The sequence below is a fragment of the Gemmobacter caeni genome (assembly GCF_003054195.1).
GTDB classification, from domain to species: Bacteria; Pseudomonadota; Alphaproteobacteria; order Rhodobacterales; family Rhodobacteraceae; genus Gemmobacter; species Gemmobacter caeni.
This window is the reverse complement of the sequence record NZ_QBKP01000004.1, coordinates 1-45,254: the sequence shown is the minus strand read 5'-3', so window position 1 is coordinate 45,254 and position 45,254 is coordinate 1. Positions and strand designations below refer to the sequence as shown.

The 45,254-nt window shown below is 64.1% G+C and carries 45 protein-coding genes; 14 read left to right on the top strand and 31 right to left on the bottom strand.

Going from position 1 to position 45,254, the window contains the following annotated elements; translation table 11 throughout:
* Both C8N34_RS27295 and C8N34_RS07530 read right to left on the bottom strand, forming a co-directional pair.
* Positions 1 to 90 (bottom strand): GTP-binding protein (locus C8N34_RS27295; protein WP_139226313.1); only part of this gene is annotated, 90 nt, incomplete at its 3' end.
* Between the two features lie 90 nt (positions 91 to 180).
* On the bottom strand, positions 181 to 786 hold the full coding sequence (locus tag C8N34_RS07530) for a hypothetical protein (RefSeq protein ID WP_108128394.1): 606 nt from the start codon (positions 784 to 786) through the stop codon (positions 181 to 183).
* A 112-nt stretch (positions 787 to 898) separates the two neighbouring features.
* Here C8N34_RS07530 and C8N34_RS07525 point away from each other — a divergent pair, with 112 nt between their 5' ends.
* On the top strand, positions 899 to 2,251 hold the full coding sequence (locus tag C8N34_RS07525; protein WP_054303073.1) for a cytochrome P450: 1,353 nt from the start codon (positions 899 to 901) through the stop codon (positions 2,249 to 2,251).
* Positions 2,252 to 2,371: 120 nt separating this feature from the next.
* Here the strand turns inward: C8N34_RS07525 and C8N34_RS07520 are convergent, their stop codons facing one another.
* Positions 2,372 to 3,361, bottom strand: coding sequence for a hypothetical protein (locus tag C8N34_RS07520; protein WP_054303074.1), 990 nt, complete (start codon positions 3,359 to 3,361; stop codon positions 2,372 to 2,374).
* A 15-nt stretch (positions 3,362 to 3,376) separates the two neighbouring features.
* Entirely contained in the window at positions 3,377 to 3,847 is a 471-nt protein-coding gene (gene greA / locus C8N34_RS07515; RefSeq protein ID WP_054303075.1) for a transcription elongation factor GreA, read from the bottom strand.
* 286 nt (positions 3,848 to 4,133) lie between these two features.
* Here greA and C8N34_RS07510 point away from each other — a divergent pair, with 286 nt between their 5' ends.
* Complete coding sequence (locus C8N34_RS07510; RefSeq protein WP_108128393.1) at positions 4,134 to 5,777, top strand: electron transfer flavoprotein-ubiquinone oxidoreductase; 1,644 nt, start codon at positions 4,134 to 4,136, stop codon at positions 5,775 to 5,777.
* A gap of 76 nt (positions 5,778 to 5,853) precedes the next feature.
* Here C8N34_RS07510 and C8N34_RS07505 read toward each other — a convergent pair whose 3' ends face one another.
* Together C8N34_RS07505 and lepA are read right to left on the bottom strand one after the other, a co-directional pair.
* Positions 5,854 to 6,525, bottom strand: coding sequence for a hypothetical protein (locus C8N34_RS07505; protein ID WP_108128392.1), 672 nt, complete (start codon positions 6,523 to 6,525; stop codon positions 5,854 to 5,856).
* A gap of 189 nt (positions 6,526 to 6,714) precedes the next feature.
* Positions 6,715 to 8,514 carry a translation elongation factor 4 gene (gene lepA, locus C8N34_RS07500; RefSeq protein WP_108128391.1) on the bottom strand — a complete coding sequence of 600 codons (1,800 nt, stop codon included), beginning with the start codon at positions 8,512 to 8,514 and terminating at the stop codon, positions 6,715 to 6,717.
* A 321-nt stretch (positions 8,515 to 8,835) separates the two neighbouring features.
* On the opposite strand from lepA, the gene C8N34_RS07495 reads away from it, so the two are divergent.
* From C8N34_RS07495 to C8N34_RS07480, 4 genes are all read left to right on the top strand, one after another.
* Positions 8,836 to 9,984 (top strand): Hint domain-containing protein, encoded by a 1,149-nt coding sequence (locus C8N34_RS07495; RefSeq protein ID WP_108128390.1) that lies wholly within the window; start codon positions 8,836 to 8,838, stop codon positions 9,982 to 9,984.
* 185 nt (positions 9,985 to 10,169) lie between these two features.
* Entirely contained in the window at positions 10,170 to 10,484 is a 315-nt protein-coding gene (locus tag C8N34_RS07490) for a hypothetical protein (RefSeq protein ID WP_054303080.1), read from the top strand.
* 6 nt (positions 10,485 to 10,490) lie between these two features.
* A complete protein-coding gene (locus C8N34_RS07485; protein WP_108128389.1) occupies positions 10,491 to 11,516 on the top strand; it encodes a DUF2332 domain-containing protein in 1,026 nt (341 codons plus the stop codon).
* Positions 11,517 to 11,554: 38 nt separating this feature from the next.
* The gene (locus tag C8N34_RS07480; RefSeq protein WP_108128565.1) at positions 11,555 to 12,256 is read left to right on the top strand and encodes an NAD-dependent deacylase; all 702 of its coding nucleotides are present in this window, start codon (positions 11,555 to 11,557) and stop codon (positions 12,254 to 12,256) included.
* 4 nt (positions 12,257 to 12,260) lie between these two features.
* On the opposite strand, the gene C8N34_RS07475 is transcribed toward C8N34_RS07480, so the two are convergent.
* The 5 genes from C8N34_RS07475 to C8N34_RS07455 all read right to left on the bottom strand — a co-directional run bounded on the left by C8N34_RS07475 (position 12,261) and on the right by C8N34_RS07455 (position 15,133).
* Positions 12,261 to 12,773 (bottom strand): copper chaperone PCu(A)C, encoded by a 513-nt coding sequence (locus tag C8N34_RS07475; protein ID WP_082400953.1) that lies wholly within the window; start codon positions 12,771 to 12,773, stop codon positions 12,261 to 12,263.
* A 39-nt stretch (positions 12,774 to 12,812) separates the two neighbouring features.
* Positions 12,813 to 13,163, bottom strand: a complete 351-nt coding sequence (locus tag C8N34_RS07470) for a hypothetical protein (RefSeq protein ID WP_145693817.1) — start codon at positions 13,161 to 13,163, stop codon at positions 12,813 to 12,815.
* Between the two features lie 121 nt (positions 13,164 to 13,284).
* On the bottom strand, positions 13,285 to 13,572 hold the full coding sequence (gene rpmB, locus C8N34_RS07465) for a 50S ribosomal protein L28 (protein WP_054303083.1): 288 nt from the start codon (positions 13,570 to 13,572) through the stop codon (positions 13,285 to 13,287).
* Positions 13,573 to 13,676: 104 nt separating this feature from the next.
* Positions 13,677 to 14,456 carry a methylated-DNA--[protein]-cysteine S-methyltransferase gene (locus C8N34_RS26810; protein ID WP_242013892.1) on the bottom strand — a complete coding sequence of 260 codons (780 nt, stop codon included), beginning with the start codon at positions 14,454 to 14,456 and terminating at the stop codon, positions 13,677 to 13,679.
* Positions 14,453 to 15,133, bottom strand: a complete 681-nt coding sequence (locus tag C8N34_RS07455; protein WP_108128387.1) for a thiamine diphosphokinase — start codon at positions 15,131 to 15,133, stop codon at positions 14,453 to 14,455. Before C8N34_RS07455 ends, C8N34_RS26810 begins: the two co-directional genes overlap by 4 nt.
* Before the next feature lie 137 nt (positions 15,134 to 15,270).
* Between C8N34_RS07455 and C8N34_RS07450 the strand changes: the two genes are divergently transcribed.
* Positions 15,271 to 17,406 carry a hypothetical protein gene (locus C8N34_RS07450; protein ID WP_108128386.1) on the top strand — a complete coding sequence of 712 codons (2,136 nt, stop codon included), beginning with the start codon at positions 15,271 to 15,273 and terminating at the stop codon, positions 17,404 to 17,406.
* 92 nt (positions 17,407 to 17,498) lie between these two features.
* Here the strand turns inward: C8N34_RS07450 and C8N34_RS07445 are convergent, their stop codons facing one another.
* From C8N34_RS07445 to pdxR, 3 genes are all read right to left on the bottom strand, one after another.
* Positions 17,499 to 17,726: a DUF2842 domain-containing protein gene (locus tag C8N34_RS07445; protein ID WP_338419730.1), complete on the bottom strand. Its 228-nt coding sequence runs from the start codon at positions 17,724 to 17,726 to the stop codon at positions 17,499 to 17,501.
* A 10-nt stretch (positions 17,727 to 17,736) separates the two neighbouring features.
* On the bottom strand, positions 17,737 to 19,029 hold the full coding sequence (locus tag C8N34_RS07440) for an adenylosuccinate synthase (RefSeq protein ID WP_054303088.1): 1,293 nt from the start codon (positions 19,027 to 19,029) through the stop codon (positions 17,737 to 17,739).
* 84 nt (positions 19,030 to 19,113) lie between these two features.
* Positions 19,114 to 20,505 (bottom strand): MocR-like pyridoxine biosynthesis transcription factor PdxR, encoded by a 1,392-nt coding sequence (pdxR, locus tag C8N34_RS07435; RefSeq protein ID WP_108128384.1) that lies wholly within the window; start codon positions 20,503 to 20,505, stop codon positions 19,114 to 19,116.
* An 81-nt stretch (positions 20,506 to 20,586) separates the two neighbouring features.
* On the opposite strand from pdxR, the gene C8N34_RS07430 reads away from it, so the two are divergent.
* The 3 genes from C8N34_RS07430 (at position 20,587) to C8N34_RS07420 (ending at position 23,707) form a co-directional block, all read left to right on the top strand.
* Positions 20,587 to 21,297 (top strand): pyridoxamine 5'-phosphate oxidase family protein, encoded by a 711-nt coding sequence (locus C8N34_RS07430; protein WP_054303090.1) that lies wholly within the window; start codon positions 20,587 to 20,589, stop codon positions 21,295 to 21,297.
* Between the two features lie 208 nt (positions 21,298 to 21,505).
* A complete protein-coding gene (gene secG / locus C8N34_RS07425; protein WP_054303091.1) occupies positions 21,506 to 21,904 on the top strand; it encodes a preprotein translocase subunit SecG in 399 nt (132 codons plus the stop codon).
* 159 nt (positions 21,905 to 22,063) lie between these two features.
* Positions 22,064 to 23,707, top strand: a complete 1,644-nt coding sequence (locus C8N34_RS07420) for a CTP synthase (RefSeq protein ID WP_108128383.1) — start codon at positions 22,064 to 22,066, stop codon at positions 23,705 to 23,707.
* Positions 23,708 to 23,725: 18 nt separating this feature from the next.
* Here C8N34_RS07420 and C8N34_RS07415 read toward each other — a convergent pair whose 3' ends face one another.
* The 3 genes from C8N34_RS07415 to C8N34_RS07405 all read right to left on the bottom strand — a co-directional run bounded on the left by C8N34_RS07415 (position 23,726) and on the right by C8N34_RS07405 (position 26,227).
* Entirely contained in the window at positions 23,726 to 24,190 is a 465-nt protein-coding gene (locus tag C8N34_RS07415; RefSeq protein WP_108128382.1) for a DUF1203 domain-containing protein, read from the bottom strand.
* 67 nt (positions 24,191 to 24,257) lie between these two features.
* On the bottom strand, positions 24,258 to 24,644 hold the full coding sequence (locus C8N34_RS07410; RefSeq protein WP_054303094.1) for an HIT domain-containing protein: 387 nt from the start codon (positions 24,642 to 24,644) through the stop codon (positions 24,258 to 24,260).
* A gap of 5 nt (positions 24,645 to 24,649) precedes the next feature.
* Positions 24,650 to 26,227 carry a DUF5928 domain-containing protein gene (locus C8N34_RS07405; RefSeq protein WP_054303095.1) on the bottom strand — a complete coding sequence of 526 codons (1,578 nt, stop codon included), beginning with the start codon at positions 26,225 to 26,227 and terminating at the stop codon, positions 24,650 to 24,652.
* Positions 26,228 to 26,374: 147 nt separating this feature from the next.
* On the opposite strand from C8N34_RS07405, the gene C8N34_RS07400 reads away from it, so the two are divergent.
* On the top strand, positions 26,375 to 27,193 hold the full coding sequence (locus C8N34_RS07400; protein ID WP_054303096.1) for a sulfotransferase family protein: 819 nt from the start codon (positions 26,375 to 26,377) through the stop codon (positions 27,191 to 27,193).
* A gap of 36 nt (positions 27,194 to 27,229) precedes the next feature.
* Here the strand turns inward: C8N34_RS07400 and C8N34_RS07395 are convergent, their stop codons facing one another.
* The 7 genes from C8N34_RS07395 to C8N34_RS07365 all read right to left on the bottom strand — a co-directional run bounded on the left by C8N34_RS07395 (position 27,230) and on the right by C8N34_RS07365 (position 34,455).
* Positions 27,230 to 27,883, bottom strand: a complete 654-nt coding sequence (locus C8N34_RS07395) for a DUF1523 family protein (RefSeq protein WP_108128381.1) — start codon at positions 27,881 to 27,883, stop codon at positions 27,230 to 27,232.
* A gap of 15 nt (positions 27,884 to 27,898) precedes the next feature.
* Positions 27,899 to 28,165 carry a hypothetical protein gene (locus C8N34_RS07390; protein ID WP_054303097.1) on the bottom strand — a complete coding sequence of 89 codons (267 nt, stop codon included), beginning with the start codon at positions 28,163 to 28,165 and terminating at the stop codon, positions 27,899 to 27,901.
* Complete coding sequence (locus C8N34_RS07385) at positions 28,162 to 29,532, bottom strand: DUF6638 family protein (RefSeq protein ID WP_108128380.1); 1,371 nt, start codon at positions 29,530 to 29,532, stop codon at positions 28,162 to 28,164. Before C8N34_RS07385 ends, C8N34_RS07390 begins: the two co-directional genes overlap by 4 nt.
* A 75-nt stretch (positions 29,533 to 29,607) precedes the next feature.
* Positions 29,608 to 31,539, bottom strand: a complete 1,932-nt coding sequence (locus tag C8N34_RS07380) for an AAA family ATPase (protein ID WP_108128379.1) — start codon at positions 31,537 to 31,539, stop codon at positions 29,608 to 29,610.
* Positions 31,540 to 31,541: 2 nt separating this feature from the next.
* On the bottom strand, positions 31,542 to 32,672 hold the full coding sequence (locus tag C8N34_RS07375; RefSeq protein WP_229825800.1) for a hypothetical protein: 1,131 nt from the start codon (positions 32,670 to 32,672) through the stop codon (positions 31,542 to 31,544).
* Positions 32,673 to 33,746: a hypothetical protein gene (locus tag C8N34_RS07370; protein ID WP_108128378.1), complete on the bottom strand. Its 1,074-nt coding sequence runs from the start codon at positions 33,744 to 33,746 to the stop codon at positions 32,673 to 32,675. It abuts the gene before it with no gap.
* A 130-nt stretch (positions 33,747 to 33,876) separates the two neighbouring features.
* Complete coding sequence (locus C8N34_RS07365; protein WP_108128377.1) at positions 33,877 to 34,455, bottom strand: cyclase family protein; 579 nt, start codon at positions 34,453 to 34,455, stop codon at positions 33,877 to 33,879.
* A gap of 36 nt (positions 34,456 to 34,491) precedes the next feature.
* Between C8N34_RS07365 and C8N34_RS07360 the strand changes: the two genes are divergently transcribed.
* Together C8N34_RS07360 and hemC are read left to right on the top strand one after the other, a co-directional pair.
* Positions 34,492 to 35,787 (top strand): acetylornithine deacetylase/succinyl-diaminopimelate desuccinylase family protein, encoded by a 1,296-nt coding sequence (locus C8N34_RS07360; protein ID WP_170120540.1) that lies wholly within the window; start codon positions 34,492 to 34,494, stop codon positions 35,785 to 35,787.
* Between the two features lie 39 nt (positions 35,788 to 35,826).
* The gene (gene hemC, locus C8N34_RS07355; protein WP_108128562.1) at positions 35,827 to 36,783 is read left to right on the top strand and encodes a hydroxymethylbilane synthase; all 957 of its coding nucleotides are present in this window, start codon (positions 35,827 to 35,829) and stop codon (positions 36,781 to 36,783) included.
* Between the two features lie 71 nt (positions 36,784 to 36,854).
* Here the strand turns inward: hemC and ccoS are convergent, their stop codons facing one another.
* The 7 genes from ccoS to C8N34_RS07320 form a co-directional block, all read right to left on the bottom strand.
* Complete coding sequence (gene ccoS, locus C8N34_RS07350) at positions 36,855 to 37,013, bottom strand: cbb3-type cytochrome oxidase assembly protein CcoS (protein WP_108128375.1); 159 nt, start codon at positions 37,011 to 37,013, stop codon at positions 36,855 to 36,857.
* Between the two features lie 7 nt (positions 37,014 to 37,020).
* Complete coding sequence (locus C8N34_RS07345) at positions 37,021 to 39,240, bottom strand: heavy metal translocating P-type ATPase (RefSeq protein WP_108128374.1); 2,220 nt, start codon at positions 39,238 to 39,240, stop codon at positions 37,021 to 37,023.
* 3 nt (positions 39,241 to 39,243) lie between these two features.
* Positions 39,244 to 39,699, bottom strand: coding sequence for a FixH family protein (locus C8N34_RS07340; protein WP_108128373.1), 456 nt, complete (start codon positions 39,697 to 39,699; stop codon positions 39,244 to 39,246).
* A 1-nt stretch (position 39,700) separates the two neighbouring features.
* The gene (gene ccoG / locus C8N34_RS07335) at positions 39,701 to 41,122 is read right to left on the bottom strand and encodes a cytochrome c oxidase accessory protein CcoG (protein ID WP_108128372.1); all 1,422 of its coding nucleotides are present in this window, start codon (positions 41,120 to 41,122) and stop codon (positions 39,701 to 39,703) included.
* Positions 41,123 to 41,872: 750 nt separating this feature from the next.
* Positions 41,873 to 42,730 (bottom strand): sigma-70 family RNA polymerase sigma factor, encoded by an 858-nt coding sequence (locus tag C8N34_RS07330; protein WP_108128561.1) that lies wholly within the window; start codon positions 42,728 to 42,730, stop codon positions 41,873 to 41,875.
* A complete protein-coding gene (locus C8N34_RS07325) occupies positions 42,720 to 43,181 on the bottom strand; it encodes a carboxymuconolactone decarboxylase family protein (RefSeq protein ID WP_229825801.1) in 462 nt (153 codons plus the stop codon). Before C8N34_RS07325 ends, C8N34_RS07330 begins: the two co-directional genes overlap by 11 nt.
* Before the next feature lie 1,400 nt (positions 43,182 to 44,581).
* Positions 44,582 to 44,824: a helix-turn-helix domain-containing protein gene (locus C8N34_RS07320; RefSeq protein ID WP_199750757.1), complete on the bottom strand. Its 243-nt coding sequence runs from the start codon at positions 44,822 to 44,824 to the stop codon at positions 44,582 to 44,584.
* Between the two features lie 79 nt (positions 44,825 to 44,903).
* Here C8N34_RS07320 and C8N34_RS07315 point away from each other — a divergent pair, with 79 nt between their 5' ends.
* Positions 44,904 to 45,233: a hypothetical protein gene (locus tag C8N34_RS07315; protein WP_108128371.1), complete on the top strand. Its 330-nt coding sequence runs from the start codon at positions 44,904 to 44,906 to the stop codon at positions 45,231 to 45,233.
* The last annotated feature ends 21 nt before the right edge of the window (positions 45,234 to 45,254 follow it).

Here is a 45,254-nt window from a genome sequence, read left to right as displayed (position 1 = left end):
AGCGGTCAGCGTCGTCTTCCCGTGGTCAACGTGGCCAATCGTGCCAATGTTGACGTGCGGTTTGTTCCGTTCAAACTTTGCCTTTGCCATGGGGGCCCTCGCGGTCTGTGGGGCCCTGAGGACAAGGCCCGTAATCTACACCGGGCGCGACTTAGCCATGAAAGCCGGGAAAATCAAGTATCACTTGCCTTCGGCGCCTGTATCTTCGGCGGCTGCGGCATCCCCGGTCTTCGGCTTTTTGCCCTTTGCAGGCAGGTCAAACCATTCAGGGTTGTCGAGGAACCACTTCTCCACCGCCCTGGCCGCGTTGAAGGACAGCGCCGCCATCTGCTGCTCACGCGTCTTGGTCAGCCCGGAACCCACGACGCTGTCGCCATCGAGGTTCTCGAAAATGGTCATTTTCTTGCCCTCGGCATTCAGCTTCTTCTGTTTCGCGTCATCCCAGACATTCGCCGTGATCGCCAGCACCGACTTGGGTGACAGCACCACCGGAACCCCGGGAGGAGCAAGGGCATAGGCATCGACCGAGATGCCGATATTGTAGATCCGCTTGCCCTCGTAGCGCCCGAAACGATCATCCACCGCCTTCTTCATGGCGGCTTCCCATTCCTCCACCGTCGCCTCGCGGGAAATCGGCACCTTCTGCATCTTGTCGGCCACGACAATGTTGTGCCCCAGCACAAAATCCCCCAGGTCTGCAGGCGGATCGGACAGGTCGTTCTTCGCACAGGCCGCCGTCAGCAGCAGCATCAGAGGCAAGGCAAGGCGGCGGGCAGGTCGCGACATCGGCATTCTCCGGTCTGGGTGCCCTCCGATTACCCGCTTGCCACCGACCATGCAACGACGCGGAATTGCCTCGGGCGATCCCGTGCCTATATCCTGGGAACAGGAGGTCCAGATGGATTCAACCACCGCCCTGCCCGTCCGCGTGCCGCTCGCGACCAGGCCTCTGGGCATTCTCGGCTCGCTGCGTGCCGGGCGCCGCAACGTGCTGGAACTGATCCCCGAAATCGCCACCCATGCCCCGATCCTGTCGGGCCGCACCGGCAAGCGCTGGCATATGGTGATGGACCCCGGCGCGCTGCGGCAGATCCTGCGCGACCGGGTGCAGGATTACCCGAAATCCGTGGTCACCAAACTGCTGCTGGAACCCGCCATCGGCGACAGCCTCTTCGTGGCCGAAGGGCAAAGCTGGCTCTGGCAGCGCCGCACCGCCGCGCCGGTCTTCTCGCATCGCAACGTCGCAGCTCTCGCCCCGGTGATGACCGCCGCCGCCGAAGCGGCAAGTGCCCGCATCGCCGCCGCCGGGCCGCGCGCGGTCGATCTGTTCGACGAAATGGTGCGCACCACCTTCGACGTCATCTCCGATGTGACCTTCGCCGGCGGCGACGGGCTGAACCCCGCCGCCGTCCATCTCGCCATCGAGGATTACATCGCAGGCACCGCCAGGGTCTCGCTGCTCGACATCCTCGGTCTGCCCGGCTGGGTGCCTCGCCCCTCGCGCCTGCAAGCCCGCAACCGCATGGGGGCCATGAAACAGATGGCCGATTCCACCATAGCGAACCGCCGGACCCGCGGTCCCTCCATCCCGCCCGACCTGCTGGACCTGCTGCTCGCCGGGCAAGACCCGGAAACCGGCCGCCGGATGACCACGGCAGAGTTGCGCGACAACCTGCTGACCTTCATCGTCGCAGGCCATGAAACCACCGCCCTCACCTTGTCCTGGGCGCTCTACCTCGCTGCTTTCGACCCCGCCCGGCAGGCGCGCGCGCGGGAAGAAGCGCAGGCCCGCCTCGGCACCCGCGCCGCGACGGCGGACGATCTGCCCCACTTGCCCTTCATCCGCGCCATGGTCGAGGAAACCCTGCGCCTTTACCCGCCCGCCGCTTTCCTCTCACGCACCGCACAAGAAATGGACCGGCTCTGCGGGCGCGAGATCCGGCCCGGCGATACGGTGATCCTGCCGATCTACGCGCTGCATCGCCATCACAGGCTCTGGCATGACCCCGACAGCTTCCACCCCGAACGCTTCCTCGACAGCCGCCCCGAACGCTTCGCCTTCCTGCCGTTCGGCGACGGTCCCCGCATCTGCATCGGCGCCAGCTTCGCCATGCAGGAGGCCGTGATCATCCTTGCCACCCTGCTTGCACGCTTCGCCTTCGCTCCGGTGCCTGGCAAGCGCCCAAATCCCGTGATGATCCTTACCCTGCGTCCCGAAGGCGGCGTATGGCTCTCCGCCACCCCGGTCTGATATTTGCTTCCTGCAAAAAAACTCCCGCCGGAGGCACAGCCGAGGCGATCCGCCAAAGGCGGACGACGAGATAAAAGACGCGCGGGCCCACAAGGGCCCGTTCCGCCTGAAAAGCGCGGGCTACTCGAAAACCCCCGCCACCCGGCCGAACAGCATGAAGGCGCGCGCGGTGCGGGTATCCGCCAGATCAACCAGTTCGGCATCAGTGGCGTTCTTCTCGAATTCAGTAAAAGTCCGGTCGAACGTCCGCAGGAAGTGATGCGCCGCATCGCGGAAGATCGGGTCTTCCCGCATCCGCCCTGCCGTCAGCGCCAGCGACGAACGGTCGCGAATCCCGCCCAGCCCTGAAATTGCCCGCCCGCGTTCGCCTTGGGCGAAACTGCGCCACAGTTCGGGCCGCGCCCGATCCGGCTTCAGGTCATCCATATAGATGCCTTCCTGCGCCAGCAGCGTCAGCACATCCTGCGCGGCGCGGATCAGCTTGGCGACCGTGCGATCCTCCAGTGCCAGACGAAGCGCCCGAAACCCGTCACGGTCATCGGGGTTCTCGGGGAATTGCAGCGCGCGGATGAATTCAGCCACCGACAGCGGCGCACGAAGATCCTCCGCCGGAGTTCCCAGCGCCAGCGCCGGCTGATCCTCGGCCGCAGCGCCCCTTGACGGGGCGACCAGCGCCGCCTTGCGGTCCGCCGAGGCCTGTACAAGCGAGGCATCGCGGCGCGAGGTGAAGGTGGCCAGCACCGTCTCGGCCGTTTTGGCCGCACGCTCGATCTCCTGCAACTTCTGCTCGACGGAAGGCTGCACCTGACTCTGCACCCAGGTTGCCCGCATGGTTTCAACCGAAGCCTGCAACCGCGCGGCTTCGGCCCGCAGATCCTGCACCGACCGGAGCGTCGTAACCCCGATCCAGATCAGCGCGATGGGCAGGAACACCATGACCAGCGTCATCACCAGATCAAGCGTCCCGCCTTCCCCCGGCCCGGCCAGAAGATAGGCGGCGACAGCCACCACCCAGATCACGCTCAGCGCAGCGGCCACGGCCTCCACACGCGAAAACCGGGCGCCGGTCTCTGCCGCGCCACCCATCGGGCTGTCATGCGGTTCGGGCATGGTGCCTCCCTCGCCTCAGATATAACGGACGCTCAGCACTTCGTAACTGCGGTCGCCGCCCGGCGTCTTGACCTCGACACTGTCGCCTTCGTCCTTGCCGATCAGTGCCCGCGCCAGCGGCGAGCGGATATTCAGCAGCCCGCGCTCCAGATCCGCCTCGACCTCACCGACGATCTGATAGGTCTTTTCCTGATCCGTGTCCTCGTCCACCAGCGTCACCGTGGCGCCAAACTTGATCGGCCCCGACAGTTTCGCGGTGTCGATCACCTCGGCCAGCGACAGCGTGCCCTCAAGCTCCTTGATGCGGCCTTCGATGAAGCTCTGCTTTTCGCGCGCGGAATGGTATTCGGCGTTTTCCGACAGGTCACCCAGCTCGCGCGCCTCGGCAATGGCCTGGATGATGGCGGGACGCTCCACCGATTTCAGGTGCTTCAGTTCGCCATCCAGCGTGTCGAACCCTGCGCGGGTCATCGGAATCTTTTCCATCGGTCTCTCACCAAAAAACAAAGCCACGGCCCGGCCAGGCCATGACTCTCCGTCGTCTTGGCCTCACCAGACCGCACCGGCGCCGCAAATGCAAGGGGCCGCGGCAGGGAAACGACAGATCGGCGGATGGTTGCGTCACAGGCACCGCAAGAATATTTCTCCTATGCCGCGATGCAGCGCTTTGATGTTGCGTCACGATTGACGGGCGCTTTCCCTTGGGGCAGACAAAACCCCGGACAAATCCAGCAAGCGGCGCGTGGCGCCCGTAGCCACAGGGGAGACGCGGATGGCAGAGATCGAACGCGAGAGCATGGAATACGATGTTGTGATCGTAGGGGGCGGGCCTGCTGGTCTGTCAGCGGCGATCCGGCTGAAACAGCTCGACCCCGATCTGAATGTCGTGCTGTTGGAGAAAGGGTCCGAGGTCGGCGCGCATATCCTGTCCGGTGCCGTGCTGGATACCTGCGGGCTGGATGCCCTGCTGCCCGACTGGCAGTCGATGGACGCCCCGATCAAGACCGAGGTGAAAGAAGACAATTTCTACATCCTCGGCCCGGCCGGGCAGGCGCGCATCCCGAACTGGCCTATGCCGCCCTTCATGAACAACCACGGCAAGTACATCGTCTCGATGGCAAATGTCTGCCGCTGGATGGCGGGCGTGGCCGAAGGGCTGGGGGTCGAGATTTTCCCCGGCATGTCCTGCTCGCAACTGGTTTACGAAGGTGACCGGGTGGTCGGCGTCGTCGCCGGCGAGTTCGGCTTGGGTGAAGACGGCCAGCCCGGCCCGAACTACGAGCCGGGGATGGAGCTGCGTGGCAAATACGTCTTCCTCGCGGAAGGCGTTCGCGGTTCGCTCTCGAAGGAGGTCATCGCGAAATATGACCTGTCGAAGGGCCATTGCCCGCAGAAATTCGGCATCGGCATGAAAGAGATCTGGGAGATCGACCCCGCCAAGCACCGCGAGGGCACGGTCACTCACACGATGGGCTGGCCGCTCGGGTCGAATGCCGGGGGTGGTTCGTTCATCTACCACCTTGAAAACAATCAGGTCTATGTCGGCTTTGTGGTTCACCTGAACTACGCCAACCCGCATCTCTATCCCTATATGGAATTCCAGCGCTTCAAGCATCACCCGATGGTGGCTGATCTGCTGGCAGACGGGAAACGCGTGGCCTATGGCGCTCGTGCGATCAGCGAGGGCGGTTGGCAGTCAATGCCCAAGATGGTGGCGCCGGGCGTGGCGCTGCTGGGCTGTTCGGTCGGCATGGTGAACGTGCCCCGCATCAAGGGCAACCATAACGCCATGCTGTCGGGCAAAGCCGCCGCCGAAGCCGCCTTTGACGCGATCAAGGCAGGCCGCGAGGGCGACGAACTTGCTGCCTATGAAACCGAAGTCCGCACCGGCCCGATCGGCAAGGATCTGAAGAAGGTCCGCAACGTCAAGCCGCTGTGGTCGAAATTCGGCCTCGTCGCCTCGCTGATGGGCGGCGGCGCCGATATGTGGCTCAACACCATCGGCCTGACGCTGTTCGGCACGCTGAAACACGGCAAGACCGATGCGGCAGCAACCGGCAAGGCGAAGGATTTCAAGAAGATCGACTATCCGAAGCCCGACGGCAAACTGTCCTTCGACCGGCTGACCAACGTGGCCTTCAGCTTCACCAACCACGATGAAAGCCAGCCCGCGCATCTGAAGCTGAAAGACCCGTCGCTGCCGATCCGCGTCAACCTGCCCGAATATGACGAACCGGCGCAACGCTACTGCCCCGCTGGCGTCTACGAGGTGATCGGCGAAGGCGCCGAGGCGCGGTTCCAGATCAACTTCCAGAATTGCGTCCACTGCAAGACCTGCGATATCAAGGACCCGTCGCAGAACATCAACTGGACCACGCCACAGGGCGGTGACGGCCCAAACTACCCGAACATGTAAGGCAATAGCGGCAGGGGAAACCCTGCCGCTTTTCATTGCAGGACATGCCCCCGCAGCGCTCACCGCAATCCGGCTGTCACCTCAGCATTCTGATATGCAGCTTGCCTTCAACCACCGCGAACAGATGGTCGCGATCATCCTCAGCCGAATACCACTTCCCAAGAAAACCTGTCTTGTCGAGCGCCTCGGCACGTCGCCACATGCAAGCGTTCATCTCCTCGACAATGGCGACATGCCTGTTGCGGTCTTCTTCTGTATTGATGCCATTTCGGAACGATCTGATCACCAGGTCATAGGCCGCGCGACAGGCCGCCGCCTCGCTGTCGATCTGCGCCATAAAATCCCGGCCGGTTTGTTGGCCTACGGTCGCCCCATATGGCACCGGCCTAAAACGATTCTCCGGCGGATAGTCCTCGACCTCACGGAAAGAACCCGTCTGGCGTTTCATGCGCGTCTTTTGGCCGTCCTCCTCAAAGGACCAGAACGTAACCCAGCAGTCGCTGCGTTTGATAAGCGCGTGGCGCTTTGCGACACGAGAGCTCCCGCCGGTCAGCGAACTGATGCGTTCCCCCGAAACCTCGCTGACAATCTCTTGGTGCCGACGGCCATTATAAACCCGCGTTCCCTGCGACGTGGGTGAGCCACACTCGATGCGGGGTTGCCAGTCCTCTTCCGCCACCGCGCGCCCGGCAGGCACAAGCAGCAGCATCCCCGTGATGAGCCTGAAGATTACCGCAAATCCCGACATCCGGCCCGCCCCTGAGGAGTTTCGGCCCAAGCTGCCCGGCAGGCAGCCCAGACGTCAACCAGAGATTGCAGACACGGCGGCTTCCGTTGCCGAAACAGGCCAGAGAGCGCCACGCGTATCAAGCGCCCTTTATGGAGGCCAGCATACCCCCGATACGGTCAGGGGCATGGGCCCTAAATACGCTATGCCTCAGCTATCCATCTTGAGCGCATTGATGAAGGCGCTTTGCGGGATTTCCACTTTCCCGAACTGGCGCATCTTCTTCTTGCCCTCTTTCTGCTTCTCCAAGAGCTTCTTCTTCCGGGTCGCGTCGCCGCCATAGCATTTCGCGGTCACGTCCTTGCGCATGGCGCTGATCGTTTCGCGCGCGATGACACGGCCGCCAATCGCCGCCTGGATCGGGATCTTGAACATGTGACGGGGGATCAGCTCTTTCAGCTTCTCCACCATCACGCGCCCCCGCGCCTCGGCCCGGTCGCGGTGAACCATGATCGCCAGCGCATCCACCGGCTCGTCGTTCACCAGAATGGACATCTTCACCAGATTGTCCTCCCGGTATTCCGACAGTTGATAGTCAAACGAAGCATAGCCCTTGGTCACCGACTTCAGCCGGTCATAGAAATCGAACACCACCTCGGCCAGAGGCAGGTCATATTCGACCATCGCGCGGCTGCCCGCATAGGTAAGGTTCAGCTGGATACCCCGGCGATCCTGGCAAAGCTTCAGGATGTCGCCCAGATATTCGTCGGGCACCATGATCGTGGCCTTGATGCGCGGCTCTTCGATATGGTCGATATAGGTCAGGTCGGGCATGTCGGCGGGGTTGTGCAACTCGCGCACCTCGCCATCCTTCATGTGCAGCTTGAAGACCACAGAAGGCGCGGTGGTGATCAGATCAAGGTCATATTCCCGCTCCAGCCGGTCGCGCACGACCTCCAGATGCAGAAGCCCGAGGAAGCCCATGCGGAACCCAAAACCAAGCGCGGCCGAGGTTTCCATTTCATAACTGAAGCTCGCGTCGTTCAGCGCCAGCTTTTCGATGGCGTCACGCAACGCCTCGAAGTCATTGGCATCGACCGGGAAAAGACCGCAGAACACCACCGGCTGCGCGGGTTTGAACCCCGGCAGCGGCGCGTCGCAGGGCTTGCGCTCATGCGTGATCGTATCGCCCACGCGGGTGTCGCGCACCTGCTTGATCGAAGCGGTCAGCACGCCGATCTCGCCCGGCCCCAGTTCGGGAATATCCACCATCTGCGGTTTCAGCACCGCCAGCTTGTCGATGCCGTAAACCGCGCCGGTCTGCATCATCTTGACCCGGTCGCCCTTCCTGATCACGCCGTCGATGACGCGGATCATGACGACGACACCCAGATAGGCGTCATACCAGCTGTCGACCAGCATAGCCTTCAGCGGCGCATCGCGGTCGCCCTTGGGTGCGGGCAGGCGCTTCACGATAGCCTCCAGCACATCCGGAATGCCGAGGCCGGTCTTGGCCGAAATCGTGATGGCGTCGCTGGCGTCGATGCCGATCACATCCTCGATGTTTTCCTTGACCCGCTCGGGGTCGGCGGCAGGCAGGTCGACCTTGTTCAGCACCGGCACGATATCATGACCTGCGTCAATCGCCTGATAGACATTGGCCAGCGTCTGCGCCTCGACCCCTTGCGACGCATCCACCACCAGAAGCGAGCCTTCGACCGCGCGCATCGACCGGCTGACCTCATAGGCAAAGTCAACGTGTCCGGGCGTGTCGATCAGGTTCAGGATGTAGGTATTGCCATCCTTCGCCGGATATTCGATCCGCACGGTGTTGGCCTTGATGGTGATGCCGCGCTCGCGCTCGATATCCATGCTGTCCAGCATCTGCGCCTTCATGTCGCGCGCAGCCACCGTGCCCGTCATCTGGATCAGACGGTCGGCGAGGGTGGATTTGCCGTGGTCGATATGGGCCACGATCGAGAAATTGCGGATACGGTCAAGCTGGGTCATGGGCGCGCATATATCCTGTCATGCAAGGGCCGGGAAGGGGGATTTGCGTGCCGGGGATCAGCGGGGGATCGGGCAGGATCGGCTCCCGTCAGGGGGGAATTTTTGGCCCCTCACAGCATGCTCGACCCGTTTCCATTCCGGAAACAGCCAGATCTTGCCATGATATCCTGCAATTGCATGAATTTCTTAAAGTAAACACGCTTTCGCCACGAATTTTGCACGATTTGACATTCGCCGCGGCCCTTCCCATCCCCTGTAGCTGCGGGCCGCTGCCATGCTCCGCCGCCCGGCAAGGGCGTTACCAGTTCGGGGGAATTTGCGATGCCGACCAGTACGGTCAATTGGCTATGGATCGGGAACCTGCCCGCCATCGACAGCACAGCTTCCAGCAATGTCACTCAAAGCCAGCTCAATGCCGCAGGGATGAACGGCTATTCCGTCACCGGACCGGGGCATATCGCGCCGGTGGCGGTTACGGGCACCACCACCAGCAGCGGCGGGGCGCAGGTTTTCACCGCACCGTTCAACCAGACCAACAATTTCCTCAGCCAGTTCAGCTTCGACAGCCCGACAACGCCGGGCACGATCAGCGGCCAGACGATCCAGACCACCTTCCGGGGCGACATTACCATCACTCTGCCCGACGGCAGCACCTCCGGCCAGGTGGCGACCATCGTGCAGATGACAAACGGCGACCTGTTTCTGCGGCCCAACGCCAATTACCTGCCCGACTGGGATGGCATCAACGCGCTGCGGTCCATCACCATCAATCAGGCGACACCGTTCCCGAACAACACGGTTCTGAACGCGGTTATCTCGTTCGATCCTGATATTTTCGATATCGAAATCCCCTGTTTCACGGCAGGCACGCTGATCCGCACCCGCGATGGCCTGCGCGCCATCGAAAGTCTTGCCGTCGGTGATCTGGTGGAAACCGCCGATCACGGGGCACAGGCGCTGCGCTGGATCGGCACGCGAAGCCTGTCTTCCGCCGAACTGGCCGCGTCGGCACATTTGCGGCCGGTGCGCATCGCCGCCGGGGCGCTCGGCCCCGGTCAGCCGGAGCGCGAGATGCATGTGTCACCACAGCACCGGATGCTGGTCCGCTCGCGGATCGCGCAGCGGATGTTCGAGACCGAAGAGGTATTGGTTGCCGCCTGCCATCTGATCGGTCTGCCGGGCATTACGCGCGATGACAGCCTGCGACCCGTCACCTATGTGCATCTGATGTTCGACCGGCATGAAATCCTCTTTGCCGACGGCGCCCCCAGCGAAAGCCTGTATCCGGGCCCGATGGCGATGCGCGCTCTGGGCAATGAGGCAGCGCAGGAAATCCTTGCACTGTTCCCGGAACTGGCGATTCTCGACAGCGGCTGGCTGCGCCCGGCGCGGGTGCTGGTGCCCGGTCGGCGGGGGCGTCAGATGGCCGAAAGGCACCTGCGCAATCACACGGCCCTACTGGCTGCCTGAGCTTCAGGCCACATCATCTTGCGGCGGGGTGCCCTGCGCCCCGCATCATCCGGCGCTGCCCCCGCCGTTTCGGCCAATTTTCGCCGGTTTGCGCCAGATCATTGATAAATTTGCCCCGAATCGTCATAATTGTTGCCAGAAAATGACCGGGGCGGACCCTCGTCCCGGCGGCATGAGGCAGAGACATGAAGAAACTGGTTCTGGCAGGCGCCTTTGGCGCATTGGTGCTTCCCGTCATGGCGACTTCCGTATTTGCAGGCTCGATCGAACGGGCTTGCCTGCGCTCTGATCGCGGCTCGGCCAACCCGGCCATCTGCGGCTGCATCCAGCAGGTCGCCGACATGACGCTGACGGGCCGCGACCAGCGGAAGGCCGCCAAGATGATGGCAGACCCGGATCTGGCACATGAGGTCTGGATTTCGAAACGCGAAGCCGATGACGCGTTCTGGGAGCGTTACAAATCTTTCGGCCAGACCGCCGAGGCCTATTGCGCCGGCTGACCCTCCGTGGCTGACCGTCTGCCTGCGGCCTTTGCCGAGCAGGCCGCGAGTTGCGCAGCGCTTGGCTCACCCTTCATGGAGCGGCTTATGCGCCATCTGGCGGCGCATTGGCCTGGTGACACCGATCTGGCGCGTCGTTTCGTGGACTGGCCGGGGGAGATCGGGCCGCGCGGTGCCTCCTTGCCCCTTCGGCTGGCCAGCGGCCTGCATGCGCTAGTGCTGACCGGGCAGGATGACGCGCTGGCGGCGGCTTATCCCGGCGGCGCTGGCGGCGATCTTGGGCTGGCACTGGATGCCGCCCTCCACCGGCATGATGCCTTCCTGAGCCAGTGGTGCAACCGCGCGCCGCAGACCAATGAAATCCGCCGCTCTGCCGTGCTGATCGCCGTGGCGCACTGGCTGACCGCGCGGTTCGGCCTGCCCATCGTACTGTCAGAACTGGGCGCAAGCGCAGGGCTGAACCTGATGTTCGACCGCTACGCCCTGGATATTGCCGGGCGGCGCTTCGGCCCGGCGGATGCCGTTTTGCGATTGAAACCCGACTGGCACGGGCCACTGCCCCCTGCCACACCACCCGTCATCGCCCGGCGGCGCGGCGTCGATCTGGCCCCGCTGCGTGCTGACCGGCCGGAGGATGAACTGCGCCTGCTGTCCTGCCTTTGGCCAGATCAGGCCGACCGGCTGTCGCGCACGCGCGCTGCCTTGCAGGTGCAGGACGCGACCGTCGATCAGGCGGATGCGGTGGAATGGCTGGAACAGCGCCTGGCATCAACCAGCCCCGGCCATCTGCATCTGGTCTGTCATACGGTTGCCTGGCAATATTTTCCGCCCGAGGCGCAGCGGCGGGGCACAAGGCTACTTGAAGCCGCAGGCGCGCGTGCGACGCCCGACACCCCTTTGGCCTGGTTCGGGATGGAAGCGGATGCGGGGGCAGAGGGCGCCGGACTGCGCCTGCGTCTCTGGCCCGGCGATCTGGACCTTGCGATGGGCCGGGCGGGTTTTCATGGACAGTGGGTCAACTGGTCCGGCTGACCGCGACACCATCAGCAGCCCCGCAGGAGCACACCGCAATCGAAACCATCGTCATCCTGACCGGCGCCGGGATCAGCGCGGAAAGCGGGTTGGGCACCTTCCGCGACAAGAATGGCCTCTGGACCCGTTATGACCTGAACGAGGTTGCCACGCCCGAAGGCTTCGCCCGGAATCCCGCGCTGGTGCACGATTTCTATAATGCCCGCCGGGCCAATGCGCGTGCAGCGCATCCGAATGCCGCGCATGAGGCGCTGGCGCGTCTGCAACGCCACTGGCCCGGCAAGGTGCGGATCGTGACACAGAATGTGGATGACCTGCATGAACGCGCAGGGTCGTCCGATGTCCTTCACATGCATGGCGCACTGGAGGGCGCGCTCTGCGCCGCTTGTGGCCATCGCTGGCCAGCCCCCGCCGCGATGCATCCCGCAACGCCCTGCCCCACCTGCCACGCGCGACAGGCCCGCCCCGACATCGTCTGGTTCGGCGAATATCCGCATCACATGGAAACAGTGTGGGACTTGCTGCGCAGCGCTGATCTGTTCGTCGCGATCGGCAGTTCAGGCACGGTATACCCCGCAGCGGCCTTCGCACAGGATGCAGCCCGCGCGGGCGCGCATTGTCTTGAACTGAATACCGAGGCGAGCGCCGTCGCCCCGGATTTTCACGAGATCAGGCTTGGCCCCGCCACGCAGCTTGCCCCCCTCTGGGTGGACGAGGTGCTGGACCGGCGGGGCTGCTGAAGGCTCAGTTCGAGGCGCCCGTCTGACCGTGGTTCATCTTGCTGTGGTCGTGGCCCATGCCGCCGCCCATCTGCATGCCATCCTGACGCTCAAGATCCACCGGAATTTCGACGGTCATTTCACCTGCCTTCTCGAAAGTCAGGGTCACGCTGACCATATCGCCCTGCTTCAGTTCGCGCGTCAGGCCCAGCAGCATAACGTGATCGCCGCCACGCGCCAGCGCATGTTCGCTGTGGGCGGGAACGGCAAAGCCTTCCTCCACTTTCATCATCTTCATAACGCCATCGCCCATGTCCTTGTGGGTATGGAGTTCAACCTTCTGCGCCACATCCGACGCGGCCGAGACCAGACGGTCATCCGCATCGCCATGGTTCTCGATCACCATGAAAGCCGCACCGGACTTGGACATCATGGACGAGGTGCGCGCATAGGCATCCTTCACCTCGATATCCCCGGCAAAAGCCGGAAGGGCAACGCAGAGGGCGGCAACGCTCAGAAGCGATTTGAAAAGGGTCATTTGTTCTGTCCTTTGATTGAGGTCTGTGTCGGAAAGAGATCACGACAGGACAGGTGGACCCCGCGCCGAAGGCCGGGGCCGGGCTTGCGCCATTTCCGCATGCGGAGCCGGCCATTCCGCCCGGGTGATCCGGCCTGCGGGCCGCTCCGGGGGCGGCAGTGACCCCGGCGGGGCGGCAGAGGCGCCGATGACGCAATCGGGGCAAAGATGCACCGGCCCGACAGGCCGGCCGGCGGCGTCCACACTCAGAAGCCGGGTCTGGCCCTCAGAGCAGATTTCCATTTCGGACACAGCCACTGGCAGCGCCCGCGCCACGCCAAGCCCGAGCGCACCGGCCACAAAGGCCAGCAGCACGAACATTCCGGTCAGATGTCGGATAAAACGGCGCATGACCTTGCCTAGCGCAGCGCCCCGGGTTTGACCAGCGCGGCAATGCCCCTGCGGCATCCTGCCCGCACCAAAAGCAAAACCCCGCCAAAGGCGGGGCTTCAACATCCGACCGAAGTCAGGATCAGGCGGCAGCCTGAGCCTTCTCGATCTCTTTCTTGATCTTCAGCGCCTTGGCCGAAAGCTCGTCATCCTTGGCTTTCGCGAGGAAAGCATCCAGGCCGCCACGGTGATCGACGGTCCGAAGCGCGGCCGAGGACACGCGCAGCTTGAACGACTGGCCCAGAACGTCCGAGATCAGGGTGACGTCATTCAGGTTCGGCAGGAAGCGCCGTTTGGTCTTGTTGTTGGCGTGGCTGATGTTGTTACCAACCATCGGGCCTTTACCGCTCAGTTCGCAGACGCGCGACATCGTCTTGTTCCTTGTCTTTCGGACCTGTGCCCCGTTGAGCGGCGGCCCGGAGTAACACCCAAAGCGCCCGCAAAGCTGCGGGTACCGAATTCCATCGCAGCCCTTTAGGCGGAAATCCGGTCAGCGTCAAGCGATTCACCGCCCGGAGCCTGCGCGCTTTCCAGCCCGAGCAGGTACTGTTTGCGCCACAACCCACCGCCATAGCCGGTCAGGCTGCCGTCCGAGCCCAGGATTCGGTGGCAGGGGATGAGAATCGCCACCGGATTGGCCCCGTTGGCCGCAGCAGCCGCCCGAACGGCGTCGGGCCTGCCGATCCGGGCCGCAAGATCGGCATATCGGATCGTGACGCCGGGCGGAATACGGCGCAACTCGTGCCAGACCCTGATCTGAAAGGGCGTGCCGAGCGGCGCCAGCGGCAAGTCAGCCGCACCGAAATCTCCGGCGAAATAACGCTGCAAACCATGCGCCAGCCTCTCGGTCATCGCGGATTGACCCGGAGCGATTCGGCCCTTTGCCGCGCGGGCAAGCGCCCTTACCTCCCGGGCCAGCACCGGGCGCGAGGTGAATTCCAGCAGGCGGATGGCCTGCGCGTCGCAGATCGCCAGCATTTCGCCCAGAGGTGTCGGCAACAAAGCGGCATGCAGCACGACAGGCCCGTCGCCACCGCCGCCAAGCCGCACCAGCGCCCCGGCCAGCCCCGCGTCAAACCCGTTGGCCCGCTGATCCAGCGGGTCGCAATCCGGGCAGGGGCGCAATCCGGCCGCAAGGCAGGTAGCGGGGTTGTCACAGACCTCTGCCCCCTGACGCGGGGCCAGACGACAGCCGGTCCGGCAGAAAACCCCGGCAGCGCCTGCTGCCAACCACCCCGTCGATTCGCCTTTCATGCCACCGCCCCCAGCAGGCCCGTCAAAGCGGCATCCAGACGACCGCGCGGCAGAATCGCCAGCATCCCCGGCCCATCCAGCCGCAATTGCACCGGCCCTTCGGCCACTTCGTTGGAGGTGCCGATCATCCCGTCCGGCGCAAAGGCAATTCCGTCGATAGGCCAGCGCAACCCCGTGCTGCATCCGGAAACGGGCATCATCGGAAACAGCGACAGCCTGTCCCCCGCCCGCAGATTCAGACGAATTTGTGGCGGAACCGCAAAGATTACATCCTCGGGCGTCAGAAGCAGACAAGGCATTGGGTTGGGGCGGGCAGCATGAGCCACCAGCACCGACAGCACCGCAAGCTCATGGTCCATCCGCCCCCCCGTCGCGCCCAGGGCCAGCACGAACGGCGCGCGAATGGATCGCAGCGCCTTGTCGAAATCGGTGGTCATCTGCTCGGTGATCGGGTGCAAGACATCCACCAGCGACTCGCGCGCGCGCGCGGAAACGGAATCGAGGTCACCGATCACGGCCTGCGGCACCACTCCCAGACCCAGCGCCCGGTCAGCCCCACCATCGGCAGCCACAATCACAGGCGCCCGCCGCAGCGCCATCCGCAACTCGGCCAGCCGTACCGGACCGCCCGCGACAAGCGTGACCGGATCGGAGGATTCGACAATGACCGCATTCATGGGGATACTGTTCCGAAATAAGGCAGGCACCGGCGCCACGGGCCATAATCAATCCTTCAAATTACCCCGGTCTGTCCACGGAATTGAGCGGCCGGAAGGTAAATTGGGGTCATAGGTTAGTAGAAGGCGAGCATCCGATGGTCGGAGCAAGTAAAATTCTTACGGTGTCCTATGGCACGTTTTCCTGCACGCTGGAGGGATTCGACGACCCCTTCAACACGATGAAGGCGATTGCCGAGTATTTCCGTGATCTCGCCGCCGAAGACCGCTATTTCGGCGCCGAACCGCCAACCCCCGATGCGGCGATGCTGCACCGGATTGCCGAACGCGAGATCCAGCGCCGGGTCGAGGCAAAGATCCAGGAAAACGGCGTGATCCTGCGGGCAGGCGATTCCGATATCCCGGCCAAGGCCGCGATCAGCGCACCCGTTGCCTCCGCACCTGCCGCGTCGGCGCCTCAGGTTGCCGCCAAGGAGACGCCTCCTGCCCCGAGAGCGGCAGAACCTGAGCCCGCGCCGCAATCGGAAAGCGTTGCCGCCAAGCTTTCGCGCATCCGCCGCGCCGTGGCCGAAGCCAAGGTGCCTGCCGCTGCCGTGGTGACGGCCGCGCCCGCTGCTGCCGAATATTTCGAGAATGAGGCCGCAGAGGATGTGCCGGCGACTCCGGTTGCGGAATTGCCTGTCGACGACGTTGTGGAAGAAGATGCTCTGGCCCTGTCTGACCCCGACATGGCCGATCTCGCCCTGCCCGAGCCCGCCGAAATCGAAGATGTGGCCGAATCGGTGGCTGAGCCGGTCGTGGATGACAGCGAAGATTTCACCTCGCCCGAACCCGAAGCCGATTTCGGCGCCGAAGATGCACTGCTGGCCAATCTGGCGGGTCTCGATACGCATGTCGACGAAGACGCCGCTGCTGCGCAAGACTCCGAAGTTTCTGACGAGCAGTCCGAAGACATCCTCGCCGCCCTGCAAGTCGAGGCAGAAGCCGAGATCCTGGCAGAGCCCGAGATGGCCCGTGACAGCGATGACGAAGCGGATGACGGCGATGATCTTGATGATCTGCTGGCAAAGCTGAACGCACCTGCCACCGCCCCGGCAGCGAATCTGGCTGACAGCCTGGATGACGATGATTTCCTGTCGGAGGACGAGGAGGAGATCACGCCGGACGCCGCGCCGGAGCCGGAAGCCCAGACAGAACCTGCCGAGGCTGCGACCGCCCCTGAAGCGGCCGAACTGCAAGAAGATGAAACCGGCGGCACCGCTTCGGAACGTATCCAGCGCGCCCGTGCCCGTGTCATCCGCATCCGCCGCACGACGCCGCAACCCGCCGACGATGCCGAAGAGGTGATGGAAGCCACCACCCGGCCCGCCGAGGAGGACGCCCCGCTGTCGCCCGAGGCCGAAGCCGATCTGCTGCGAGAACTTGGCGAAGTCGAAGCGGAGCTCGGCGCAGAAACGCCCGATCTGCCGCCGCCGAGCGCCCCCGTGCCGCATGAACCTACCGCCATTCGCCCCGTCCGGCCGGTACGTCCGGCGATTGCCCCGCGCCGCAACGCGCTGGCGGACGGCGAACCCGAAGGCGAGGCTGCTATGTCACGGCTGATTGCCGAGACGAACAACCAGATGCAGGGGGCGGAGAATCGCCGTCGCCTGTCGGCCATCGCCCATCTCAAGGCCGCCGTGGCCGCCACCGTGGCCGAGCGCCGCGCCGGGGCTGCCAAGCCGGTGAACGATACCGAACGGCAAGATCCCTATCGCGAGGATCTGTCCCGCATCGTACGTCCGTCCGCCCCGAACGCGACCCGGCCCAGCCCGCTGGTTCTGGTTTCGGAACAGCGCATCGACCGCGCGCCGGTGACCGAACCTGCGCCGCGCCCGGCCGAGGTTGGCCCGATCCGTCCGCGCCGCATCGCGGGTTCCGCCGCCCTGGCCGAAGAAGAAGATGACGAGCTGGAGAACGAGGACAACCTCTTCGCCGACACCCGTGGCTTCGCGGAATTTGCAGAACGCCTTGGTGCGCAGGACCTGGGGGCGCTGCTGGAGGCCGCCGCCGCCTATGCCGCCTGTGTCGAGGGCCGCCCGCAATTCACCCGGCCACAGATCATGCGGCAGGTCGCCAGCCTCTCGGACTCCGAATCGAGCCTGCGCGAGGACAGCCTGCGCAGCTTCGGGACGCTGCTGCGCACCGGCCGTATCGTGAAGGTCCGCCGGGGCCAGTATGCACTGGCAGAAGATTCGCACTATCTGGCCGAGGCCCGCAAACTGGTGGGTTGAGCCAAAGGCTCACCCCCTTTTCCGGGTCCGACGGGCTGCCACCCTCCCCGGACAGGCGAAAGGCGGAAGGTTTCCCTTCCGCCTTTCCCTTTTCAGTCGTCCTGTGCCGGGGGCGCATCCGGGTCAGCCCGGCCGATCCCCCTGAAGATGAACCTGAATGGCAGCATCCACAGGAAGCCGAGCCCGACATAGACCAGGAACTCCACCCAGATCGGCGGCCGGTCCAGTGCCCCCATGATCCCCCAGACCGCGCCAATATAAAACGGCAGACCGACCAGAAGGATCACCAGCGCAAGGCGCTTGCGGACGCGATAGCCCATTGCCACGGGATCAATCCTCGAAAGGATCGGTGACGAGAATGGTGTCGTCCCGTTCCGGGCTGGTCGACAGCATCGCCACCGGGCAACCGATCAGCTCTTCGACACGGCGAACGTATTTGATCGCGGCGCCCGGCAGATCGGCCCAGCTGCGCGCGCCTTCGGTCGATTCGCTCCAGCCCTCGATTTCCTCATAAACCGGGGTGCAGCGCGCCTGCTGATCGGCGGCGGTCGGCAGATAATCCAGCGCCTGCCCGTCCAGCATGTAGCCGGTGCAGATCTTGATCGTCTCGAACCCGTCCAGCACGTCCAGCTTGGTCAGCGCGATGCCGTTGATGCCGGAAATCGCGCAGGTCTGCCGCACCAGCGCCGCATCGAACCAGCCACAGCGGCGCTTGCGCCCGGTCACCGTACCGAACTCATGGCCCCGCGTCCCCAGACGTTCGCCATCGGCATCATGCAGCTCGGTCGGGAACGGGCCTTCGCCGACGCGGGTCGTATAGGCTTTCACGATGCCCAGAACGAAGTCGATGGCGTTCGGCCCGAGGCCCACACCTGTCGCCGCCTGCCCCGCGATCACGTTCGACGAGGTGACATAGGGATAGGTGCCAAAGTCGATGTCCAGCAACGAACCCTGCGCGCCTTCGAACAGGATACGTTTGCCCGCGCGGCGCAGCTCGTTCATCACTTTCCAGACCGGCGCGGCATATTGCAGGATCTCGCCCGCGATGGCGTTCAGCGCGGCGATCAGCGCGTCACGGTCCACCGGCTCCAGCCCCAGACCGGCGCGCAGCGCATTGTGATGCACCAGCGCCCGGTCGACGCGCAGTTCCAGCGTCGCCTGATCGGCCAGATCGGCGACACGGATCACCCGCCGCCCCACCTTGTCCTCATAACACGGCCCGATCCCACGCCCGGTGGTGCCGATTTTGCCGACCGCGACCTGCGCCTCTCGCGCGCGGTCCAGTTCGCCATGATAGGGCATGATGAGCGGGGTGTTTTCCGCGATCATCAGCGTCTCGGGGGTGATGGTCACGCCCTGCTCGCGGATCTTGGCGATCTCTGACACCAGATGCCAGGGGTCCAGCACCACGCCATTGCCAATGACCGACAGCTTGCCGCCGCGCACCACACCCGAAGGCAGCGCATTCAGCTTGTAGACCTTGCCGTCGATGACGAGCGTATGGCCCGCGTTGTGGCCGCCCTGAAACCGCGCGATCACATCGGCGCGCTCGCTCAGCCAGTCAACGATCTTGCCTTTTCCCTCGTCGCCCCATTGGGCACCGACGACGACGACATTGGCCATGTCCAGACTCCTTCGGAGGTGTGAAACCGGCGCCGGTATATAGAGGCCGCGCGCGCGATGACAGCGGAAAATGCCCGCTGCACCTCAGGTCAGACCAGCCGCCGCCAGACCGCGCCGCACTGCCGCCGCCAGCGTTTCGGGCTCGTGGCCGGAAAAGCCGATGACCAGCCCCTTGCGACCGCCGGGCTGCATCGACATCGCAGAAAGCGACCGCGCGCCAAGCCCTGCGGCCCGGGCCAGGCCCGCCAGTCGCAGATCGTCGGCGGTATCGGACAGCGCCACGACCAGATGCAGGCCCTGCTCGGGGATGCGGACCCGATGCCCTGCCGCCGCGAGTTCGGATACCAGCGCATCCCGCGCCGCCCGCACCCGTCGCCGCGCGCGTTTCAGATGCTGCGCGAAATGGCCCGCAGCCAGAAACTCGGCCATTGCCGCCTGCGTCAGTGCCGAAGGCGCCCGGTCGGCCCGCCCGCGCAGTGCAATCACCGGCGCCAGCAGTGGCTCGGGCAAAACCATATAGCCCAGCCGCAGCCCCGGCATCAGCGCTTTCGAAAAGGTGCCGACATAGATCACCCGGCCCCGCCCATCCATGCCCTGCATCGCGGCCAGGGGCGGCCCGGCAAAGCGGAACTCGCTGTCATAATCATCCTCGACGACCCAGGCACCGGCCTCTGCCGCCCAGTCCAGAAGCGCCAGACGCCGCCGCATGGTCAAAACCACCCCCAGCGGAAACTGGTGCGAGGGCGTGACATAGGCCGCCCGCGCCCCGGCACAAAGTACCCGCCCCGCCGCGACATCCAGCCCCTCGTCATCCACCGGCACCGGCACCAGCCGTTGCGCCGCGAACGCCGCCTTGGCCGAAGGATAACCCGGATCTTCCATCCAGACCGGATCACCGGGCGCCAGCACCGCCCGCGCCACCAGATCCAGCGCCCCTTGTGCCCCGGTGGTGATCACCACTTGCGCCGGGTCCAGCCGCAACCCCCGCGCCGCACGCAGATAGGCGGCGACCTCGGCCCGCAATGTCGCATCGCCCTGCGGATCGCCATAATGGAACAGCGCTGCCGGTGGCCGCGCCAGAACCCGCGCAAGGATGGCCCGCAGGCGGTCAAGACTTTGCGGATCGGGAAATCCCAGACCCAGATCGCCCGGCAGGTCGCGCGCCACAAAGACCGGAGGCACCGGCGCCGGACCCGCCGGCACCAGGCACGGCACCGCCTCGGCCACGAATGTGCCAGACCCGACCTTTGCCTCGGTGAAGCCCTCGGCCGCCAGCATCTCGAACGCCGCCACCACCGCCCCGCGCGCCACCCCCAGCCGCGCCGCCAGATCGCGCGTGGGCGGCAGTTTGGTGCCCGACGGCAGGGCACCCTCCTCGATCCGCTGCCGAAGAGCCGCATATATCGCCCGTGCCCTCGGTCCCTGCTCTGGCAGAATGGGCATCAGCGCCGACCAGTCCGGCCTATTGGTCTGCATAATTTTCCCCTGATTGGATCTCTGCCAAACCAATTCTGCCCCTTACATCTGCTGCAAACAATCGGCTTCGACAGGTAGACCATGACCGCCCCCTACACCCCCGGCCCGCGCAGCCGCATCAAACGCAACCCCAAACGCGGCAGCTATGACCGGGCCACCGTCCACGCGATCCTCGACAGCGCTATGCTGGCTCATGTCGCTTATACGATCGACGGCCTGCCCTATTGCACGCCCACGATCCACTGGCGCGATGGGGAAACGCTTTACTGGCATGGCTCCTCCGCCAGCCGCATGCTGCGCGCCCAGGGCCCCGGACTGCCGGTCTGCGTTACCGTCACCCATCTGGACGGGCTGGTGCTGGCCCGTTCGGCCTTCAACCATTCTGCCAACTTCCGTTGCGCCATGGTCTTTGGCAAAGCTCACCTTGTCGACGACGCGGCGGAAAAGGAACGCGCCCTCTACGCTGTGACAGACCGCCTGTTCCCCGGCCGCAATGCCGAATTGCGCCCGATGACCACACAGGAAATCAAGGCCACCTCCGTCGTCCGCATGGAGATAGAGGAAGCCAGCGCCAAAGTGCGCGGCGTCAATGTCGGCGATGACGAGGAGGATGGCATCTGGCCGGTCTGGGCCGGGGTGATCCCGGTGACGACGGTGATCGGCCACCCCGAACCCTCGCCCGTCCTTCCCGACACCATACCCCTGCCCGCACATCTGAGCGCCTTCGCAGCGGGACGCGCCCTTGATACCGCCCTGCAAGACAGCTTCACCCGCTGGCAGGAAGAAAGCTGAGCGCCGTTCGCCGTCCCGCCCGGCCTCTGCCGCCTGCTTCTTGTCCAAATACTCAATCAACACCGCCATCCCGAACGCCTTCGGGGTGGCGAACCCGGCACAATCACACCTGACCGGCACAACACCGCCCCCTGCGGCGCACCTGTGCCCTTGCGCCCTTGGCCCCTTCCGCCTAGATAGGCGCGTCAGCACCGAAAACGGCGGGACCATGCAAAACGTCATCCTCACCATCCATCTGATCCTCGCGCTCCTGCTCATCGGCGTCGTGCTGTTGCAGCGGTCGGAGGGTGGCGGCCTTGGCATGGGTGGCGGTGGCGGTGGGGTCGTTTCGGCCCGCGGCGCAGCCAACGCCCTGACGAAGCTGACCTGGATCTTTGCGACGGCTTTTATCGTGACCTCGCTCACGCTGACGATCATGGCAGCGCGTCAGGCCGACGGTGGCTCGGTTATCGACCAGATCGGCGGCTCTGCCCCGGCAAAAGCCCCGGCTGAGCAACAGCCTGCCTCGCCCCTTGGCACCGATCTGCTGCCGCCCGGCACCACCGATGCGCCGCTTACGCCGCCGCGCGCCGATCAGCCGGTCGAAGCCCCCGCGCAGAACAACTGACGGTCACTAATACTAGGCATATCGCCGCGGCTGCAAACAGCATCTAGCGGGCCTGTTGCGCTTTGCCGAAAATCCGGCTAAGCCATGGCTCCCGTGATGCTGCGATTCCGATGTTGCGAATCGCCTTACCTTTCGAGCGTTTCACGGGAGACCCGCACAATGGCACGTTACATCTTCATCACCGGCGGTGTGGTGTCCTCGCTCGGCAAGGGGCTTGCCTCTGCGGCGCTTGGGGCGCTGTTGCAGGCGCGGGGCTATTCGGTGCGGCTGCGCAAGCTCGATCCCTATCTGAACGTCGATCCGGGCACCATGTCGCCGTTTGAACATGGCGAGGTCTTCGTGACCGACGATGGCGCCGAAACCGACCTCGATCTTGGCCATTACGAACGCTTCACCGGCGTTTCGGCCCGCAAGACCGATTCTATCTCCTCCGGCCGGATCTATTCCAATGTGCTGGAGAAGGAACGCCGGGGCGATTACCTCGGCAAGACGATCCAAGTGATTCCCCACGTCACCAACGAGATCAAGGATTTCCTCCGCATCGGCGAGGAAGAGGTTGATTTCATGCTCTGTGAAATCGGCGGCACCGTGGGCGACATCGAGGGCCTGCCCTTCTTCGAGGCGATCCGCCAGTTCATCCACGAACGCCCGCGCGGCCAGTGCATCCTGATGCACCTGACGCTGCTGCCCTATCTGGCGGCCAGCGGCGAATTGAAAACCAAGCCGACCCAGCACAGCGTGAAGGAACTGCAATCCATCGGTCTTGCCCCCGATGTGCTGGTCTGCCGTTCCGAACATCCGATCCCGGAAAAGGAGCGCGCCAAGATCGCGCTATTCTGCAATGTGCGCCCCGAAGCGGTGATCCCGGCCTATGACCTGAAAACGATCTACGAGGCGCCGCTGGCCTATCATCGCGAGGGGCTGGACCAGGCGGTGCTGGATGCCTTCGGCATCGCCCCGGCGCCCCGCCCGAATCTTGCCCGCTGGGAAGATGTGATGGACCGTCTGACCCATGCCGAGGGTGAGGTGCGCATCGCCATCGTCGGCAAATACACTCAGTTGGAAGATGCCTACAAATCCATTGCCGAGGCGCTGACCCACGGCGGCATGGCCAACCGGACCCGCGTGAAAGCCGAATGGATCGACAGCGAGATCTTCGAACGCGAAGACCCCGCCCCGCATCTGGAACGTTTCCAGGCCATCCTCGTGCCCGGCGGCTTTGGCGAACGCGGCACCGAAGGCAAGATTCGCGCCGCGCAATATGCCCGTGAAAAGGGCCTGCCCTATCTGGGCATCTGCCTTGGCATGCAGATGGCGGTGATCGAGGCCGCGCGCAATCTGGCCGGGATGACCGATGCAGGTTCCGAGGAGTTTGACCACGAGGCCGGCGCAAAGCGGTTCACTCCGGTGGTCTATCACCTGAAGGAATGGGTGCAGGGCAATCACAAGGTCGAACGCAAGGTCGGTGACGACAAGGGCGGCACCATGCGGCTTGGCGCCTATAACGCCAGCCTCAAGGATGGCTCCAATGTCGCCCGCGTCTATGGCGCAACCGAGATCGAGGAACGCCACCGCCACCGCTACGAGGTGGATATCCGCTACAAGGACAAGCTGGAAAGCTGTGGGCTGATCTTCTCGGGTATGTCGCCCGATGGCCGTCTGCCGGAAATCGTTGAGGTGAAGGACCACCCGTGGTTCATCGGCGTGCAGTTCCACCCGGAACTGAAATCGAAGCCCTTCGCCCCGCATCCGCTGTTCGCCGATTTCGTGCGCGCGGCGGTCGAGGTCAGCCGACTGGTCTGACCTCGTGCGGCCTGCCGCTCAGGCCCGGTCGATCCGGCACTGGTAGCAATTGTTCCGGGCCGACCGGACATGCAGATAGGCGATGCGCGGATCATCCAGCCGTGCCTCCGCCTCGGCGATCAGGCGATCGGTCGGGACCACCGCGCCGGTGCCATAGACGATACGGTCGTCATGGCCGTAGCCCCGGATGATGTAATCCGGCGAGGCCAGCATTGCGGGCAGATCCGCCCCGCCGCCCTGACGGCAATCTTCCGCACACAGAAAGATCGGCCCGCATTCGGCATAGGGCTGCATGACCGGGAAGGGCCGATGCGCCAGCACCAGCATCGGCGCACCTTCGGGGATCATGCTCAGGCAATGGCGGCAGGGGTTGCCGCTGCCCTGCGCGATATGGCGCTCCGGCGCCATATGGTTGGCATCTGCACCGCCCGCTTGCAGGCGGCGCACGGTTTCGGTGGCAAGGGCTGTGAAGTGTATGGGCATGGGTCTCCTCCGGGGTTTTGGCCAGACTGACGTCTGGCAGCCCCGGAAACGACCCGAAGTCTGCGCATTAGCCCTCGGCGCGCGCCACCATCCGCCCCATGGGGCGGCCCCCCAGGATATGCAGGTGGAAATGCGGGACTTCCTGCACGCCATGCTCCCCGGCATTGGTGATGGCGCGGAACCCCTCGCCCCCCTCGCCCGGCTGAATGCCCAGCAGCGCACAGACCTTGGCCACCGTACGGTGGAAATCCGCGATCTCGGCATCCGAGGCGTCGCGGGCAAAGTGATCGTAGGTCACATAGGCGCCTTTCGGGATCACCAGCACATGCACCGGCGCCTGCGGTGCGATGTCGTGGAAGGCCAGCGTATGCGCGGTTTCCAGCACCGTCCGGTTGGGAATCTCGCCACGCAGGATACGGGCGAAGATGTTCTGCGGGTCATAGGTGTAGGGCATCGGTTTCAGTCCACGAACAGATAATGGGTTTCTGCGATTTCTTGCGCCTTGCCGCGCGACACACCCAGAAAGGCGGCCAGCGGTCCGGCATTATCCTCTACCGTGGCAGCCTGCCGGATACGATGGAAATTCTCGAAATCCGCGTCGCGGATACGGTCGCTTTCAAAGCGCACGTCATAGCGGATGGTCGGCAGCAGCCGGTCCAGAACCTCTTGTGGCGTCCTGTCCCCTGCCAGCCCCACCCGCCGGGCGTGGCCCAGAAGATAGTCGTCGGTAAAGTCGCATTCGATTTCCAGCAGCCGTACGTTAGAGCGGTCATTGTAGAAATCCTGCATCAGCTCCACATTCGCGGGGTCGATGCACAGCACCAGCTTGTCGGTATCCCAGTAATCGAACAGCATCCGCACCAGCGCCCGGCGATGGCGCGTGCGCTTTTCCAGAGTAGACTGGATCCCGCCCAGATCGGGCAACGGGGTCGATGCCTCGCTGAACACATAATCCACCGCCGCCAGCCCGGTAACATCGCGGATGCGCTGCACCAGCCGCTTGGCAACGTGCCATTTCTTGCAGGTGACAATCAGCAGCGTGCGTTCGCGTCCAAGGCTCGCCTCGGTCTCCCAGAAGCGCGGAGCGAAACGACGGCCGATCCGGCCTCGGCCAGTCAGAAACTTGTAGAGGCTGCGCCCCTCGTTCGACACCGGGAAATGCACCCCTTCGGAGGTGTACAGGTTGCCCAGCCGCTCTTTCAGCTCCTGCGCATCGACCGAGATCTTGCGGGCGAACAGATAATCCTGCGCGATCAGAAGATCATACTGATCGTTGTAGAAGTTCACCGGCATTCCGTAGTCAGTGAACATCAGGAAGGTAAGCGTCCGGGTGCGGATTTCCTCGTGCGGGACCAGATGGCGCACCAGCGTCTGAAAGAAGGTTTCATCGGGAATCCAGGTGGTGCGGAAGAATCGCATCACATCCTTCCGTTTGCGGCAGAAATCCAGAATCCATTCCACCGTGCGGCGGCGCAGGCACCACCACTGGCTGCCGATCTGGATGGTCAGATCCTCGGGGATCGTCCGCTCCAGCCCGAATTTCTGCTGTAGCCCCATCGAGGTGTAGAACAGCCATTTCTGGGTCCGTTCGTTGAACCAGTGGCGGTAGATCAGCCGCTCGCCCTTGATGCCGGTCTTGATCCAGTCCGAAGAGAAGAAATCGAAGCTCTCGATGTAGTCGGCTTCTTCACGATCCAGGAAATCATGGGCATATTCGGCGGTCTTGATCGGCATGCAGTCGCCCGACAGCATGTAGAAATGTGTCGCGCGCGGAAAATCCTCAACCGCCGCGCGCACTGCCTGCAACGAGGCATCGACCAGGCTCCACTCCCCCCAGCCGCATTTGAGCCGCTTCCGCGCGAAGGTCACCGAGGGGTTGTTCGCCAGCGCGGAACGGATCTGGTCAAAATCCTCCCGCTTCGCGCGGGCATCGAAGTGGATCGAGATATAGTCACCAGCCGCCGTCAGGCGCTGCGCCTGAGCGATGATCCCTTCAGGGTCCTTGTGGCACAACAAAATATAGGCAATCTTTGCCATGCAGGAAACCTGACCCCGATGCTATTCGTCACTGTTTCCATAAAATGCTTTACTGGTCATTGAAAAGACAGTGTTTGTTTGCTTTTTGTGACGAGTAAGACAGAAGCCCCGCCCCCGCGGGGCGAAAGGTGTTTGGAGGCGTGGCCGATGGGGTTCCCGGGAACCTGGATGACGGAAAGCGAAAGTGTGGTGTATCGGGTCGTGCCCAAGTGTGCCTGCTCGTCCATCGGGCAGATCATGTTCTATTCCGACCATGGCAAGTTCTTCGACGGCGACATCCACGATTCGACCAAGGGCCTCCACAAATGGAGCCAGGAGGCCAGCCAACCCCTGATCGAGGCGAATGTGAAGGGGCACAAGAGCTATGCCTTCACCTGCGTGCGCAACCCCTATACCCGCATCCTGTCGAGCTTCTTCGACAAGATCTGCGGCATCCAGCGCAATGGCAAACGCTATCGCGGCAACCTTGTACCGCTTCTGATCCAGAAATACGGCATCGAGGTCGGTGGCGACGATGGCAAACAGGAGTTCGACCAGATCGCGAGCTTCCGCCGCTTCCTGCTGTTCGCGCGCGATACGATCCGCTGGCGCAAACCGATGGAGCCGGACATCCACTGGTCGGCGATGTCGGGCCATATCTCGACCTTCATCGTCAACGGCGGCCAGTATGACCACATCTTCTTCACCGAAAAATTCGATGAAGGCATGCAGGTCGTGCTGGACAACATCAAGAGCAAGAAAAAGGTCAACCTGAAGAAGATCCCGAAGTTCAACGAAAGCGAGGGGCATGGCCCCAAGCGGTTGCACCCGGTGGAAGACTACTTCGATGACCTGTCGCGCCATCTGGTCTGGGAAATCTACAAGCGCGATTTCCAGCTGTTCAAATACGATTTCGACAATCCGGGCAACAAGATGCCGATTGGCGAGATTGACCTGGACGAGGTTCACGCCAAGCTCGGCGACTGAGCAGGACGCCGGGGGCCAAGGCCCCCGGCCCTACCGTCATTTCCTGCCGAACAACCGCCCCCAGAAGCCCCGCGCCCGGTCCCGCGCCGCATCGGCCCGCGCATCCACCGCATCCAGCGTGTTGTTCAGATCATCCATTGCCGGTTCGATCATCCGCTCCTTGAACTGGGCCCACATGCGCCACAGCATCAGGACCAGCAGACCCAGCAGCACCAGAACCACGATGTTCACCCAAGGGATCAGCCGCACATCCGGCCCCGCGACGGGCTTGATCTTCACCGCATTGGGATAGATCGAGAAGATCGGCAGCCGCCAGCCGTAATGCGTGACCGCCACCCATTCCGGCTTGTCCTTGGGCGAGATCGCATTGGTCGCCTCGGCCTGAAGGTTGGAGCTGTCGTATTTGAAATAGGGCGGCCAGATCCAGCCGGTATCCTCGTTGCGATAGACCATCGGCCCACCATCGGGATAGGCCGCCTCGATGAAACGGATGTCACGCCGGTCCACCGTATTGGTGGTCGTGCCGCTGTCGGGCGAGGCGTAGAAGATCGAGTTCGCCCCCACCTCGGTCAGCCGGTTGTAGGTGCCGGTGATCCGCACGATATCCCGCTGCGGCAAAGTGTAGTGCAGGAAGGCCGCCACGATGATCAGCACCGTGATGCGGAAGCCCCATTTGATATATTTCCACATGCCAAGGGCACTCCTTCAGTCGTAATTCACGAAATAGATGGCCAGTGCCATGCCGATCATCGGCAGGATATAAACCAGCCAGACGAGCTTCAGCTTCAGGCTGCGCCCGTAGTCCTTCATCTGCGCTTCGACCCAGGCATCGCGGTCGCCCGTCATCGCCTCGGCCTCGAACTGCTTTTCCAGCCTCTCGCGCCGGGTGGACCGGAAGTAGATCTTCAGCAGCCAGTAGAAGGCCGTCAGGACGACAAGGCCAAGAAGCCAGGCACGCAGAATACCGATCATCCCCTCCCCCTCACCGCCCCCCAGGGCCCGACACGTTGCAACAGATCGGGCGCCGGTTTCGGCCCCTCACGCATTTCCGGGCGCTGCAACTCATCCATCCCCGGCTCCGGTCCGAACAGCGCGCGTCGGGCACCCTGCCGGTCCACCAGATACTCCCGCTCCAGAAAATCCGCCACATATTGCCGCTTGCGGTCGCTCCAGCTGCGGTAGCTGTCGTAGAACAGTTCCTTGTGGGTGATGTAAAGCTGCCGCACGTCCAACGGCGCCAGCTCGGCCAGAAGCATGTTCACCAGATCGCGAAGGCGACCCGGCCTTGCCCGCAACGTATAGAAATAGGCCGGATGTTCCGAGGTGAGCCGCGGCCAGTCCCCCGCCCCTTCCACCCAGCGCAGCAGCGCGCCCAACCCCTGAAACTCCGCCGGCAGCGCCGCACCCAGCCGATGCGCGATCTTGCGCAGATCGGCCCGCGTCGCCTGCCCCAGATCAAGGTTCAGCGCGTCTGCCGCATCGACCAGAATGAAATCCATCTTCTGCCGCAGGATCGCCGCCACATCCGTGCCCCGCGCCTGCACGATGGGTTCGACCAGCTTGTTCCGCTCCAGCCAATCGGCAATCGCGTTCCGGTCCCCCAGATCCATCACCGGCGCCACTGGCAGGGCGCCGAGCCCCGCTTTCGGCGCGCGTGTGATTACCCCCGTAAAGGCCAGCTCGCGGAAGATATACAGGCCGCCGAAATGCGCGGTCCAGAAATCAGGCTGTTCAAAGCTCATGGCGGGCAACGAGATTGGAACCCGCGTCACATCGCCAGTCTTTTTGGCAAGTTCGATCATCTGCGCGATCAGCACATCGTCGCGCCAGCCTTCCGGCTCGCGCCGGAACCGATCCACCAGCGCGGCAAGCTTGCCCGCATCGCGCACATGGCCGCCGATGGTGTCGGCCTGCACCGTCACCCGCCGCATGTCGAACAGCCGCGCCGGGGTGGACACTTCGTAAACGCTGTTCTCCAACTCTCCGGCCACCGCATCGCGCGCGGTCAGCGCGAACAACTGCGCCTCGTTCGCCTCGATGAACTGTTGCAGGATGCCGCGCGATGTTGAAAACCTGATATGCAGCAGCGGCGCCGTTTTCTGCGCCGTGGTCAGCAGGATGAACTGCCGGTTGCAGCCATTGGGGTTGAGATAAAGATCATCTCCCAGCTCATCGCCGATCTCCGGCGAATAGCCGGAAATGTCGATGTGAAAATCGGTCAGCGTCGTGTCCTTGCCCGTCAGATGCCGCAGCGCCCGCCGATAGCGTTCTACCAGCGCAGGCGAGGACACCTCGACCAGATTGCCGAACATCAGGCCCTTTTCAATCAGCCGCCGCACCGCAACCCGCTCCTTTCATCTGTTCCCAAATATCCCGGGGCGCTCCGCAGGCGCGGGGGCAGGGCCCCCAAACGCTCATCCCCGCCCCTCCAGATAGCGCCGCTTCGCCTCTTCCTGCCGGCCGAAATCACGGACCATGGCGCTGATCGCAGCCTCGTCCGATTTGTCCGCATAGCGGAATTCCGAATCCGCGTAGCGGTTGATCTCCTGCACCACCATTTCCACCGTGATTGGCGTCATCAGGCTTCGGATCATCTCCATCTTCCGCTCATAAGGCTGAAACAGGAACAGGTCGGGGGTTTCCATCCAAGCGTCGGGCAGTTCGAAATCCATTGCCCGCACCTTCACCGCGTCGGTGATGTTCTTGATCGCCCGCCCGGTGAAACGGTCATCGGCCTGCTGGATCGCCTTGAGGTAGGTGCCAAGCTTCGCGATCGTGTCCAGCGGCCCGATGTCAGCCGCCACCTTGTCGAACACCCGGATCAGGCCGTCCTCCTGCGGGCGGGCGTGTTTTTCGAAACTCGCCGCCACGGCGCGCTTGATCTCCTGCGCGGCAAACAGGTCATGCTCCCCCAGCGGAATCGCATGGTTCTTGCCCAGCAGCAGCGCGAGGATGTCGATGTAATCCTCGCGGCTTTGCGGCCCATCCACCAGAAACCGTGCACCCGCCCGCTGACGCAGCGCGTCATCGACGTTTTCGGGATAGTTCGAGAACATGCCAAAGGTGCAATTGCCGCGCACCACGGTATTGGCGCCGGCGAAGGCCTCCATGAACACCGCCGTCACCTCCTGCTGGCCCGCGCTCGACTGCCGGTCGCCGCGCTTGCCCGCGATCTGGTCGATGTCGTCGATGGTGCCGAAGGCAATCACCGCCGGGTCGATGACATTGGTGATGAAGGCCTTGGCGTTCTGCCCTGATTTGCCCTGATAGCTGTCGATCTGGTCTATCGAGAAGTTCTGATAGCGGAACGGGTAGCCCGCGACCTTGCAGTAATCGTTCAACAGCCCCGCCATCATCTGAATAAGCGTGGTCTTGCCGGTGCCCGGTTTGCCATCGCCCATGAAGGTGAAGATGAAGCCGCCCAGTTCCGCGAAGGGGTTGAGCTTCCGGCTGAAATCATAGGCCATCAGCATCTTGGCCAGCCGCATCGCCTGATATTTGGCGATATGGTTGCCGACCACCTCGGTCGGTTTCCTGAACTGCATGGTCAGTGCCGTGCCCTTCGCGGCGCGGGCGGGGCTGAAGCCTGCAAGGGTCAGCCCGTCCGCCTCCACCCGCCAGCTTTGAGCGGCAAACAGTGCGGCAGGTGCCACGCCCTCGACGCGGGAGGCGACGCGGGTCATCAGCGCCTCGCAGAAGGCAGCGATGGTGGCGATCAGGCGTGGGTCATCCGTGCCATGGGTGGCGATGTCCTGATCCAGCTCCCACAGCGCACCTTGCAGCGCGAGCGGTGCGTTGTCGGTCAGGATCTCCTCGACCGTGCCCAGTTCCACCGTCACCTCGCCCAGCGCAGGCGCCAGCAGATAGGCCGTGGCATTGGCGAAGGCATGCAACACCACCAGCGCCTCGGCAGCCAGCAGCGCGGTAAACTCGGCCCGGCGCGGTTCGGGCAGGCGGGCCTCAAGGTTGGCACGTTTCAACTCGGCCAGCGCGGACCCTTGCGCAAAGGTTTCCCCCATGGCCAGCGCAATGGCGAGACCCCGCCGCAGCGCCGCAAGCGCCTGCGCCTCGGGCGGCGTCACCAGACCCTCGCCCAAAGCCTCGATCCGTTCGACCAGCCGCACGCCGCCGGGCCGGGCCACGGGCCGCGCCGCCATCCCCGGCACGGTCGACCGGAAACGCGGCCGCGCCCCGATCCCGGGCGAGCGTTCGGGTTCCGCCGCCGGGGCCGCCGTTGCCGTGGCGATGCGTGGCGCGTGATCGAAGCCGGTCAGCAAGCCCAGCGCCCCCTCGTAATGGGCACGGATGGTTTCTTCCTTCAGCTCCATCGTGTCGCGTGTGCTCATTTCTACCTCGCGGGAATGAGGCGCCCGCCGGCACCCACAACGAATTTACGGATATTGGCGAAACCGGGCGGGTTCAGCTCGGCCAGCGCCTGATAGGGGCGTTCCGGCAGGATCATCATGCGTTCCAGCCGCGTGGCGCCGGTCTCACCGCCGTTCACCGGATCCAGCCGCCAGACCTGCCGTAAAGCGGTGGAAAACCAGCCGTCCTTCACCTCTTCCTCACGGTCCGAGAGCAGATCTTCGATGGTCCAGACCAGCGCCCAATCCTCGCCCGTCGGGGCCATGGCATTGGCGAGCACCTCGGCGATGGGGCCGGATTGCAGGGTGAAGCTGTGCGAATACATCGGCCCCAGCGTGATCCGCCGCAGCCGCCGGGGGTAAAGATCGGCGAAGTCGCGGTCGAATCCCATGGCAATGGTCACGAGCTTCAGCCCCGCCAGAGATTGCGCCATCAGATGCGCCTGCGCCTGCGGCCAGCGGCGGTCATCGGTCGGAAAGGGGCGGCGGCCGGTATCCTCCACCTCCAGCAGATAAACCGCGGGCAGGTTGGTTTGCGTGTCGTAAACCGCCCAATGCACCAGAAAGCGCCGCCGGTCGCCCACATCGGCCACCCATTGCGCATCGGGGTCGTTGCGCGCCTGAAACAGCCCGCCCGCCTTCAGCGCCTCGTAATAAAGCCGCTGCGACAGCGCGAATTGCAACTGCGTCGGCACCGTCAGATCACCGACGATCTGGCGCACCATCCGGTCTTTCAGCTCCGCCTCCGCCGCCATACCCGCCAGATGCTGCACGGCATGCTGCGCATCCACCGCCATCAGCATCAGTTCCTGCGCGATGGGAAAGCCGCTTTCATGCCGGTCAAAGGTCGGCGCACCGGGCAGCGCGCCCTCCAGCCGCCCGGTCATCAGATATTTGTGGCTGAGCGCGCGGAAGGTCGCCGCGAGCCGCTGCACATAGCCGCCGATTACCCGCGCCTCCAGCCGACCCAGACGCCCCTCGGCCTCCAGTTCCGCCGCGACCCGACCCAGATGGCCGGTGATCGCGTCGAACTTGGCGAAATACCGCCGCGCCAGCAGGCCGTCAGACAGCGTGGCGTGATCGTCGGTCAGCGCCTCTTTCACCGTATCGGACACTTATTCGCCATACTGGTTCTTGTCGTGTTTCTCGACGATCTTGGCAAAGCGCCGCGCAAAGCGTTCGTCAGCCTTGGCCTTCGCCTCCAGCACCTGCCGCGCAAAGACCATATGGCCCTCGTGCGCCTCCAGCATGTCGGCCATGCGCTGATTTGTGGCGGTGCCGATGGCGGCCATGGCGGCCTGCGCCTCCTGGTCGGTCTTGACGCCGATCTCGTTGATCCGGTGCGCAACATCCTGCTGCTGCGCTGTTTTCAGTGAGGACGTCAGCGCGTCATACAGCACCACTCGCTGACGGGTGTCGGTTTGCAGCTTGTTGATCAGCACCATCTGCGTCGCCGCCTGGTTCTGCAAACTGTCGACCCAGGTCTTGCCCTTCTCGATATAACGCTCAAGCGTCTGGCTTTTCGCCAGCTTCACCTGTTCATCCTGCACCAGCGCATTGTATTCGGCGTTCAGCGTCGCAAGATCGGTTTCCAGCTTGGTGCGCGCGGCGGCGTCCTGTTCAACCGCGATCTTGTTTTCCAGTTCGATGATCTGCGGGTCCATGGCGGCAACGCGGGTGCGCACGGCCTCCAGCTCGGCCACGGTGGTTTCACGCTCGTCGAGCGTGCTGACGAGGTTTGCCTCCACCTTGGTTTTCTGGCCGTTCAGCAGGTCAAGCTGCCCTTGCAGCAGCTTCACGATCACATCGGATTTCGAGATCAGATCCTGCAACTTGCTGTCGATCGAGGCGGTGCGCAGGCGTTCCTGCCGCATCGCTTCGGATTTGGAGCCCGAGAAGAAGCCTACCACGCTTTCCATGGTGGTTTTCGACCGCAGTTCGTTGAAATCTTCGGTGAAACCCGCCGTCACATCGTCCAGCCCCATGATCAGCTCGGCGATATTGGCGTTCATCAGGTCGGTGTGTTTGTGAACATCCTCCAGCGTCGCATTCTCGATGTCGATGGAAGCGTCGCCCTGCGACAGGTTCTGACGCGCGGTTTCGATCCGGGTTGTGATGGCGGCAATCTTTTCCTGAGCCTCTGCGATCTGCTTCTGGCTTTCGGCGATCTGGGCATCAAACGTGGCCATCGGGCTCCTCCAAGTGAATCTCGTTTACATATGTGCGGGTCACAGGCACCTTACCAGAACCGCGCGCGGAAAAATTGCGTCGCGGCCTGACACGCTTACCGCCCAAGCCTGCGCCAGCCGCAAGGGAAAATCAACGCAGCTCATCACCACGCGCCAGAACGCGACAGGGCGATCCGCCGGTGCCGACCAGACGCAGGGGAAGCGCGATGATCTCGCCCCGGTCAGGCAACTGCGCCACGGCCACCTCATCCAGATCCTCGACCAGATAGACCCCGGCTCGGGCCAGCGCCCGATGCAGGAACAAGGGTTCCTCCCCCGTCACCTGCAACCCGCCCGCCATGACCCAGACCGGAAAGCCCAGCGCCAGTGCCGCGTCGAACCCGGCCCGCGTGACCGGCCCTGCCGTGCCATCGACGAACAGCAGCGTCGCGTCGCCCCGCTCCGGCACCTGCCCCGGTCGCAGCGTGACATATCGCCCGACCAGCGCGGAAACCGGCAGCGCCTCCAGCGTGGCGCCGCCTTCAGCCATATGGGCAGGGGCGTCGATATGGGTGCCGCATTGCGTGCCGAGCGCGAGCCGCTGCACCGCATAGCCCTGCCCGGCGATGTCGCACCATGATTCAACGCTGAACGGTGGGTCGGAATAGCCCGGCTCCGCATAAACCGTCAGCGTTTCATCCATCGGGCGGGTAAGGTCGATCCAGTCCATTGCCGAACGCTAGGCCCCGTCCCTATGATCCGCAAAATGGAACCTGATCTGCACCCCCGCCTCGCCGCCGAAATCGCCGCCCGTCGCGATGACCTGATCGCGCTGACGCAGGATCTGATCCGCATTCCCACGCTGAACCCGCCGGGTCGGCATTACCGCGAGATCTGCGATTACCTGTCCGACCGGCTGTCGGCGCGCGGCTTCGTCACCGCGCTGGTGCGGGCCGAGGGCGCACCGGGCGACAGCGAGACATGGCCGCGCTGGAACATGGTGGCGCGGCGGGAAGGCAGCGCACCCGGCGACTGCGTGCATTTCAACAGCCATCACGATGTGGTGGAGGTCGGCCATGGCTGGACCCGCGAGCCCTTTGGCGGGGAGCTCGACGGGGACCGCATCTATGGCCGGGGCGCCTGCGACATGAAGGGCGGCCTTGCCGCCAGCATCATCGCGGCCGAAGCCTTCATCGCCACCTGCCCCGATTTCTCCGGCGCCATCGAAATCAGCGCCACGGCAGACGAGGAATCCGGCGGCTATGGCGGTGTCGCCTACCTTGCCGGACAGGGCTGGTTCGACCCCGACCGCGTGCAGCACGTCATCATCCCCGAACCCCTGCACAAGGACCGCATCTGTCTGGGCCATCGCGGCGTCTGGTGGGCCGAGGTGGAAACCAAGGGCCGCATCGCCCATGGCTCCATGCCCTTCCTCGGCGACAGCGCCATCCGCCACATGGGCGCGGTGCTGGAGGAGATCGAGCATCGCCTCTATCCCCACCTCTCCACCAAGCGCACCGCCATGCCGGTGGTGCCCGAGGGCGCCCGGCAATCGACACTGAACATCAATTCGATCCACGGCGGCGAGGCCGAGGCCGAACCCGGCTTCACCGGCCTGCCCGCGCCCTGCGTCGCCGACCGCTGCCGCATCGTGCTCGACCGCCGTTTCCTGATCGAGGAAGCCCTGCCCGAGGTGAAGGCTGAGATGACGAGCCTGCTCGACGGGTTGAAATCCAGTCGCCCCGGCTTCGATTACACCATCCGCGACCTGTTCGAGGTGCAGCCCACCATGACCGAACGCGCCGCCCCGGTGGTGCGGTCTACAGCCGCCGCCATCGAAAAAGTGCTGGGCCAGGTCGCCGATTACGTCGTCTCGCCGGGCACCTATGACCAGAAGCATATTGACCGCATCGGAAGGCTGAAGAACTGCATCGCCTACGGGCCGGGCCTGCTGCATCTGGCGCATCAGCCTGACGAATGGGTCGGTATGCAGGACATGCAGGACAGCGCCCTTGTCATGGCGCTGGTTCTGGCGGATCTGCTGGCCCCTGCGGCGCGCTGACCGTTGCAAGGCAGGCGCCGCAAGGCTATGCCGATGGGCATGACGCTCGCACTCCCCACCCCCGCCGAACCGCTGAAGATCGGCACCCGCGGCTCGCCGCTGGCGCTGGCTCAGGCCCATGAGACGCGCGACCGGCTGATGGCCGCCTTCGGTCTGCCCGAAGACGCCTTCCGCATCGTGATCATCAAGACGACCGGCGACGACTCGGTGCTGATCGCCGCTGACCGCCCGCTGAAAGAGATCGGCAACAAGGGCCTCTTCACCAAGGAAATCGAAGAGGCACTCTTGTCCGGGGGCATCGACATCGCGGTCCATTCGATGAAGGACATGCCGGTGGCGCAGCCCGGGGGGCTGATCCTTGATTGCTACCTCCCGCGGGAGGATGTGCGCGATGCCTTCGTCTCCGCCACCGCCACCGGCATCGCCGACCTGCCGCAGGGTGCCCGAGTCGGCTCCTCCAGCCTGCGCCGCCGCGCACAGTTGAAAGCGCGCCGCCCGGATCTGGAGGTGGTGGAGTTTCGCGGCAACGTCCAGACCCGGATGAAGAAGCTGGCCGATGGCGTGGCCTCGGCCACGTTCCTTGCCATGGCCGGGCTGAACCGGCTGGGCATGGCGCATGTCGCCCGCTCCGCCATCGAACCCGAAGACATGCTGCCCGCCGTCGCGCAGGGCGCCATCGGTGTGGAGCGACGCCTGAACGATCCACGCACCGAGGCGATGCTCGCCGCGCTGCATCACACGCCCACTGGCCTGCGCCTTGCTGCCGAGCGTGCCTATCTGGCGGCGCTGGATGGGTCTTGCGAAACCCCCATCGCCGGGCTTGCGCTGCTGGACGGCCGCGACCTCTGGTTGCGCGGCGAGATTCTGCGCCCCGACGGTTCCGAAACCATCACCGGCGACATTCGCGGCCCCGCCAGCGATGGCACTGCGCTTGGCCGCCAACTGGCTGCCGACCTGCTGGCGCAAGCCCCGAAAGACTTCTTCGCCTGGCGCTGAGCCTTACCTTGGCAAAATATCCTCGGGGGGTGCCCCGCAGGGGCAAGGGGGCAGACAACCCCCCTTCGACATTACTGCTTGGGGCGGTCGTCGTAATCCTTGGTCAGAATGCGGTTCGCATCGCCCTGCGGATCGTCAAACTGCCCCTTCTTCAACGCCCAGAAGAAGGCCACCAGCCCGACCCCGCCCATGAACAGCGAGATCGGAATCAGAAACGTCAGGATACCCATTCCAGCCTCATTTCAGCCGCAGCGCATTCAGCGTCACGGATATGGATGACAGCGACATCGCCAGCGCCGCCGCCAGCGGCGTGGCCAGCCCCACCAGTGCCAGCGGCACAGCCACCACGTTGTAAAGCGCGGAAATACTGAAATTCTCGCGGATGCGCCGGGTCGATTGCCGCGCGATCCGGGTCGCATCGGCAATCGGTGCCATATCCTGCCCCAGCAGCACGATGTCCGAGGCAGTACGCGCCGCATCCAGCGCAGTCGCGGGCGAGATCGACACATCTGCCGCCGTCAGCGCGGCAGTATCGTTCAGCCCGTCCCCGACCATCAGCACCTTGTGCCCCGCAGCAGTCAGCGCCGCGACCTCTGCCGCCTTTTCGGCAGGCAGCGCGCCTGCCGTCCAGTGACGGATCCCCAGACGCCCGGCAAGATCGGCCACCGCCCCTTCGGCATCACCGGAGATCAGCCGGATGTCCTTGCCCTGCGCCTGCAAGGCGGCCACCGCCTCGGCGGCACCCGGCCGCAGCCGGTCGGCAAAGGTAAAGGCGCGCGGGCTGCCTTCGCCGGTGCAAAGATAAGTCGCGGTCACCGGCAGGGCCTCGGCCGCGCACCAGCCGGCGCGGCCCAACCGCACCCGGCGGCCGCGCCATTGCCCCTCGACGCCATAGCCCGGCACCTCGCGCAAATCGGATACCTGCGCCGGATGCAGCCCTGCCGCGCGCCCCGCCTGCGCCAGCGATTGCGCCAGCGGATGCGCCGAAGCCCCGGCCAGCGCCATCGCCACCTCGGCGGCCTGACGCGGATGCTCGCCCAGATTGGTCAGCTCCGGCACGCCCAGCGTCAGCGTCCCGGTCTTGTCGAAGACGACGGTATCCACCTCGGCCAGACGCTCCAGCGCGGTGCCGTCTTTGATCAGCAGACCCTTGCGGAACAGCTTGCCCGAGGCCGCAGTCACCACCGCAGGCACCGCCAGCCCCAGCGCACAGGGGCAAGTGATGATCAGCACGGCAGCAGAGATATTGACCGCATAGCGCAGGTCACCCCCGGTTTTCCACATCCAGAACCCGAAGGCGGAAAAGCTGAGCAGATGGACCAGCGGCGAATAGGCGCGCGCCGCGCGTTCGGCAAGGCTGGTGTAGCGGGTCTTGGCCGCCTCGGCCACCGCGACCAGATCGGCCATGCGATGCAGGCTGGAATCCTTGCCCGCCGCCGTGACGCGCAGGGTCAGCGGACCTGTCAGGTTGACCTCGCCCGCACTGACCACGGTATCAGGCCCAGCCCAGACCGGCAGACTTTCCCCGGTCAGCAGCGAGCGGTCCAGCTCCGACGTGCCCTCGACGATCACCCCGTCCACCGGCATCCGGCCACCGGGGCGCACCCGCACCAGTTCATCCACCGCAATCTCGGAAATGGCGACCGCCACTTCCTCGCCCTCGCGCACTACGGTGGCACGGGGCACTTCCAGCGCCGCAAGCTCCTCTGCCGCCGACCGCGCCACTGCGCGGGTGCGGTGATCAAGATAGCGCCCGGCGAGCAGGAAGAACGCCAGCATCACCGCCGCATCGAAATAAGCGTGATGCCCGGACTTCATCGTCTCGAAGACCGAAATCGCCGAAGCGAGGATCAGCGCGAGGCTGATCGGAACATCCATTCCCAGTCGCCCGACACGCAGTGAGGCCCAGGCGGATTTGAAAAACGGCTGACCGGCAAAGACCACTGTCGGCAGGGCAATAGCCCCGGAAATCCAGTGGAACATGTCGCGCGTCGCATCTTCGGCGCCCGACCACACGGCAACCGACAGAAGCATGACGTTCATCATGGAAAAGCCGGCAACACCCAGCCGCATCAGCAGATCGCGGCCCTGCTTGTCGGTCTCGGTCGCGCTCAGCAGGCCCGCGTCCAGTTCATGTGCCTCGTAGCCTGCGCCTTTCAGCGCGGCGATCAGGGGGGCGGCCTCAAGTGCGGGATCGGCATCGACGGACACCCGCTTCAGCGTCAGGTTCATCCGGGCCAAGCGGACGCCGGGCACATCCGCCAGCGCCTGTTCCACGGTCGAGATACAGGCCGCGCAATGAGCCATCGGCACCGAGAGCATCAGCCGCGCATCCTGCGGACCCGCCATCTGCGCCAGACGTTCCGCCGAAGGTGCAGCCACGCAGGCCGGACAGGCAGAAGGCGCCCCAAGGCCGGTGTCTTCCGGCCCCCGATCAATCCGTTGCGCCAGCGTCATGGCCTACCCCCGGATGAACAGATCAAGCCGTTGCCGGAACAGCGTGCCATCCTCGGCATGCGCCTCGACGTGCAGCATCCACTTGCCCGGCGCCAGATCGACGGCCGCCTTGTATACCCCGGCCTCGCGCACGAATGTCGGGGTCTGGTCGTCAGCCGCGGTCGTGGTGCGGCCGATCAGAACGTTCAGGTCGCGCACCGGCACCAACTGTCCCGAGGCATCGGTAAAGGTCAGATGCAGGCCCTCGCCGTTGCGATATTCGGGCACCAGCATCCAGCCCAGCGCCTCCTGCGCCTTGCGGTCACTGTCGAAGCTTTGCGAGGCGACATAAGAGTTCTGTACCTCCAGCCCTGGAAAGGTGCTGATCGCCTTGTAGGCCATCAGAACATTGACCGCGATGATGATGGCGAAGGCCCCGACGGTCACCACCAGCACCTGACGCCCTGTGATTTCTGCCATCTCAGTTGTCCTTCCCGTGGAACACGGTGTCATGGTGAACCCGCGTATCGCCGCCATCGGCGTCGTTGATCCAGAGCCGTACTTCGGTGCGTTCCTGCTGCGCCGCCTCGCTGCCCGGCTGGGCCTCAAGATACATGCGGACAGAGAGGGTGTCATTGGCAGGGACGCTCACCGTATCGCCATCCGTTCCCTCGATCCGAACGCGCAGATCGGCCTCCGACGTCACGCTGATCGCATAGTCGTGCGCCGCCCCCAGCTTGTTGCGCAGCCGCAGGTCATAGGCATTGCGAATCGTACCATCCGAGAGCGTGACATACAGCGGATTGCGGATCGGCGAGACGTTCACATCGATATCCGAGCGCATGAACAGCGCGACCAGCAGGGCCACACCCACACCCGCCCAAAGCGTCGTGTAAAGGATCGTGCGCGGGCGGAAGACGTGTTTCCACACCGATTTCGGCGGCTGACCCGCCCGCTCGCGGGTCTCGTCGGTCAGCGCCAGATACCCGATCAGATCGCGCGGCTTGCCGATCTTGTCCATGATCTCGTTGCAGGCATCAATGCAGAGACCACAGGTGATGCAGGCCAGTTGCTGTCCGTTGCGAATGTCGATTCCCATCGGGCAGACGTTGACGCAGGCCTTGCAGTCAATGCAGTCGCCGTTGCCCGCCACCCCCGGCTTGCCGCGCGGCTCACCCCGCCATTCGCGATACCCGATGGTAAGCGTGTCCTCGTCCATCATCGCGGCCTGGATGCGCGGCCAGGGGCAGGCATAGATGCAGACCTGTTCGCGGAAGAAACCGCCGAAGGCAAAGGTCGTCGCCGTCAGGATGAACAGCGTCGTATAGGCGATCGGATGCGCGTTGCCAGTCACCAGGTCGCGGGCCAGCGTCGGCGCATCGGTGAAATAGAAGATCCATGCCCCGCCCGTCGCCAGACCGATCAGCAGCCACAGCGTCCATTTCACCAGGCGCTTGCGGATTTTCTCGGCATCCCATTTCTGACGAAACAGCCGCAGCCGGGCGTTGCGGTCCCCCTCGACCCAGCGTTCGACAAGGATCATCAGATCGGTCCAGACCGTCTGCGGGCAGGCATAGCCGCACCAGACCCGCCCTGCGGCCGAGGTGAACAGGAACAAGCCCAGCCCCGCCATGATCAGCAGGCCCGCGACGAAATAGAATTCATGCGGCCAGATCTCGATCATGAAGAAGAAGAAGCGTCGGCCAGCCATATCCAGCAGGATCGCCTGATCCGGCAGTTCCGGTCCGCGATCCCAGCGAATCCAAGGCGCGAGGTAATAGGCCCCCAGCATCAGGGCCATGAGCCACCACTTCAGCGTGCGGAAATTGCCCTTGATCCGCTTTGGAAAGATGGGCTCGCGGGCGGCGTAAAGGCTGTGCGGCTCGGTATCGGGGCTGGTCACGGACGGAACTCCGGTTGGCTGTGTTGCGGCTGGTATCGGACGACAGACCCGTTGCCGCCTTGACCTGCATCAAACTCGCATCCGCAATGCAGCTAAACCATGCGTCATATCGCGCTATGGGGCAACCTGCCCGAGGTCGCTCAAGGGTTTGCAGTGCTCCCGCGCTTCCGGCTGGCGCGGAGCGCCGCCTTCCAGCGCCTCGGTTTTACCTCTCTCGACCATGGCATCGCCGTCGCAGGTCGCCAGAGGGCCGGCCCGTCGCCGCACGGCCTGAACGTCACGGGACCGGCAGCATCGCCCCACGACAACCGGATGTCCGTCCGGTCACGGCCAGCGGAGTTGGGTGTAACGGATGATAGTTGACACATAATTTTGCAGTCTTTTACTCGAAAGTTGCAGCAAGAGTGTTCGGAGATATCCGGGGGGCGGTCCCCAAGGCCGCGAGCGCGACTACCCCTTGTCGTCCATCTGACCTGCCAAATTTGCTGTACCGCGCACTAAGGTCCGCTTTCGGGAACGCGGCGAGGCAGCATCAGGCTTAGTGAATGACCGTCTAGGGCCGGGCCCCGCCCTTCGTGGCCAGTGGCCCGCGAAACTGCGGGTAGGTGCCTCGCAGCATGTTGCTCGGAGCCCTTTGCGGACCGTCAGAGCATGACTCATTTTAGTTTCGCTCTTCCGATGTCTCCTGTCATTCGATTGTTGCTGACAGCCGCATTTTCATGCCCGTGATCCGATATGCGTCGATCACAATCAATGCGGCAGCACCCCGGTCAGCTTGTCCGGGTTGCGGGTGATGTAGATCCGGTTGATACGGCCGTCCGTGATGTCCAGCGCCGTGGTTTGCAGAGAGCCGGCAATGCGGGAGATGAAGCCCGGCAATCCGTCGATCGTGGTTGTGCTCAGCAGTTCCATTTCCGCACCGAATTTGCGCGACAGGGCCGCGAACATGCGGGTGATCGCGGCCTCGCCCCGGATCACGTTCAGAACTGCATTCACCTTGCCACCACCATCGGCATGCAGCGTGGCACCTTCGGCCAGCATGGTGCCAAGTGCTGCCGCATCGCCGGTCTTGCAGGCGTCAAAGAAGGCCCGGGCCAGCGCCGTCCCGGTGTCGCGCGGCACGGTATAGCGTGGGCGGTCGATCTGCACATGCGCCCGCGCCCGGGCCGCCAGTTGCCGCGTGGCGGCGGGGGCACGGTCAATGGTACGGGCCACCTCATCCAGCGGTTGACCGAAAACATCGTGCAACAGGAAGGCCGCACGCTCCAGCGGCGACAAGCGCTCCAGCGCCACCATCAGCGACAGTGGCAGGTTGTCAGGGCGCAGCGCATCGTCGGGTTCTTCGATCAGCGGCTCGGGCAGCCAGGTGCCGGGATAGGTCTCGCGCCGCGCGCGGGCCGATTTCATCTGGTCGAGGCAAAGGCGCGACACGACCCGCGTCAGCCAGGCCGCCGGTTCTGCGACCTGACCATGATCGCCATTCTGCCAGCGCAGCCAGGCCTCCTGCACCATGTCCTCGGCCTCGGCATGGCTGCCCAGCATCCGGTAGGCCAGGCGCAGCAGCCGAGGCCGCTGCGCCTGAAAGATATCAACGGGATCAGGCCGCATGGGGGCGTTCGGCGGGCAGATCCAGCCCATGCGCCACGCTAAAGGCAATTTGGGTCCGGTTCCACAGGTTGATGCCGCTGATGGCAAAGGTCAGGAAGGCCAGCTCATCCGCATTGAATACCGCCGAGACCGCCTCCCAATCTGCATCCGTGGGATGCGCCGCGGCAACTGTGGTCAGCTTTTCCGTCCAGGCCAGCGCCGCCCGTTCGCGCGGCGTGAACAGCGTGCTGTCGCGCCAGCCTGCCACCATATGCAGCCGCAGATGGCTTTCGCCATCTTTCAGCGCGTCGGAGACATGCATCTGGATGCAGAAGGCGCAGCCGTTGATCTGGCTGGCGCGCAGTTTGACCAGATGCAGAAGCACATGGTCCAGCGGGCCCTTGCGCAGCTCGGTCTCGAAGGTGACAAGGCCGTTGAAGGCGCTGCCAATGCGTTTGAAATGGTCGGTCATGCGAGGTGTCATCGTCTATCTCCAGGTTGATCTGACACCGAGAAGACGAGACGGCCTAGGCTTTTGTGACATGGCACAGGCAATATTATTGCACAGGGTTCAGGCCGGACAGCCGGCCCACCTCTGGCTTGCTGTAGCGATTAACGGCAGCAAAGTCCTGCGTAGCCGCCATTATGGCCTAAGCTTTGCTGCGACGCCAGTCGAACGGCAGCTTTCGGGAACGCACTGATACTACACTCTGACACGTCGACCGGCAGCTCTGGGGCCGTTCCTGCCAAGCGATATGCGTTAACGCTACACTTTGATCGGCCCCGAATCTACAGCCTCTGTCGCACGCTGCAAGGGAGCAGGAAGTCAAAATCTGTTCCATGTTCAGCGGTCTTTCACAGTGGGGCTGTCAAAGGAAATATGTATAAATTTCATTATCATACCCAAACATGGAACAGCCGAAGCAAACTTGGCACCTGATTTCCATGTTCGGAACTGTCGCCCGATGGCGGTCTCTCGGCGCATATCCCCGATTCCGCCTTGTTTTCTTGGGCTTTCGGCCTTCTGGCACATAACGCCCGCCACGCCTTCAATTGGCCTTCAACGCCCCTTGAAGGGCCTTTTCACGACTTACTGCATGACAGCGCGCCGCAGCGTTGAAACCGGCCTGCGATCACTGCAACCCCCTGTTTTTCTTGACTTGCCCGAGGTTTTCCGGGGTCAGTTGGGATCTTCCGGGTTCATTGTAGGTGATAGCCCGCGCGGTGGCGGTGCTGCGGCGCTTGCAGCGCAATGGCTGGATCTGCCCGCATTGCGGCGACCCGGTGCCGCTCTGGCGCCGCGCCGATGCGGTGTTCTGTTCGCCGGGCTGCAAGAAACGCGCCAAGCGCGCCCGGCAAGCCCGAGGGGGTGGGTAAAAGTCTGGACCGGCAAGGAAGGGGACCGGGGGGCTTCATGCAGGGCGTTTGCTAACACAGTTTTTTGGACCGGACGCAGCGCAGCACCGATTTATTGGACATCATCACGCGAGGCAGCCACACCGATTCAGGTGAGGCCATAACGCGAGGTCGCACCGATTTATCGGTGGTCGTGACGCGAGGCCCGGCGCCGCGCTTTCACGGGAACAGGCTGAACCCTTGGACGTGAAAAGCGCAATTCACGCGCGCGCAGGCGCGCGATTGGTGACATAAAATAGGCGCCGATAGGCGAAGAACAGGACGGGCGGCTGGCCCTGCGCGGGTAGTTTCCTCCCCCGGCCTTTCGCTATGCGGGGCAGCGAAGCGCCCGGCGCCGCAGCCGCTAAACCTGCGACGAAGCCTAAACTAAACGCCCGAGGTAAAACGGCGGCACCCCGATCTGCGAACCGGGGGGCGGGCTGTTCCCCTCTCCCGAAAAAATCCGGGGGCTGCCCGTCATTCCTTGCCGCCCAGCGCGGCCCCCGGCCCGGCGGCAACCTGCCCGGCTTCGAGGAACTGGACGCCTTGGGCTTCGAGGGCCTTGCGGATGGCTTCATGCGTCTGGCCGTAACCGGCAAGCGGGCCGTTTTTGCTTTCAAGCCTCTGGATTGTCGCCCAGCCGATCCCGCTGGCATCTGCCAATTCCCGCGCCGACCATTTCAAGAGCGCGCGCGCAGCCCTGATCTGTTCCCCTGTCATGTGCAAACCTGATATAATTTATATTGATCATAGATCGGCCCATGGATAGTATAATTTATATCAACCCGAGGGGCTAGCCATGGCCATTGACCGCGCCGCACTGTTCCGCCTCGCATGGACCTGGGCCAAGCAAGACCTGTGGAGCGTCCGCGCCCCGGCTTCCCGGCTGCGCGCCTTCTTCAAGGTATCGTTGGCACAGGCATGGCGGGAGATGAAGCGCCGGGCTGCGGCCCGCGCCGCCGCGATTGCCCCCGCAGCCAATGCCCGCCCGGTGGAAGTTGTCCGGGCCGAGATCTGGGCCTTCGAGTGCAAGGACAGCATTCGCGGCGCCGACTGGCTCTGTTGCACAAATCGGGTTATGGCCGAGGTTCCCCTTTCCCCGGACGGACTTATCCCACAGCTTCCGTGACGGGTATGCCGAGCGCGGTGT

Coding starts and splice junctions, on each gene's coding strand:
- C8N34_RS07530 (WP_108128394.1), bottom strand. CDS start 786: ATGTCGCGACCTGCCCGCCGCCTTGCCTTGCCTCTGATGCTGCTGCTG.
- C8N34_RS07525 (WP_054303073.1), top strand. CDS start 899: ATGGATTCAACCACCGCCCTGCCCGTCCGCGTGCCGCTCGCGACCAGG.
- C8N34_RS07520 (WP_054303074.1), bottom strand. CDS start 3,361: ATGCCCGAACCGCATGACAGCCCGATGGGTGGCGCGGCAGAGACCGGC.
- greA (WP_054303075.1), bottom strand. CDS start 3,847: ATGGAAAAGATTCCGATGACCCGCGCAGGGTTCGACACGCTGGATGGC.
- C8N34_RS07510 (WP_108128393.1), top strand. CDS start 4,134: ATGGCAGAGATCGAACGCGAGAGCATGGAATACGATGTTGTGATCGTA.
- C8N34_RS07505 (WP_108128392.1), bottom strand. CDS start 6,525: ATGTCGGGATTTGCGGTAATCTTCAGGCTCATCACGGGGATGCTGCTG.
- lepA (WP_108128391.1), bottom strand. CDS start 8,514: ATGACCCAGCTTGACCGTATCCGCAATTTCTCGATCGTGGCCCATATC.
- C8N34_RS07495 (WP_108128390.1), top strand. CDS start 8,836: ATGCCGACCAGTACGGTCAATTGGCTATGGATCGGGAACCTGCCCGCC.
- C8N34_RS07490 (WP_054303080.1), top strand. CDS start 10,170: ATGAAGAAACTGGTTCTGGCAGGCGCCTTTGGCGCATTGGTGCTTCCC.
- C8N34_RS07475 (WP_082400953.1), bottom strand. CDS start 12,773: ATGACCCTTTTCAAATCGCTTCTGAGCGTTGCCGCCCTCTGCGTTGCC.
- C8N34_RS07470 (WP_145693817.1), bottom strand. CDS start 13,163: ATGCGCCGTTTTATCCGACATCTGACCGGAATGTTCGTGCTGCTGGCC.
- rpmB (WP_054303083.1), bottom strand. CDS start 13,572: ATGTCGCGCGTCTGCGAACTGAGCGGTAAAGGCCCGATGGTTGGTAAC.
- C8N34_RS26810 (WP_242013892.1), bottom strand. CDS start 14,456: ATGAAAGGCGAATCGACGGGGTGGTTGGCAGCAGGCGCTGCCGGGGTT.
- C8N34_RS07455 (WP_108128387.1), bottom strand. CDS start 15,133: ATGAATGCGGTCATTGTCGAATCCTCCGATCCGGTCACGCTTGTCGCG.
- C8N34_RS07450 (WP_108128386.1), top strand. CDS start 15,271: ATGGTCGGAGCAAGTAAAATTCTTACGGTGTCCTATGGCACGTTTTCC.
- C8N34_RS07445 (WP_338419730.1), bottom strand. CDS start 17,726: ATGGGCTATCGCGTCCGCAAGCGCCTTGCGCTGGTGATCCTTCTGGTC.
- C8N34_RS07440 (WP_054303088.1), bottom strand. CDS start 19,029: ATGGCCAATGTCGTCGTCGTCGGTGCCCAATGGGGCGACGAGGGAAAA.
- pdxR (WP_108128384.1), bottom strand. CDS start 20,505: ATGCAGACCAATAGGCCGGACTGGTCGGCGCTGATGCCCATTCTGCCA.
- C8N34_RS07430 (WP_054303090.1), top strand. CDS start 20,587: ATGACCGCCCCCTACACCCCCGGCCCGCGCAGCCGCATCAAACGCAAC.
- secG (WP_054303091.1), top strand. CDS start 21,506: ATGCAAAACGTCATCCTCACCATCCATCTGATCCTCGCGCTCCTGCTC.
- C8N34_RS07420 (WP_108128383.1), top strand. CDS start 22,064: ATGGCACGTTACATCTTCATCACCGGCGGTGTGGTGTCCTCGCTCGGC.
- C8N34_RS07415 (WP_108128382.1), bottom strand. CDS start 24,190: ATGCCCATACACTTCACAGCCCTTGCCACCGAAACCGTGCGCCGCCTG.
- C8N34_RS07410 (WP_054303094.1), bottom strand. CDS start 24,644: ATGCCCTACACCTATGACCCGCAGAACATCTTCGCCCGTATCCTGCGT.
- C8N34_RS07405 (WP_054303095.1), bottom strand. CDS start 26,227: ATGGCAAAGATTGCCTATATTTTGTTGTGCCACAAGGACCCTGAAGGG.
- C8N34_RS07400 (WP_054303096.1), top strand. CDS start 26,375: ATGGGGTTCCCGGGAACCTGGATGACGGAAAGCGAAAGTGTGGTGTAT.
- C8N34_RS07395 (WP_108128381.1), bottom strand. CDS start 27,883: ATGTGGAAATATATCAAATGGGGCTTCCGCATCACGGTGCTGATCATC.
- C8N34_RS07390 (WP_054303097.1), bottom strand. CDS start 28,165: ATGATCGGTATTCTGCGTGCCTGGCTTCTTGGCCTTGTCGTCCTGACG.
- C8N34_RS07380 (WP_108128379.1), bottom strand. CDS start 31,539: ATGAGCACACGCGACACGATGGAGCTGAAGGAAGAAACCATCCGTGCC.
- C8N34_RS07370 (WP_108128378.1), bottom strand. CDS start 33,746: ATGGCCACGTTTGATGCCCAGATCGCCGAAAGCCAGAAGCAGATCGCA.
- C8N34_RS07365 (WP_108128377.1), bottom strand. CDS start 34,455: ATGGACTGGATCGACCTTACCCGCCCGATGGATGAAACGCTGACGGTT.
- C8N34_RS07360 (WP_170120540.1), top strand. CDS start 34,492: ATGGAACCTGATCTGCACCCCCGCCTCGCCGCCGAAATCGCCGCCCGT.
- hemC (WP_108128562.1), top strand. CDS start 35,827: ATGACGCTCGCACTCCCCACCCCCGCCGAACCGCTGAAGATCGGCACC.
- ccoS (WP_108128375.1), bottom strand. CDS start 37,013: ATGGGTATCCTGACGTTTCTGATTCCGATCTCGCTGTTCATGGGCGGG.
- C8N34_RS07345 (WP_108128374.1), bottom strand. CDS start 39,240: ATGACGCTGGCGCAACGGATTGATCGGGGGCCGGAAGACACCGGCCTT.
- C8N34_RS07340 (WP_108128373.1), bottom strand. CDS start 39,699: ATGGCAGAAATCACAGGGCGTCAGGTGCTGGTGGTGACCGTCGGGGCC.
- C8N34_RS07330 (WP_108128561.1), bottom strand. CDS start 42,730: ATGCGGCCTGATCCCGTTGATATCTTTCAGGCGCAGCGGCCTCGGCTG.
- C8N34_RS07325 (WP_229825801.1), bottom strand. CDS start 43,181: ATGACCGACCATTTCAAACGCATTGGCAGCGCCTTCAACGGCCTTGTC.
- C8N34_RS07320 (WP_199750757.1), bottom strand. CDS start 44,824: ATGACAGGGGAACAGATCAGGGCTGCGCGCGCGCTCTTGAAATGGTCG.
- C8N34_RS07315 (WP_108128371.1), top strand. CDS start 44,904: ATGGCCATTGACCGCGCCGCACTGTTCCGCCTCGCATGGACCTGGGCC.